This window comes from Lacticaseibacillus nasuensis JCM 17158, assembly GCF_001434705.1.
Taxonomy (GTDB): Bacteria; Bacillota; Bacilli; order Lactobacillales; family Lactobacillaceae; genus Lacticaseibacillus; species Lacticaseibacillus nasuensis.
The window spans coordinates 1-56,667 of sequence record NZ_AZDJ01000022.1 but is presented as its reverse complement, the minus strand read 5'-3'; the positions used below and the strand labels follow the sequence as shown (position 1 = coordinate 56,667).

Annotated in this window: 57 protein-coding genes (1 of these 57 only partly in view); 33 read left to right on the top strand and 24 right to left on the bottom strand. The window is 58.7% G+C overall.

The window, feature by feature from the left end:
- The 5 genes in view from purF to purD are tightly spaced (at most 25 nt apart) and all read left to right on the top strand, a layout consistent with a single transcriptional unit that may run on beyond the window.
- A protein-coding gene (gene purF / locus FD02_RS05170; protein ID WP_056950989.1) for an amidophosphoribosyltransferase crosses the window boundary here: on the top strand, positions 1-319 show its 3' end. 1,139 nt of this gene lie to the left of the window's left edge; 319 of the gene's 1,458 nt are visible here — the last part of the coding sequence; its start codon lies beyond the left edge, outside the window; the stop codon is at positions 317-319.
- Positions 320-344: 25 nt separating this feature from the next.
- Positions 345-1,346 carry a phosphoribosylformylglycinamidine cyclo-ligase gene (gene purM, locus FD02_RS05165; protein WP_056950987.1) on the top strand — a complete coding sequence of 334 codons (1,002 nt, stop codon included), beginning with the start codon at positions 345-347 and terminating at the stop codon, positions 1,344-1,346.
- The gene (purN, locus tag FD02_RS05160) at positions 1,343-1,897 is read left to right on the top strand and encodes a phosphoribosylglycinamide formyltransferase (protein WP_056950985.1); all 555 of its coding nucleotides are present in this window, start codon (positions 1,343-1,345) and stop codon (positions 1,895-1,897) included. Before purM ends, purN begins: the two co-directional genes overlap by 4 nt.
- Positions 1,894-3,414: a bifunctional phosphoribosylaminoimidazolecarboxamide formyltransferase/IMP cyclohydrolase gene (gene purH / locus FD02_RS05155; RefSeq protein ID WP_056950983.1), complete on the top strand. Its 1,521-nt coding sequence runs from the start codon at positions 1,894-1,896 to the stop codon at positions 3,412-3,414. The genes purN and purH overlap by 4 nt, the downstream gene beginning before the upstream one ends.
- Before the next feature lie 10 nt (positions 3,415-3,424).
- Entirely contained in the window at positions 3,425-4,660 is a 1,236-nt protein-coding gene (purD, locus tag FD02_RS05150; RefSeq protein WP_056950980.1) for a phosphoribosylamine--glycine ligase, read from the top strand.
- Between the two features lie 104 nt (positions 4,661-4,764).
- Here purD and asnA read toward each other — a convergent pair whose 3' ends face one another.
- Entirely contained in the window at positions 4,765-5,772 is a 1,008-nt protein-coding gene (asnA, locus tag FD02_RS05145; RefSeq protein ID WP_056950978.1) for an aspartate--ammonia ligase, read from the bottom strand.
- A 473-nt stretch (positions 5,773-6,245) separates the two neighbouring features.
- Here asnA and FD02_RS05140 point away from each other — a divergent pair, with 473 nt between their 5' ends.
- The 11 genes from FD02_RS05140 (at position 6,246) to FD02_RS05090 (ending at position 16,350) form a co-directional block, all read left to right on the top strand.
- Positions 6,246-6,659 (top strand): hypothetical protein, encoded by a 414-nt coding sequence (locus tag FD02_RS05140; RefSeq protein ID WP_054721937.1) that lies wholly within the window; start codon positions 6,246-6,248, stop codon positions 6,657-6,659.
- Between the two features lie 12 nt (positions 6,660-6,671).
- On the top strand, positions 6,672-7,529 hold the full coding sequence (locus tag FD02_RS05135) for an alpha/beta hydrolase (protein ID WP_235806677.1): 858 nt from the start codon (positions 6,672-6,674) through the stop codon (positions 7,527-7,529).
- Positions 7,530-7,652: 123 nt separating this feature from the next.
- Complete coding sequence (locus FD02_RS05130; RefSeq protein ID WP_054721931.1) at positions 7,653-8,465, top strand: ABC transporter permease subunit; 813 nt, start codon at positions 7,653-7,655, stop codon at positions 8,463-8,465.
- Entirely contained in the window at positions 8,462-9,169 is a 708-nt protein-coding gene (locus FD02_RS05125) for an ABC transporter ATP-binding protein (protein WP_056950976.1), read from the top strand. Before FD02_RS05130 ends, FD02_RS05125 begins: the two co-directional genes overlap by 4 nt.
- A gap of 2 nt (positions 9,170-9,171) precedes the next feature.
- Positions 9,172-10,383 carry an acyltransferase gene (locus FD02_RS05120; RefSeq protein ID WP_056950974.1) on the top strand — a complete coding sequence of 404 codons (1,212 nt, stop codon included), beginning with the start codon at positions 9,172-9,174 and terminating at the stop codon, positions 10,381-10,383.
- Positions 10,340-11,875: an AMP-binding protein gene (locus FD02_RS05115; RefSeq protein WP_054721927.1), complete on the top strand. Its 1,536-nt coding sequence runs from the start codon at positions 10,340-10,342 to the stop codon at positions 11,873-11,875. Before FD02_RS05120 ends, FD02_RS05115 begins: the two co-directional genes overlap by 44 nt.
- Positions 11,872-12,831 (top strand): aliphatic sulfonate ABC transporter substrate-binding protein, encoded by a 960-nt coding sequence (locus tag FD02_RS05110; RefSeq protein WP_054721925.1) that lies wholly within the window; start codon positions 11,872-11,874, stop codon positions 12,829-12,831. The genes FD02_RS05115 and FD02_RS05110 overlap by 4 nt, the downstream gene beginning before the upstream one ends.
- 97 nt (positions 12,832-12,928) lie before the next feature.
- The gene (locus FD02_RS05105) at positions 12,929-13,783 is read left to right on the top strand and encodes a hypothetical protein (RefSeq protein WP_235806676.1); all 855 of its coding nucleotides are present in this window, start codon (positions 12,929-12,931) and stop codon (positions 13,781-13,783) included.
- Positions 13,784-13,811: 28 nt separating this feature from the next.
- Entirely contained in the window at positions 13,812-14,891 is a 1,080-nt protein-coding gene (locus FD02_RS05100; protein ID WP_056950970.1) for a hypothetical protein, read from the top strand.
- A gap of 66 nt (positions 14,892-14,957) precedes the next feature.
- Positions 14,958-15,773 carry a peptide-methionine (S)-S-oxide reductase MsrA gene (gene msrA, locus FD02_RS05095; protein WP_054721917.1) on the top strand — a complete coding sequence of 272 codons (816 nt, stop codon included), beginning with the start codon at positions 14,958-14,960 and terminating at the stop codon, positions 15,771-15,773.
- Positions 15,774-15,822: 49 nt separating this feature from the next.
- Positions 15,823-16,350 (top strand): GNAT family N-acetyltransferase, encoded by a 528-nt coding sequence (locus tag FD02_RS05090; protein WP_054721915.1) that lies wholly within the window; start codon positions 15,823-15,825, stop codon positions 16,348-16,350.
- Positions 16,351-16,381: 31 nt separating this feature from the next.
- Here the strand turns inward: FD02_RS05090 and FD02_RS05085 are convergent, their stop codons facing one another.
- Together FD02_RS05085 and FD02_RS05080 are read right to left on the bottom strand one after the other, a co-directional pair.
- The gene (locus FD02_RS05085) at positions 16,382-17,593 is read right to left on the bottom strand and encodes an MFS transporter (RefSeq protein ID WP_054721912.1); all 1,212 of its coding nucleotides are present in this window, start codon (positions 17,591-17,593) and stop codon (positions 16,382-16,384) included.
- Positions 17,594-17,690: 97 nt separating this feature from the next.
- Positions 17,691-18,029 (bottom strand): hypothetical protein, encoded by a 339-nt coding sequence (locus FD02_RS05080; protein WP_054721911.1) that lies wholly within the window; start codon positions 18,027-18,029, stop codon positions 17,691-17,693.
- A gap of 135 nt (positions 18,030-18,164) precedes the next feature.
- Here FD02_RS05080 and FD02_RS05075 point away from each other — a divergent pair, with 135 nt between their 5' ends.
- On the top strand, positions 18,165-18,968 hold the full coding sequence (locus FD02_RS05075) for a Cof-type HAD-IIB family hydrolase (RefSeq protein WP_056950969.1): 804 nt from the start codon (positions 18,165-18,167) through the stop codon (positions 18,966-18,968).
- 51 nt (positions 18,969-19,019) lie between these two features.
- Here the strand turns inward: FD02_RS05075 and FD02_RS05070 are convergent, their stop codons facing one another.
- Complete coding sequence (locus FD02_RS05070; protein WP_056950967.1) at positions 19,020-19,532, bottom strand: ClbS/DfsB family four-helix bundle protein; 513 nt, start codon at positions 19,530-19,532, stop codon at positions 19,020-19,022.
- A gap of 255 nt (positions 19,533-19,787) precedes the next feature.
- Between FD02_RS05070 and FD02_RS05065 the strand changes: the two genes are divergently transcribed.
- On the top strand, positions 19,788-20,879 hold the full coding sequence (locus FD02_RS05065; protein ID WP_054721908.1) for a hypothetical protein: 1,092 nt from the start codon (positions 19,788-19,790) through the stop codon (positions 20,877-20,879).
- Positions 20,872-22,482, top strand: a complete 1,611-nt coding sequence (locus tag FD02_RS05060; RefSeq protein WP_056950965.1) for a zinc ribbon domain-containing protein — start codon at positions 20,872-20,874, stop codon at positions 22,480-22,482. Before FD02_RS05065 ends, FD02_RS05060 begins: the two co-directional genes overlap by 8 nt.
- Positions 22,483-22,519: 37 nt before the next feature.
- On the opposite strand, the gene FD02_RS05055 is transcribed toward FD02_RS05060, so the two are convergent.
- The gene (locus FD02_RS05055) at positions 22,520-23,347 is read right to left on the bottom strand and encodes an aldo/keto reductase (RefSeq protein ID WP_054721902.1); all 828 of its coding nucleotides are present in this window, start codon (positions 23,345-23,347) and stop codon (positions 22,520-22,522) included.
- Positions 23,348-23,490: 143 nt separating this feature from the next.
- Between FD02_RS05055 and FD02_RS05050 the strand changes: the two genes are divergently transcribed.
- Genes FD02_RS05050 through FD02_RS05035 form a run of 4 tightly spaced genes read left to right on the top strand, consistent with a single transcriptional unit; the run spans position 23,491 to position 26,892 of the window.
- Positions 23,491-24,243: a lysophospholipid acyltransferase family protein gene (locus tag FD02_RS05050; protein WP_082603316.1), complete on the top strand. Its 753-nt coding sequence runs from the start codon at positions 23,491-23,493 to the stop codon at positions 24,241-24,243.
- On the top strand, positions 24,240-25,073 hold the full coding sequence (locus FD02_RS05045) for a glycosyltransferase family 8 protein (RefSeq protein ID WP_191980323.1): 834 nt from the start codon (positions 24,240-24,242) through the stop codon (positions 25,071-25,073). The genes FD02_RS05050 and FD02_RS05045 overlap by 4 nt, the downstream gene beginning before the upstream one ends.
- A gap of 5 nt (positions 25,074-25,078) precedes the next feature.
- Entirely contained in the window at positions 25,079-26,020 is a 942-nt protein-coding gene (locus tag FD02_RS05040) for a glycosyltransferase family 8 protein (RefSeq protein ID WP_056950962.1), read from the top strand.
- Positions 26,017-26,892 (top strand): lysophospholipid acyltransferase family protein, encoded by an 876-nt coding sequence (locus FD02_RS05035; protein WP_054721897.1) that lies wholly within the window; start codon positions 26,017-26,019, stop codon positions 26,890-26,892. Before FD02_RS05040 ends, FD02_RS05035 begins: the two co-directional genes overlap by 4 nt.
- A 10-nt stretch (positions 26,893-26,902) precedes the next feature.
- Here FD02_RS05035 and FD02_RS05030 read toward each other — a convergent pair whose 3' ends face one another.
- The 5 genes from FD02_RS05030 to FD02_RS05010 all read right to left on the bottom strand — a co-directional run bounded on the left by FD02_RS05030 (position 26,903) and on the right by FD02_RS05010 (position 31,584).
- Positions 26,903-27,577: a TetR/AcrR family transcriptional regulator gene (locus tag FD02_RS05030; protein ID WP_156408243.1), complete on the bottom strand. Its 675-nt coding sequence runs from the start codon at positions 27,575-27,577 to the stop codon at positions 26,903-26,905.
- 83 nt (positions 27,578-27,660) lie between these two features.
- Positions 27,661-28,854, bottom strand: coding sequence for an amidohydrolase (locus FD02_RS05025; RefSeq protein ID WP_056950957.1), 1,194 nt, complete (start codon positions 28,852-28,854; stop codon positions 27,661-27,663).
- A 4-nt stretch (positions 28,855-28,858) separates the two neighbouring features.
- Positions 28,859-29,329, bottom strand: a complete 471-nt coding sequence (locus FD02_RS05020; RefSeq protein WP_054721893.1) for a threonine/serine exporter family protein — start codon at positions 29,327-29,329, stop codon at positions 28,859-28,861.
- Positions 29,329-30,093, bottom strand: a complete 765-nt coding sequence (locus FD02_RS05015) for a threonine/serine exporter family protein (RefSeq protein WP_054721891.1) — start codon at positions 30,091-30,093, stop codon at positions 29,329-29,331. The genes FD02_RS05020 and FD02_RS05015 overlap by 1 nt, the downstream gene beginning before the upstream one ends.
- Positions 30,094-30,213: 120 nt before the next feature.
- Positions 30,214-31,584 (bottom strand): NAD-dependent succinate-semialdehyde dehydrogenase, encoded by a 1,371-nt coding sequence (locus FD02_RS05010; RefSeq protein ID WP_056950955.1) that lies wholly within the window; start codon positions 31,582-31,584, stop codon positions 30,214-30,216.
- A 183-nt stretch (positions 31,585-31,767) separates the two neighbouring features.
- Here FD02_RS05010 and FD02_RS05005 point away from each other — a divergent pair, with 183 nt between their 5' ends.
- Positions 31,768-32,685: a DMT family transporter gene (locus FD02_RS05005; RefSeq protein ID WP_054721889.1), complete on the top strand. Its 918-nt coding sequence runs from the start codon at positions 31,768-31,770 to the stop codon at positions 32,683-32,685.
- Positions 32,686-32,739: 54 nt separating this feature from the next.
- Here FD02_RS05005 and FD02_RS05000 read toward each other — a convergent pair whose 3' ends face one another.
- The 9 genes from FD02_RS05000 to FD02_RS04960 form a co-directional block, all read right to left on the bottom strand.
- The gene (locus FD02_RS05000) at positions 32,740-33,252 is read right to left on the bottom strand and encodes a hypothetical protein (RefSeq protein ID WP_225352401.1); all 513 of its coding nucleotides are present in this window, start codon (positions 33,250-33,252) and stop codon (positions 32,740-32,742) included.
- Positions 33,252-34,055, bottom strand: a complete 804-nt coding sequence (locus FD02_RS04995; protein ID WP_056950953.1) for a DUF3100 domain-containing protein — start codon at positions 34,053-34,055, stop codon at positions 33,252-33,254. The genes FD02_RS05000 and FD02_RS04995 overlap by 1 nt, the downstream gene beginning before the upstream one ends.
- Entirely contained in the window at positions 34,052-35,323 is a 1,272-nt protein-coding gene (locus tag FD02_RS04990; protein WP_056950951.1) for a M20/M25/M40 family metallo-hydrolase, read from the bottom strand. Before FD02_RS04990 ends, FD02_RS04995 begins: the two co-directional genes overlap by 4 nt.
- A gap of 132 nt (positions 35,324-35,455) precedes the next feature.
- Entirely contained in the window at positions 35,456-36,919 is a 1,464-nt protein-coding gene (locus tag FD02_RS04985) for a UDP-glucose--hexose-1-phosphate uridylyltransferase (protein WP_235806675.1), read from the bottom strand.
- Positions 36,920-36,929: 10 nt separating this feature from the next.
- Positions 36,930-38,093: a galactokinase gene (locus FD02_RS04980; RefSeq protein ID WP_054721885.1), complete on the bottom strand. Its 1,164-nt coding sequence runs from the start codon at positions 38,091-38,093 to the stop codon at positions 36,930-36,932.
- 13 nt (positions 38,094-38,106) lie between these two features.
- Entirely contained in the window at positions 38,107-39,114 is a 1,008-nt protein-coding gene (locus tag FD02_RS04975; RefSeq protein WP_056950948.1) for a LacI family DNA-binding transcriptional regulator, read from the bottom strand.
- A 146-nt stretch (positions 39,115-39,260) separates the two neighbouring features.
- Complete coding sequence (locus FD02_RS04970) at positions 39,261-39,557, bottom strand: hypothetical protein (protein WP_054721881.1); 297 nt, start codon at positions 39,555-39,557, stop codon at positions 39,261-39,263.
- 9 nt (positions 39,558-39,566) lie between these two features.
- On the bottom strand, positions 39,567-40,343 hold the full coding sequence (locus FD02_RS04965) for an alpha/beta hydrolase (protein ID WP_056950946.1): 777 nt from the start codon (positions 40,341-40,343) through the stop codon (positions 39,567-39,569).
- Positions 40,344-40,399: 56 nt separating this feature from the next.
- Positions 40,400-42,877, bottom strand: a complete 2,478-nt coding sequence (locus tag FD02_RS04960) for a TIM-barrel domain-containing protein (protein WP_056950944.1) — start codon at positions 42,875-42,877, stop codon at positions 40,400-40,402.
- Between the two features lie 69 nt (positions 42,878-42,946).
- Between FD02_RS04960 and FD02_RS04955 the strand changes: the two genes are divergently transcribed.
- Positions 42,947-43,801 (top strand): RluA family pseudouridine synthase, encoded by an 855-nt coding sequence (locus FD02_RS04955; protein ID WP_056950942.1) that lies wholly within the window; start codon positions 42,947-42,949, stop codon positions 43,799-43,801.
- Positions 43,802-44,044: 243 nt separating this feature from the next.
- Here the strand turns inward: FD02_RS04955 and rpmG are convergent, their stop codons facing one another.
- The 3 genes from rpmG to FD02_RS04945 form a co-directional block, all read right to left on the bottom strand.
- A complete protein-coding gene (rpmG, locus tag FD02_RS11065; protein WP_082603315.1) occupies positions 44,045-44,194 on the bottom strand; it encodes a 50S ribosomal protein L33 in 150 nt (49 codons plus the stop codon).
- An 81-nt stretch (positions 44,195-44,275) separates the two neighbouring features.
- Positions 44,276-45,265 (bottom strand): DUF916 domain-containing protein, encoded by a 990-nt coding sequence (locus tag FD02_RS04950; protein WP_082603314.1) that lies wholly within the window; start codon positions 45,263-45,265, stop codon positions 44,276-44,278.
- A gap of 16 nt (positions 45,266-45,281) precedes the next feature.
- On the bottom strand, positions 45,282-45,896 hold the full coding sequence (locus FD02_RS04945; protein ID WP_054723255.1) for a WxL domain-containing protein: 615 nt from the start codon (positions 45,894-45,896) through the stop codon (positions 45,282-45,284).
- Positions 45,897-46,017: 121 nt separating this feature from the next.
- On the opposite strand from FD02_RS04945, the gene FD02_RS04940 reads away from it, so the two are divergent.
- The 5 genes from FD02_RS04940 to FD02_RS04920 all read left to right on the top strand — a co-directional run bounded on the left by FD02_RS04940 (position 46,018) and on the right by FD02_RS04920 (position 50,627).
- Positions 46,018-46,527: a GNAT family N-acetyltransferase gene (locus tag FD02_RS04940; protein ID WP_056950938.1), complete on the top strand. Its 510-nt coding sequence runs from the start codon at positions 46,018-46,020 to the stop codon at positions 46,525-46,527.
- Positions 46,528-46,647: 120 nt separating this feature from the next.
- Complete coding sequence (locus FD02_RS04935) at positions 46,648-47,199, top strand: hypothetical protein (RefSeq protein ID WP_054723253.1); 552 nt, start codon at positions 46,648-46,650, stop codon at positions 47,197-47,199.
- Positions 47,200-47,374: 175 nt separating this feature from the next.
- Positions 47,375-49,048 (top strand): acetolactate synthase AlsS, encoded by a 1,674-nt coding sequence (gene alsS, locus FD02_RS04930; RefSeq protein WP_056950936.1) that lies wholly within the window; start codon positions 47,375-47,377, stop codon positions 49,046-49,048.
- A 9-nt stretch (positions 49,049-49,057) separates the two neighbouring features.
- Entirely contained in the window at positions 49,058-49,762 is a 705-nt protein-coding gene (budA, locus tag FD02_RS04925) for an acetolactate decarboxylase (protein ID WP_054723252.1), read from the top strand.
- Between the two features lie 118 nt (positions 49,763-49,880).
- Entirely contained in the window at positions 49,881-50,627 is a 747-nt protein-coding gene (locus FD02_RS04920; RefSeq protein WP_054723251.1) for a hypothetical protein, read from the top strand.
- An 11-nt stretch (positions 50,628-50,638) separates the two neighbouring features.
- Here FD02_RS04920 and FD02_RS04915 read toward each other — a convergent pair whose 3' ends face one another.
- The gene (locus tag FD02_RS04915; protein ID WP_056950935.1) at positions 50,639-52,153 is read right to left on the bottom strand and encodes a helix-turn-helix domain-containing protein; all 1,515 of its coding nucleotides are present in this window, start codon (positions 52,151-52,153) and stop codon (positions 50,639-50,641) included.
- 478 nt (positions 52,154-52,631) lie between these two features.
- Between FD02_RS04915 and FD02_RS04910 the strand changes: the two genes are divergently transcribed.
- The 3 genes from FD02_RS04910 to serS all read left to right on the top strand — a co-directional run bounded on the left by FD02_RS04910 (position 52,632) and on the right by serS (position 56,400).
- A complete protein-coding gene (locus tag FD02_RS04910; protein WP_054723248.1) occupies positions 52,632-54,212 on the top strand; it encodes a helix-turn-helix domain-containing protein in 1,581 nt (526 codons plus the stop codon).
- On the top strand, positions 54,202-54,870 hold the full coding sequence (locus FD02_RS04905) for a Crp/Fnr family transcriptional regulator (RefSeq protein ID WP_054723247.1): 669 nt from the start codon (positions 54,202-54,204) through the stop codon (positions 54,868-54,870). The genes FD02_RS04910 and FD02_RS04905 overlap by 11 nt, the downstream gene beginning before the upstream one ends.
- Before the next feature lie 249 nt (positions 54,871-55,119).
- On the top strand, positions 55,120-56,400 hold the full coding sequence (serS, locus tag FD02_RS04900) for a serine--tRNA ligase (RefSeq protein ID WP_056950930.1): 1,281 nt from the start codon (positions 55,120-55,122) through the stop codon (positions 56,398-56,400).
- Here the strand turns inward: serS and FD02_RS11470 are convergent.
- Positions 56,316-56,667, bottom strand: a 352-nt coding sequence (locus tag FD02_RS11470) for a hypothetical protein (RefSeq protein WP_235806674.1), incomplete at its 5' end; no start/stop codon positions are given. The genes serS and FD02_RS11470 overlap by 85 nt on opposite strands.

The window sequence follows — 56,667 nt, the reverse complement described above, 5'->3', positions numbered from 1 at the left end:
CGCTGCCGTTCACCTGCGCATCGCCAGCCCACCACTGCGCTTTCCGTGTTTTTACGGCATCGACATTCAAACCACTGCTGAACTCATGGCGGCCAATCACACCGTCGCCGATATGAAAGAATTGTTAGGCGTGGCGTCGCTGGCCTTTTTGTCGACAGCTGGGTTGGAACAGGCGGTGGGGTTGACCACCACGGCTCCGCATGGTGGCTTGTGTGTGGCGTATTTCACCGGCGAGTACCCGACACCGCTGGACGACTACGAGGTGGCGTATCGCGCCGAGCTTGCGACCTTGCATCCCGACGTGAACGTGCATGCCTGAGTCGGGCCAGTCAAAAGGAGGAACCATGGACGATTACAAAGCAGCCGGCGTGAACATCGCCGCCGGGGCCGAAGCGGTAGCCCGCATGGCGACCAGCCTAGCCGCCACTCGTGATGACAACGTGATCGGTTCGGCCACTGGTTTTGCTGCCGGGTATCGCCTGCCACCGGTCCCTGAGCCGGTGCTGGTCAGCGCCACCGATGGCGTGGGGACCAAGTTATTGTTGGCCCTGCAGGAGGATCGGCATGACACCATCGGGATCGATTTAGTGGCGATGGTGGCCAATGACTTGTTGGCCCAAGGTGCGCAGCCGCTATTTTTCCTGGATTATTTGGCTACCGATGTCGTTGTACCCGAGCGGGTGGCGACCATTGTGGCCGGAATCGCGGCAGGGTGTCAGCAGGCCGGCATGGCCTTGATTGGCGGTGAAACGGCTGAAATGCCAGGGATGTATCCGGCTGATCATTACGATTTGGCAGGCTTTGCGGTGGGCATCGCCAGTGCGTCTCAACTGCTGCCCCACGGCGTCGCCGCGGGGGATGTGCTGCTCGGGTTACCAAGCAGCGGCGTGCACAGCAACGGCTACTCGCTGGTGCGCAAACTGTTGGCTGAAACGTCACTGGCCGCCGCACCGCTGGCAGATGGCACGCCGATGCTAGCCGCGCTGTTGGCCCCCACCCGGATTTACGTCCAGGCCGTGACGCCGTTAATCACCGCCGGCCTGGTGCATGGCATCGCCCATATTACCGGCGGCGGCTTTACCGAAAACTTGCCGCGGATTTTGCCAGCCAAGTTGGCGGCACGCTTGCGGCCTTGGCCACTACCGGAATTATTCCAGCGGCTACAGGAAGCCGGCAACCTAAGTTTAGCCACGATGCGGCGGACGTTTAACCTGGGTTTTGGCTTGGTGCTCGCCGTGGCCCCGGAGGCTGTTGCTGCTGTGCAAGCCGCGCTACCCGAGGCGCAAGTCATTGGGCGAGTCGAGCCGCGCGCAGGGCAAGCCGTTGAATGGGAGGCGAAGGGATGAGCACCATTAGCGTCTTCGCGTCTGGAACTGGATCCAATTTTGAGGCACTGGCGGACGCTGGTCTGCCCATCGCCATGGTGGTGTGCGACCACGCCGATGCCCCGGTCGTCGCTAAGGCCCAAGCCCGCAGCATCGCCACGTTCATCATTGATTACCGCGATTATCCCACCAAGGCCGCAGCCGAGACCGCCATTTTGGCCGCGTTACCCGCCAGCGACCTGATCGTGTTGGCAGGGTACATGCGCATCATCGGACCGACGTTGCTGGCGGCGTACCCCGGGCAAATCATCAACCTACACCCTGCGCTGTTGCCGAGTTTTCCCGGCCGCACAGGAATCGCCGATGCGTATGCGTATGGCGTCAAGGTCACCGGCGTCACGGTCCACGTCGTCGATGCTGGCATCGACTCGGGCCGAATTCTTGCCCAAGCACCCGTGCGCATTTTGCCCGGCGAGTCGCTTGCGCACTTGGAAGCGCGCATCCATGCTGTCGAACACCAATTGCTGCCGCACACGGTGGCTGCCATCTTAAAGGAGGAACTTGCCCTGTGAAACGCGCCTTACTTTCCGTTTATGACAAAACTGATATTGTGAGCTTTGCTCAAGGCTTGATCGATTTAGGCTTTGAACTAGTGGCGACCGGCGGGACCCAAACCGCCTTGACTGAGGGCGGACTTGCAGTGACGCCGGTTGAAACCATCACCGGGTTTCCTGAGATGCTCGGCGGGCGCGTCAAGACGTTGCACCCAGCTGTACATGCGGGCATCTTGGCGCGGCGCGAGGACCCTGCGGACATGGCCGCCATCGCCGCGCAGGACATTGCGCCTGTTGATGTCGTGGCCATCAACTTGTATCCCTTTGCGGCCACGATTGCGCAGCCTGGCGTGACCCGCGGCGAAGCAATTGAGCAAATCGATATCGGTGGCCCAACGGCATTACGCGCGGCCGCGAAAAACGCCGCTGCAGTTTGGGCAGTGTGCGATCCCGCCGATTATGCGGCGGCGCTCGCCGGGATTGCGGCAGATGATGGCGATCTGCGGCAGCGTCTAGCGGCGAAGGTGTTCCAAACCACGGCGGCTTATGATGCGCAAATTGCCGCTTACCTCGACCCCGAGCCGTTTCCGGTGCAATTCACGCCGACTTATACGCGCCGCGAGTTAATGCGCTATGGTGAGAATAGCCACCAACAAGCCGCGTTTTACGTGGCGCCCGACGCACCGGCGGCGAGCTTGGCCAACGCCACGCAACTGCACGGCAAGGCAATGTCTTACAACAATTTGAAGGACGCGGATGCCGCATTGGCCATGGTGCAGGAATTCGACCGACCCGCGGTGGTCGCCGTCAAGCACATGAACCCGTGTGGCATCGGTCTTGGCGATACAATCGAAGCGGCCTGGGATAAGGCGTACGCCGCAGATTCGATGTCGATTTTTGGCGGCATCATTGCGTTGAACCGGCCGGTGGATTTAGCCACGGCGACCAAGATGCACGCGTTGTTTCTCGAAATCATCATGGCGCCTAGTTTTGATGACGACGCCTACGCCATTTTGGCAAAGAAAAAAAATCTCCGCCTCCTCACGCTTTCGCTGGGCACGCAACCACAAGGTCAGTTGGAAAGCGTCTCGGTGGTCGGTGGCTTATTGCGACAAACGCGTGACGAACAGATTGAAACAGGCGCCGATTTAACGGTGGTCACCAAGCTGGCCCCGACTCCGGAGCAAGAGGCGGCCTTATTGTTCGCCCAGCAAGTGGTTAAGCACGTCAAGAGTAACGCCATCGTCGTGGCCAAGGCAGACCAGACGCTGGGCATCGGCGCTGGGCAAATGAATCGCATCGGTTCGGTGGAAATTGCCATTCGCCAGGCGCAAACGAATCCGGCCTTTGCTGGCGCGGTGATGGCCTCGGACGCCTTTTTCCCGATGGACGACTGCGTGCGCTACGCGGCGCAACATGGGATTCGCGCGATCATCCAACCCGGCGGCTCGATTCGCGACGCTGATTCCATCGCTGTGGCCGACGAGTATGGCATTGCGATGGTGACCACTGGCGTGCGGCACTTTAGACATTAGGAGGGACAATATGGCAGTCCTCATCATTGGTAACGGGGCGCGGGAAAGCGCGCTGGGCAAAACATTCTTACAATCGCCAGCAGTGTCGACGGTGTATGTCGCGCCGGGCAACGGTGGGATGCCGTTGATTGGCCTCACGCCGGTTGCTATTAGCGAGTTTGACTTTCCGGCGTTGATTGCTTTTGCGCAGACCCATGCCGTCGACTTCACGTTCGTTGGGCCCGAGGCACCACTGGCTGCTGGCATCGTGGACGCGTTTGAGGCTGCGGGCTTGCCGGTGTTCGGTCCGCGGCAGGCGGTGGCCCAGCTCGAGGCCAGCAAGCAATTTGCTAAGGCCTTTCTGCGGCGGCACGGGCTTCCAACGGCAGATGCGCGGGTGGTGAAGACACTTGCTGCCGCGCAGGCGGCCGTAGCCGCGTTCGGGTTACCGGTGGTGATCAAAGCTGACGGATTAGCGGCGGGCAAGGGTGTCGTGGTGGCCGAAACCGCGGCGCAGGCCACGGCGACCTTGCGTGACATCTACGCGGTCGAAACGCCGACCGTGGTGATCGAGGCGTATTTACAAGGGCAAGAAGCATCGGTATTGGCGTTGTATCACGACGAGCATCACGTGACGTTGCCGTTAGCCCAAGACCACAAACGGCGCGATGAAGGCGACAAGGGGCCCAATACCGGCGGCATGGGGGCCATTAGCCCAGCGCCTCAGTTTACTGATACCGAGCAGCGCCAGGCCCAAGCCTTGGTGACGCAAACGCTAAGTGGCATGGTCGCCGAAGGTTTAACCGGCACCGGGGTGCTGTATATTGGGTTGATGTTCACGGCGACTGGACCGCAGATTCTGGAGTATAATCTGCGCTTCGGCGATCCGGAGACACAAGTACTGTTGCCGCAGGTGACCAACGACTGGTATGACCTAATTGTGACCTTGATGGCAGGGAAGACACCGACCTTGCACCTTAATGGACAAACGTATTGCGCGGTCGTGGCGGCGCACCCCAGCTATCCCGGCACCACCAAGCCCGCGCTGCCCGTCATCACACCAAGCACCGAGCAAACCGCTTATTGGCTCCCGGCTGGTGTAGCGGCAACGGCGACTGGTTTGAAGACGCACGGCGGCCGCGTGTTTACCGTGGTGGGTGAAGGGGCCGACTTGGCGGCGGCGCAAGCCAGCGCATACGCAAGGCTGGCGCCGCTACAAGGCGAGCTCGCCGTTCGTTCCGACATCGGCTGGCACGCCTTAGCTTAAGCGCAAGAATCAACGACAGCACTGGCTGTCGTTTTTCTTTGGCTGAAAACAAAAAACGACCGGTAACTTTCACCCTGAAAGTCACCGGTCGCAATGCCAGTAGATTATAGAATATGGATGCCGGCCGCTTCACATTGGTCGATCATTTCTTGAGGCCAGATGCTGGCTTGGACCTCGCCGACGTGCGCCTTGCCCAGTAGCAACATGCACAGGCGTGATTGGCCGATCCCGCCGCCAATGGTGTAAGGTAATTCACCTTTCATGATCATTTGGTGGAAAGGCAACTGCAGGCGGTCTTCGGCATCGGCTGCCTTTAGCTGGCGAGCCATCGCGGCTTCGTCCACGCGAATGCCCATGCTGGACAGTTCTAAGGCGTGGCCGAGTGGCTCGTACCAAAAGAGGATGTCACCGTTTAAGGACCAGTCGTCATAATCAGGCGCGCGGCCGTCGTGGCGCTTGCCTGACTTCAACAAGCCGCCGATTTGCATCAAGAAGACACAGCCGAGTTCCTTGGTAATGGCGTCTTCGCGTTCCTGAGGCGTCTTGTCGGGCCAGCGGTCTTCCAGCTCCTGAGTGGTGACGAAGTGAATCTCGTCTGGCAAATGGTGTACGGCTTGTGGGTACTTGTACCACACCTCGTGTTCCATGTGCTTGATGACCTTGAAAATGGTCTTGACGGTTTCCTGTAAGGTAGCCGTGGTGCGTTCTTCCTTGGCGATGACCTTTTCCCAGTCCCATTGATCGACGTAAATCGAGTGGAGATTGTCGAGGTCTTCGTCTTTGCGAATGGCGTTCATGTTGGTGTAGAGGCCTTCATGCAGGCCAAATCCGTAACGGTGCAGCGCGAGGCGCTTCCACTTGGCCAAGGAGTGGACGATTTCGATTTGCTTGCCTGGCATGTCGGCCATCGTGAAGGACACGGGAGTTTCTACGCCATTCAGGTTGTCGTTCAGCCCGGTGGCGCGGTCGACAAACATCGGCGCGCTGAGCCGAGACAGGTTCATTTCCTTACCGAATTCGTCTTGGAATGTTTCGCGAATAAAGCGAATGGCAGCCTGGGTTTCGCGAACAGTAAGCTTGGCATCGTAATGTTCCGGAATAATTAAATGCATGAGCGATTCTCCTTAATTGATGATCCACAACAGTCAACATTGTTTGGAGAAATAAAAAAAGTCTTTCATCCCAAACCATGGGACGAAAGACTTTATTTCGCGGTACCACCCAAGTTGCCTGCCGAAACAGGCCACCTCTACACGCACTAACATGCGCTGCGGTGGTAACGGACCGCGTACGGCACCGCCTACTTTGACCAGCATTTGGGCGGGGCAACACCGTGAGTGTTATTCGGTCAAAGCAGCGCCGCAACAGGTTTCCACTATTCCTGCCTCACTGGTACGGATGACTCGGCTTACTTGTCTCACGTCAGTTTTTAAACTTGTTTTAATGCAATCATCATAGCACGTGATTTTGGCATGTCAATCAGCAAACGCAAAAAAAGTTGCACTTAAGTTTGCTTAAATTTGGTTTTGCCCCCGTCAGCATTTGCGCAGAGCTGGTATAGTAAATGAAAGACGGAGGGAAGACGATGAAACAATGGGTAATGATGTTGGTTGCTGCGGCGGGCGTTGGCCTCGCCGGGTGCACCCAGCAAACGTCGAACAGCGGCTCGGCTTCGGCGACTAGCCGAGAACAAGCCGCCAAGGATTACTTGACCGGACCGAAGCAACGCGGCTTAACGGTCAGCAACGTGAACACGCTGACTCAGACAGATCTGCCAAGCAATGTTCAGGCAACGACGGCAGTGGCGTTTACCGGTGAAAGCCAGACGCCTATGCAGGTGATGACGTTTAAGACGCAAGCGGCGGCTACCACCGCGCGGCAGTACTACGTGAAGCAGCAGTTGCGCACCTACACGGATCGCCGCGTGCTGTTCACTGCCGAGCGCACGCTTGGCCGGGAGTGGTTTACGAAATATCAACAGGCAATTTTCCGTCAATAGGAGGTGAGGGGCATGCGCAGAAAAATGATGTTAGTCGTCTTAATGCTCGGCTTGCTTGGCGTCATTGCCCCGGTTCACCATGCGGCCGTGACCACGGCCGAATCTCGGCCGGTTGCGCGCTACCACGAACCGACGCTGTTGATTCATGGTTACCGCGCCGGGCCACACGCCTTCGATGCATTCATTCGCCGCGCCGAGTTGACCCGGCGCGGGCGGTTGACCCTGACGGCCTTCATCGGGCAGCAGGGGATCAGCTACCACGGCCGGTGGCGCCCTGGCGTACAACATCCGCTGATTCGGGTCGTGTTTACGGATAATCACCGCTCGTGGCAGGCGAATGCGCAGGGGCTCAACACGTTATTGCGGCAATTAAAGGCTCGATATGGCGTGCAAAGTTTTAACGCCGTTGCGCATTCTCGTGGTAACATGGATTTATTGACGGCTTACGGTGAGCAGCACCCCTTAGTGTTGCGCCGCGCGGTGTTGGTGGCGGTACCGGCAAACGGGAAAATCCGCATCGATGATCCCCTCGGGCAGAATCGGTTATTGGCCAATGGTCAGCCGCTGTATCAACACCCCCAATATCGTGATTTGGTGCGGCTGCGGGCGACCTTTCCGTGGCACACCACGCGTGTGTTAAGCGTGATGGGAAACATTGGCAACGGCAGCGACGGCGTGTTGACGAATGTCTCCAGCCAATCGCTGGCCCCGGCGTTAGGACGACGATTTGCCAGCTTCAAGCAAGTTGTGGTCACCGGCCGGGATGTGAATCACCACTGGCTAATTCGCCGCAATCCTCGCGTGATCAGCCTGGCCATGCAGTTTCTGTGGCCGCACACTCGCGCTTCTGGACCACGTGCGATTACCTAAGCCACCAGCCCACGCTGGTGGCTTCTTTTGTATTCAAGGCGGACAAAACTCCGTAAATGTTCACATTTTAATCAATTTTTCCAGATAAACTAATTTCAACGCTCAATTTTTGGAGATGACATCATGGAAAACGCAACGGTCTTGCCGCAGTCAAAGCAACAACCGCATCAACTGAATTGGCACCGCCTGCTCCCGTGGCTCATTCCTGTGGCCTTGGTCGGCGCGTGGCAGTTCGCCGTGTCCGCCGGCTGGCTGGATCAGCAGTTAATTCCCTCCCCGCTGGCGGTGGTGCAAGACGGGGTGGCCCTGTGGCAAACTGGAGAACTGCCGAAAAACATCGCCATCAGCCTGTTTCGCGCCACCGTCGGCTTTGCCATTGGCGGCAGCATCGGGTTTGTGCTCGGCTTACTCAACGGCCTGTCCAAAGTAGCCCGTGGGCTGACCGACACCACAATTCAGATGCTGCGCAACATCCCGCACCTGTCGTTAATTCCCTTGGTGATTATCATGCTGGGTATTGGCGAATCGGCCAAGATTTCACTGGTCAGCGTCGGGGTGATGTTTCCCATTTACATCAACACTTACTCCGGTATTCGCAACATCGATCCAGAGCTTCTGGAAATGGGGCGCACTTATGGGTTAACTCGGCGTCAGCTGTTCAGCAAGATCGTGTTCCCCGGGGCGTTGCCGACGATTCTCGTCGGTGTGCGGTACGCCTTAGGGGTGATGTGGACGACGCTGATTGTGGCCGAAACCATTTCGAGTAATTCCGGTATCGGCTACATGGCCAGCAACGCCCAGGAGTTCATGGACATGGCAACGGTGCTGTTGTGCATCGTGATTTACGCCTTGTTAGGTAAATTGTCCGATATTATCGCTAAAACGTTGGAAAGTCTTTGCCTCGATTGGCAAACGAAAGGAGGGGCCCGGGCATGACGCCATTGATCACACTTGACCGCATTGGCAAGCAATATGGTGCCAACACGGCCTTACACGACGTCAACTTCAGCATCTATCCCGGTGAGTTTGTCGCGTTGGTGGGGATGTCTGGCGGCGGGAAAAGTACGATTTTGCGCCTAATTGCCGGCCTCGAAGCGGCAAGTGCTGGCAACTTATCCTATGCTGGCGGCCAGGCCCCGGTGACGCGGGTGATGTTTCAAAACGACCGCCTGCTGCCGTGGATGACCGCTATTCAAAATGTGTCCTTCCACGCTCGTGACGCCGACACCCAGTCGCGCGCCAAGCAAACTCTAGCTGCAGTCGGCTTGGCGGCGTTTGCCAATCAGTATCCCAACCAGCTGTCCGGGGGGCAAAAGCAGCGGCTGGCCTTGGCCCGGGCGCTGATGGCCCAACCCGAGCTGTTATTGCTTGACGAACCGCTTGGCGCGTTAGACGCCTTGACGCGGCGTAACATGCAGGACTTCATTCGCCAAATCGTGGCCGAACAACACCTCACTACGTTGCTGATCACACACGATGTCGAGGAGGCTGCGCGGATGGCCGATCGCATTATCGTCATTAAGAATGGCAGCAACGTGTACGAGGCGACCGGCGCTAAAGATGGCACCGCGGCGCAAGTGGCCACTGTGGCCCAAGACGTGTTGCAGGTGATTTTGCAACCAAGCGGACAGGCGGTGTAAACGTGGCAGATAAACCTAAAAGACGGCCGTACCTTCACGAAGTCGACTTGATGCGCATCATTTTTATTTTCGGGGTGTTGTTGAATCACACCACGACGGCCTTCACGCAGCAAATGGTCGACGCGGAAGGTTGGGCCCACATGTCGCTGTTGGCGACGCATCTGCTGATCCACTTTACCCGAATGGGCTTCATGTTTATGTCTGGCCTAGTGTTGACGTTGAATTACTATGGGCGCCACGACTGGCCGACATTTTTCAAGAAGCGCTTTGCCGGTTCTGGTTGGCCATATTTGCTGTGGAACTTCCTGCTCTTATTCATGGCCACCGTCTTGATGCAACCCGGGTTCACCTGGGCGAAGTTTGGACCGACTTACCTCATTGCGTTGCTGCATGGGGATCAGTTTTACATGTACTACATTCTCGTCACCATGCAGTTGTACGTGGTGTTCCCGGCGATGATGTGGCTGTTTCGCCGCGTCGATCGCCATGGCGCCATCTTGGCGGTGAGCGCCTTGATTCAACTGGCGGTTGTCGCGACGATTAAATACGGCTATCCGCACATTGACCGCTCCGGGTGGCCGTGGTGGTTTGCCGCGTACGGCGTTAACGTCTTTACCTACCAGTTTTACTTTATTTTCGGGGCCTTCACGGCGCGGCACTACCAAGCCGTCGTGGCCTTCATTCGGCGGCACATCCGCCCGCTAGCGACCATCACCGGGCTGATGTCCATCGGCACCGTGCCGTATTACTTCTGGAATCGTCAAGTCCTCGGGCTGACGCACGATGCGGCCGTGTCGCCGCATCAGCCGTACATGTTTATTTACGATACCGTGATGATCTGCTTCGTATTCTGGGTCGGCCTACAGTATGCAGACTGGCGCCAGCGCGATATTCCGCCGCGCGTCGAATGGTTTGTCAAAACCGGCAGTAAGGTGTCGTTTGGCATTTATCTCGACCAAACTATTGGCTTGACGCTGTTACGGGCCTTGCTAGTTAGCGTGCACGTGCCGGATTGGGGCTACCTCGTTTTGATTCCGGTGGGTTATATTTTCGTGCTCGCCGTGTCATTTGGCATCGCATATTTCTGCTACAAAGTACCACCGTTTGGGTTGCTGATTGGTCGCCCGCAGTGGCATATCCTGAAAAAGAACCGGAAAGGAGCGATCGCCCATGACCGCACTCAATCAGTACCTGTCTCACCAACTACAAAATGAGGCCACCCAAGCCGTGGTCAAGGATATTACCAGCGACCGGTGGTTTACCGGCGCCGAGGTGGCCGAAGATGTCGCCAGCTTTGCGGCCCGGCTCACGGCGGCCAAGATTGGGCGCGGCGATACGCTGTTGATTTGCCTACCCAACCGCGCGGTGTTTCTGCCGCTGGAGCAGGCTGCGTGGCAGCTTGGCGTGGCGGTTCATCCCATCGCGCCGGATACGCCGTTACCGGAGTTGTTAGCCGATCAAGCCGAGCACCACTACGCGGCGATGATTCTCCAGCCGAGCTTAGCCGCCCAGCTACCGGGTGGCGACTATCAGGTGACACCCTTAGCAATGATTTTGGCGCAAGACTTGCGCCTCGCCGTGGTGGCCGCCGCGGTAGCCAACCGGGCGAGCGCGCCAAGCGGCACCGTGCAAGAAGACGACCTGGCGTTAATTATGCACACTAGCGGGACAACCGGTAAGCCTAAGCGCGTCGGCCTGACTCATCGCATCGTGGCCAACGCCGCGCGCCACGACGCCGAAAGCAACACCATGAGTGCTGACACCGTGGCGTTAATTACGATGCCGATGTTTCATATCAACTCGCAGGTAATGGTGACGCAGGCCATTCGCTACGCCGGCGGGAAGATTGTGATTGCCCCGAAGTTTTCGGCTTCGCGGTACTGGAACTGGGTGGCAGATAACGGCGTCGATTGGACGGCGGTGGTACCGACCATCATCAGTTTCTTGTTGCTAAATGAACATTCTTTGGCCACTTATGATGCACGGCAAGCTGAGATTCACTTGCGGTTTGTGCGCAGCTCGAGTTTTGCCTTGCCCGAGGAACGGCTGCGGGAATTTCAGGACCGGTTTCACACCACCATCATCGAAGGCTACGGCATGACCGAAGCTAGCAGCCAGTGCACCATCAACCCGTTTGACGCACCGAAAATCGGCAGTGCCGGCAAGGCGGTAGGGACGGATGTGGCGATTCACACAGCGGCCGGCGAGTTTACCACCGCGCCAAATGTCGACGGGGAGATTGCCATTCGCGGCGACCACGTCATCACGAGCTACCTCGATCCGCACCCGGATGCCTTTGTCGATGGCTGGTTTCTCACCGGGGATTTGGGCTACTTCGACGCCGATCAGTACCTGTTCGTTCGCGGCCGCAGCAAGGAAATTATTTCTCGCGGTGGGGAAAAAGTCGCCCCGGCCGCCGTGGAAAGTGTCCTCGCCGAGCTCGATTTCATCGAGCAACTCGCCGTAATTGGCCTGCCCGATCCGCTGTATGGTGAGGAGGTCACGGCGGTGGTCGTGACGACCCATCCGGGGATCAACGAGGCGGCCGATCGCCAAACCATTCTCGAGTACGGGCGCGCGCGGCTGGCCAAGTTCGAGGCGCCGACGCGAGTCGAGTTTGTCCGCAGCTTTCCCCGCAACACGACGGGCAAGGTTCTGCGCCCGGCGCTCCGTGACCAACTCTTAGCAATAGGAGCAGCCAAATGAAACGAAAACTGACCCTCACCGTATTCCTCGTTGCCTTGGCTGCCTGGCTTGGCGTCGCCGTTTACGGCTATTTTCAAACTGATGTCGCCAGCACCACGTTGACTAAAGTGGTGGTGGGCTACCAAAAAGCGGATCCAGTCGACATTTCCCGGCAGCGCGGCGAGTTGGCCAAGAAAATGAAGGCCAAGGGCTATCAAGTTGTTTTCAAGGAATTTCAAGACGGCGCCGCGTTAATGACCGCGCTGAAGGCGGGGAGCATTGACTACGCGCGGCTGGGGGACACGCCGCCGGTAGTGAACCAGGCGGCCGGCATGGACCTGGTTTACGTTGGTGCTGGTGCCAGCAAGGAAAATGGCACCGGCGTGTTGGTCAAGCAAAACGGGAGCATTCAACAGTTGGCCGACTTGAAAGGTAAACGCATCGCTTACGCCAAGGGCACGGCCGCGCAGTTCATGATCATTCAGGCGCTGAAGCAGGCGGGCTTGTCGACCAGCGACGTGACCTTGGTGAACATGGACCAAAGCGCCGCTTCCGTCGCGTTTGCCAAGGGCAAGGTCGACGCTTGGGTCACCTGGGATCCGTATACCGCCACCGCGCAGAAACAACAAAACGCGAAGTTGTTGATTACCGCTAAGGGTTTGGCCAAGAATCGCGACTTTGTGGTGTCGACGCGCAAGTACGCCAAAGCTAATCCGACCGTGACTAAGCTATTCTTGCAGTATCTCGGTGAAGACATGACCTGGGCGAATGCCAATAAAGCCAAAGTCTCGACCATGTTGAGCAAGACGTTGCGCCTCAGCAAAGCCATCACGAACTTGGTGGTCAAGCGCCGCAGTTTTTCCTTTAGCGCGGTCACTAGCGCCATTGTGAAGGAACAACAAACCATCGCCGATGTCTTTTATCAAGCCGGACTCATCGACAAGCAAATCAATGTTGGCCAGGCCTTACTGAACTAGCGCACCACCAGACGCGGTGGATTGGCTTGTGGCTCACTCAATGTGTGTTATATTTAGGCACGATAAAGGAGTGAGTCAATTGTCAAAGGTATGGTTAGTGCGGCAGGCAATCCGTGGCCACGAACAAGTGTGGATGGTGTATGTCCTCGCTGCTGGGTTTTTATTGTTTGGAGCGGCGGCCATTGGGTTGAGCCTGATTGGTCGACGCACCAAGGTCGAAGCCGACCGTGAAACGAACCACCTGTTTTTAGGGGTGGGGATTTTTGCGGCCGGTTTTGGCTTGCTGATGGCCTTGATGATGCTCAACGTCGATTGGCTAGGGGAAACGCTGCAAGGCGCCGGGTTCAACAGATTCTTGTTGGTGTTGGTCGTGGTGTTCGGCCTGGTGGAGCCAACCGCCTACGCGGCCTGGGTAATCTTAGCCAACGGTGGCGCGCGGCCGGGTTTTGCGGTGCGGTCGCTCATGATCTGGACGAATGTCGCCTTACCGTTCATCATGATCTTGACTTGGGCGGCAAAACCGCCAAAGGGTTCAGTGCTTGCGCAAACCTTCTGGGGCTTTTGGGGGTTCTTGGTGATCATGCTGTACTCCGGCATCTTGAATTATTTCACGTTACGTTGGCTCGGGCGCGGTGGCAGCAAGCGCCTCATGCAAAGTGCACGGGCGCTGGGCCCGTCATCTAGTCTGTTTTGGCATTTTGCCACGGCGGCCACATGTTTTTTCATCATGGCAGAATTAGCCGCGTTTGCGTGGTTGAATCACGCGCCGCTGCCTGCGCACCAACCCGCGCGGGCCATCGTTGGGCTCACCGAGGTGTTGCTACTGTTGTTTGGGTTACCCATCGGCCTGATGATCGCCGCGCAACACCTGACGGATTGGCTCCATCATTTGTGCGGGTTAGACCGGTTGTCGGCCGCCGAGCAAGCCAAGCTCAACCACACCAACGAGTAGCCTAACGAATGGCGGAGAAGGGGCAATCATGAAAAAGTGGGCAGTCTTAAGCTTTGCATTCATTATCGTCGGCTTGGCCGGCTGTCACTCGACCCCTAGTGCGCAACCGGCTAGTCGTCAGGCTTTGAATCACGCCGAAACGATTTGGCATGATATCGGGAGTTGGACGGCAGGCAAGTATACGGCCCAAGCCGCCAGCGTTGCGCCGACGGTTGTGGTCACGCGCCACGGGCTGGCTGTCGGCAGTACGGCGCTGACCTACGCGCAGGCGAAAACGGCAATTCGTACGCAAACCTCGTTGGTCAAACCCCATTGGTTCACGCTGAAACAGCTTAACGCCGGCTTAGCCAAGGCGAAGGCCGGGTTTGTGCTGAAGCAGCTGACGGACTTAACGTTTTATCGCACCGCGGTGACGCCGGTGCCGACGACGGGCTTCGTCGCCCGCGGCAAGCGGCTGTATGCCATCGAGATTCTTGCCACTGGCGACACAGCTGCCAAGCTACCGGCCATCACCGTGTATGCCAGCGCCGGGCGCCAGCCACAGCGCGTGGCCACGAGCGATTTGGCTGGCCGCTGGGTCGGCGCCGACGGCAGGCAGTTGCGGGTGATTGGTGACAAGCTTTACCAAAATGCCACGCTCGGCGCCAGTCGCCAGCTGATTCAGCCGCTGCGCAAGGTGGCGGTCGACCAATTATATTCCGCGACCTACTTGCAGCACCTGGCTGTGGCCGCCCAACGCGGGTATCGGTTAACTCGCGCGACCACGACTTTGGCCACTGACGGCAGCACGCTGTACGTCTTTTTATCCAAGCAGCGAATGGTGGGCATAAGTTCGGCCGGCAGCGTCACCTTCACCAAAACCAATCGTGGCCAAGATACCAGTCAGGTCAAAGCAGACATCTTGAAGGTCTTTGCCGCCGCTGACGCCCGCCAGGATTTATTGCCGGCGATCAGCGTCGCCGATATTGGGAGCAGTCATTACGAGGTGGCCTGCCACGCCTTTAGCATGTTGACGGATCCGTATGCCAGCAAGGACATCGATTGGCAGAAGGCCACCTTGGTGAATCAGCGGGTGATGATTACTGATATGTATCCGGAGCTGAAGTAGCCGGCACTAGTTGAATTGTGCACAACCGTTTGCGATAATGGAGGCATCATCAACGGAGGTGCGGCGATGAATGAGGCGGTTTTGCAACAGTTGTATGATTTGAGTTTGAATCCGGCGACGCGCGACTGGGAGCGCCAGCAGATTAACGCGGCTAAGCGCGCGATCGAAGGTGGGGCCAGTAGCGGGGCAAGCCTCGCGACGCTCGAGGCGGCATTGCGGCCGCTTGCCGTCCGTCAGAATCTCACGCCCGCGGTGGCCGATTGGTACGCCGGCTACACCGGGGATGCGGCGGCCGCTATGGTCACCGACCTTTCGCTGCACGACCAGCCGGATCCGGCTGGCCAGGCCCGGGCGATTTTTGCCGGTGGGTGTTTCTGGTGCATGGTCGAGCCGTTCGTGACCCGACCTGGGATTCGTGCGGTGATTTCCGGCTATACTGGCGGTCAGCTGGCCGCGCCGACCTACGAGCAGGTCAGCACCGGCGCCACTGGCCACGTCGAAGCCGTGGAGATTATTTACGCTACCGCGCTCGTCAGCTATCAAGATTTGCTAGACGTCTATTGGCAACTGATTGATCCCACAGACGGAGGCGGTCAAATCAACGATCGCGGCACGCAATACCGGCCCGTGATTTTCGTGCAAAATGCCGCCGAGCAAGCCGCCGCCCTAGCCAGCAAGCAGGCCCAAGCGGCGAACTACGCCAAGCCCATCGCCGTGGCCATCGAAGCCGCTGGTCCATTTTGGCCGGCGGAAAATTATCACCAGGATTATTACCGCAAGCATCCCCGCGAGTTCAAGGCATACGAGGCCGGACGCACCCAATGGCTGGCCTGGTTGCATCTGCAAACCAAGCTGCGCCGCTTGACGCGCCGCCAAGCCTAAGCTAAGCTCGTGAGCAGGCGGCCGAGTCCGGCGCAGATTGGAGAAGCACATGACCATTACGATTCAGCAAATTACGACAGCTAACGAGGCGGACCTTCGCCTGCCCAACGAACCTTTTCCCATCATTGGTGAATTTCTGGTCACGCGCACCGACACGGGCTGGTCGCACCAAGAGCGGCTAGCGGCCCAAGTGCACGAGCAAACTTTTCCGGAAGAAAATTATCAACTTTCTGCCATCGATGCGGCGGGCTTTGCCTTAGGCGCCTACGCCGAAGGCAAGTGCGTCGGCTTGGCGACGTTTGAATATCAATTCAATCGCTTCGTGTACTTAGCTGACTTAAAGGTCACGCAGACTTATCGGCGCAGTGGGGTGGCACGGGCATTGCTTGATGCGGCCCAACCGATTGCCCAGGCGCATGGCAGCCAAGGCTTGTGCACCATCGCCCAAGGTAGCAACGTGATTGCCAATCGCTTTTATCTCGCGTATGGGTTTCAGATCGGCGGGCTAGAAACGTTTCGGTACGAATTCACCCGAGCCAAGGGGGAAACCGACATTCATTACTGGTTGGCCTACTAAAGAAGCCGAGTTGACGATAGTCAACTCGGCTTTATTTGCGGAGACTCGGTTCGGTGAACCACAGAAACAGAAAATTGATGAGCAACAAGCTGGCCGTTGAAATGAAGACGACGTTATAGCCAAATGCCCCGGCGAGGGAACCGCCAAGCAGCGACCCAAACATATTGCCGAGGGCTTGAAACGATTGGTTCCAAGAGAAAATCACGCTGGTGGCGCTAGCTGGCGAGTTTTTCGTCAGCAAGGTTTGAATCGTGGGGAATAACGCCCCGTCGGAAATCCCGACCAGCAGGCGCAGTCCGCCGAGCAGCCAGATGCTGGTGACGAAGCCTTGCGGGAGGTAAACCAGCACGGCAAACAAGTAGCCGGCAATCAGGACCCGACCGCTGCCGTGTTTGTCCCCGTAAGCGCCGAGGCGCGGGGCGGCAAGGATGTTGGAAATTCCGGGCAAGGCGGCGATGATGCCGGCGACCAGCGCCACAGCACCCGCGTTATGCATCAGCTCCTTGACGTACAGGCTGATAATTGGCGCAATTGACGTGTTGCCGAGTTGCACGAACATCGTGGACAACAGCAACACGATGATGAGCTTCGGGTTGGTGAATTGGCCCAGCAACCCTTTGAGGCCGGTGCCGGCGGCGGCATCGCGGCGGATGGGAACGAAGTGCTCCGTCACGAAAAACGCGGACAGTAAGCCGGCCACGGCGAGCAAGGCGGCGGTAATGAAAAAAGTGTGGCGAATCGAGAATAGCTGCGCCAATACCCCGCCGATAATGGGACCCATCAACATTCCCGAGGTGGAGCCGGTGACCAAGGTGCCTAGCGCTCGGCCGCTGTGTTGCCGCGGGGTTTGGCTGGCAATCAGCGCCTGGGCGTTGCTGATGAAGCCGGAGAAGACGCCTTGCAGGGCCCGCAAGCCCAACAGTTGCCAGACGTTGGTGACTAACCCCATCAAGAACATGGCGGCGGCCATCCCAAACGCGGCGCGAATCAGCATGATCTTGCGGCCTTTGCGATCGGCTAACGCGCCCCACAACGGACTGACAATAGCGGTGACGAGAAACGTCGCGGCGTAAACCAGGCCGCTATAAAACGAAACCTGAGACTTGGTGAAGTTGCCGAGCTCGCCGACGTATAGCGACATGAACGGCATGATTTCGCTAAAGGCGATGCCGGCAACAAACGTACAAAACCATAAGACACGTAAATTACGGCGCCACGGGTTTTGCTCACGAGACTGATCCATGGCAAATTTGACCTCTTTTCTGAAAACCACAACTGATTATTATGCCGCTTTTTCATGTAAAAGTAAAAACACCACCAGCATTGGACTGGTGGTGCAACTAGCCGCGGATGTGACCGGCGGTGATGGCTTGACGAATTTGGGTTTGGACCCACAACAGCGTGGCGTGGGGATCCGCTTGAAAGCGCGGCACCAAATCGGTGGTCGAAAGCGCGGTGGATTGATAGATCGGAACATCCGAAATGTCGGTGATGGTCAGTCCGCTGGCGGTGAGGCTGGCGGTGAGATACCCGCCCTCAAAGGCCTCACCCAGCAGCTCCTGAATCCAATTTTGCAACCCGCCGGCGATGACCTCGGGTTCGGTTAACGGGTGCGCGGTGTGCTGGGAGCGAGCAACCAAGTCGGCCACTTGGGCCATGGTTTCTGGAATTTCGTGCATGAGTGCCTCCTTGTGCTTGGCGCGAGTTTGATTTGTTGTGGCCATTATACTCCGCTGGCCCTGACTCCGGCAAAAATGTGCTAAGCTTGGCCTGATAGAAGTGGCGACCAAGCGAAAGACAAGGAGGACGACAGCATGATCCGACATCTTTTCAGCGACATGGACGGTACGATTCTCGATGCCACCGGGCGCGTGACGGCAGCCACCGCCGCGGCGGTCCGCAAGCGGGGGCTGCCACTCACGTTGGTATCTGCCCGGGCCCCGGTGGAAATGGCGGCGGCCATGACCGCCTTAGGGTTAACCGGGCCACAGGTGGCATTTAACGGGGCCTTGATTTTTACGCCGACGGCCACCGGGTATCACCCGTTGGCAGCCCGGCCGTTGCCAGCCGGTGCGGCCCGAGCCGTGATTGAGTTGGTCACCCAGCAATTTCCTGCCGTCAGCGTGTCCGTGTACGATGACCAGCGCTGGTTGGCCACGCGGTTTGACGAAGGCGTGACCCATGAGGCCGCCATCACTGGGGTGCAACCGCAACTGGTCGCTAATCTCGCCGCTGAACTCGACGATCCAGTGTCAGTATTTAAGGTAATGTTGATCACGTTTGATGAGGCGTTGTTGACGCGAGTGCTCGTTGCGGTTCAAGCCTTGGCGCTACCAGGGATTATCGCCACCCGCTCGGTTACGGGTTACATCGAAGTGACCGCCGCCGGGGCCGATAAATCTGCTGGCGTGGCGGCAATCATGGCTTCGGCACGGGTGGCAGCAACGGACGCTGTGGCGTTTGGCGATGGTCATAACGATTTGCCGATGTTCCGGCTGGTGAGTTGGCCGATTGCCATGGGAAATGCCGCACCGGAAGTCAAACAAGCTGCCCGGTTGGTGACCAAGGCCAACACGGCAGACGGGGTGGCGTATGCTTTACAGCATTTGCTACCGTAACCGCCAAATAATAAGCGCGGCATCCAATTGTGGATGCCGCGCTTAATTTTGTTACGTTGTTTGTAGCTGTGCGTGGCGATAGTGGCGTAACAACTTGAAGGCCCAGTCGTAATTAGCGACGGTCACGATGCGGGCGTAGTCGCCGAGGCTGGCGTGGCCGGTCCAAGGATACAAGGTCCGGCTGAACAGTTCCTCGTCGATAGCGGCTTCGACCTGACGAATGATTTTCGTCTGGGTTTGATCTAACGCATCGGCTGCTTCTTGAAACGTGGTGGCACGATGGTCGGCCAAAATTTTGGCGTTCAGTTGATCCGTGGTGTGCCAGGTATAGGGGCGCGGAAGGAACCGGGCAGGTTGGTCACTCAGATTGGCCTGACTCCAGTTCAAGTAAAGCTGTTGCCATGCGCCAAGGTGAACAAGGACATCCTTGACGGAGGTTTCAGGATTAGTGAAATGAAAGGTTCCGCTGCGACCATGATCCGGTAGTGCCGTGATCAATTGCCAGAGGCGATCATAATGTTCCCGAGCGGCGATCAACAACGTTTCTCGTGAGTGTGGTTGCATAAGCATTCCTCCTCGAATCGTTTGAGTGCGCCATATTTTCATTCCATCTTCATTTTCGGCTTCATTTTGCAAAATTGCAAGCGCAGTCGCGATTCTGCGGGGCATTCGCCACGGCTTGCACCGCACAGGTTAAACTATTGAGGTAATACAGTGTGCAGGCGGTACCAAAACCCGCGAGAAATTACGCTTAGCCATTGTGTTGCGATTAGAAAAGGGCAATAATTTAAGTAATTTAGGATTTGGGAGGAGCAATAGATGGGGAAACGAGAAGATTGGATCAGTTACTTCAAGTCTGTCAATGGCCGCGAACCGACGGCGGCGGAAATCGAGGCGGGCAAGGCCGAATGGGGAGATTCGCCGGCCGCCAGCACGACGACCGCAAAGCAAATCGTGGGTTACGATACGCAAACTGGTGCACCGATTTATGCCGACCAAACGACCGCGCCGGCACAATCGGTTGCGGAGCCACAAGCTCAACCGCAACCACAGCCCCAACCGCAACCACAGCCACAGCCCCAACCGCAACCACAGCCCCAACCCCAACCACAGCCGCAAGCTGCGCCGGGTGCGGCATCTGTTGCAGTGGCCCCGCTGGCTCCTGGCGCTAAGCCGGTTGACCAATTGGTTTACTTCTTCAAAAGCGGCTCCTGGAAAACCGGCGCTGGTTGGCGCCAAGCGATTGCCCCAACTGGTGGGCTGACTCCGTTGTTAGCCGTTTGCAACCTTCTGCTCGGTATTGGTTGGCTCGTCACCGCCGTGCATATGGGGATGTTTAAGTCTGCCGTGAATACGCTGAGTCAAGGCACCGGCTTAATTGGCGAGATTTTTGGCTCGAATAGTCTGACGACACAGATGCAAACTGCCGTCAGTGGCGCCAGCAACTTAAATGTCCTGTTTTGGGTGCTGACCGTCGCCGTTTTGTTCATCGGGGCCAATGGCTTGTGGCGGTTTGTCCACACGAACTTCGATGAATACCTCTTGTCCGGCGGGGTCATCGGGTCTGCCGTGATTGGCTTGGGCATTTATTTCAAGCTGAACAACGTCTTGAACGGTTCCTTGTTAAGTGGCCAGAGCTATACTCGTGGAGAATTATTGAAGGCATTGCATCAGATTATGCATGGCTCCGCTGCCGGCGTGCAAACCACGCCGGCCGGCCAAGCCGCCTACGATTTCTACCAAGAATACGCCAGCAAAATCGGCGTCATCAAAACCTTCATGAAGAACTTGGTGGATGGGATTCTCGGCGTGCAGCACTGGCTCTTGGCAGTCGGCATTGTCGCCGTGTTGGCATCAGTTCTAGCAATCATGGGCTTATCTAAAGGATGGGGGAAGCGGCAACATGGATAATGAATGGGCAAAAGCATTCGAGGCGGCAAACGGGCGTAAACCAACCTTTGCCGAATTTACAGCACACCAACAGGAACTCGACCAGGCGAGTGCGGCCGCTTCGGTAACCGCGACTAGCCAAGCGGCACCAAGCCAAGCCGCGGCCAGCACTGCGGCCCCTCAGTCAACCGCAGCGGCAAGTCAGCGTCAGGTGGTTGGCTATGATACGCAAACCGGCGCCCCAATTTACGCGGATGACAGTGCGCAACCGGCACAACCACAGGCACCGGCGCCACAACCACAAGCTTCACAATCTCAACCTCAGCCCCAAGCGCCACAGCCTCAGGCACAACCACAGTTTCAACCGCAAGCCCAGCCGCAAGGGCCAACGCAGCCGCCGGTGCCACCGACGACTGGCGGTGCCGGCAGTGGGTTTGACTTCGGGGCGTTCATCAAGTCGCCGAAGGGCATGATAACCGGCGGCGTCATCATTGCTTTGATTGCCTTTTTTGCGATCGGTAAGTTGACGGATTGCACTGCCGCCGAGCTGCAGAGCCGCTACAGTGCCGCAATGGCCGCAAAGGATCCCGCCAAGTTGTTGAAGCTATTCCCACATAGCCAAACGAAGTCCAAGTTTGCCAAGGATGGGGCCAAGCAACTGATCAAGGTCAACTATGCCGCCTCGAGCATCATGAGTGGCGAAAACCAAGTGGTGCGGGTCACCTCGAAAAACTGGCTATTATTCTTCAAAAAGTATCAGCTAAATATCACCCCAACCACGGTGAAGCTGGCCAAAAGTGCCAAGCAACATGCCTTGTACTACAAGGGCAAGAAGGTGAGCACGAATGACCTGAAGGCACCGCTGTTTTACGGTAGCTACACCTTCACGACGACGCAAAGTTCCCAGTTTGGCTCCGTGAAGGCTAAGGCCTCGGTGGCCGGCGGCGAGCGCAAATCGACCACGCTGTCGTTCCCGAAGTCCACGAATTACGTGACGATCCCAGGCGGCCCGAACACGTTCAAGGTCAGCTATAAAGGTAAGGCCACTGACATTACGCTAAAGGCCAAGCGGCAAAAGGTCGGCCCGTTCAGCCAAAATGTTGACGACCCGGCCAGTGAGCTGACCATCAGCGGCACTTATGGCAACACCGTGACGGTCGACAAGGCCAACTTAAGTGATGTGACGGAAAATGGTGGCACAAGCCTGCCGAATAGCGATGACGACGGGATGATGTACGAGTTGCCCAACAGTGCCGTCACTTACGACTTTAAGAACATCAAAACCAACGTTGATGCCTTCGCCAAGCAATACTTCAAGGCGGATCACTCCGGGTCATGGAGTGGGTTTACGCTGGTGACCGCTGGGTATAAGGACAACGCTGAGCTGAGCGGTGACGATGATTCGGATGAAACCGACACCTATAAGAACATCGATTTCACGCAGGCTGACGTTCAAAGTTACCTTGGCGATGACGGCAGCATCTACCTCTACGTGCCATTTAACATTAACTACACGTACAAGTACGATGATGACAGCGACACCGAAGATTCTTCGTCGTATGTCGCCATTACGTTTAAGGTTGCGCAAGATGGTAAGTTGTATGGCGCTTCAAATTCATATTAACGACAAAACCGCTGACGCAGGTCAGCGGTTTTTTGATTTAGAATTCTTCGTAAACGGCGGGATCTTGTTGCTTCATGCGGCCATCGGGTTTGCTTAAGGCGTTGATGGCGGCCATGTCTTGATCGGCAATCGTGAAGTCGAGGGCCAGGTTCTCGCGTTGGCGGGTCAGGTGGGCCGATTTTGGAATCGGCAGGGTGCCCAGCTGCACTTCCCAGCGCAAGATCAGTTGGCCGACGCTGACAGCATATCGCTTGGCCAGGTTAACTAACACGGGATCTTGTATCACGGCGCTGGCGCGACCCAAGGGGCTCCAGTCCTCGGTCAAAATCCCATGCGCTGTATCGTACTCGCGTTGTGCGGCTTGGTTGAAGTAGGGATGTAACTCGATTTGGTTCACCACGGGCAGCTCGCCGGTTTCTTGCGCGAGTCTGTCGAGGTGGGCGGGCAAGAAGTTGCACACACCAATGTCGCGGACGAGGCCGAATTGCTTGGCGGCTTGCAAGGCCTGCCAGGCTTCAACGTAATGATCGGCCTTGGGGTTCGGCCAATGCAGCAGGTACAAGTCGAAGTAATCTAAGCCGCTGCGAAATAACGACTCTTGAATTGCGGTGATGGCGTCGTTGTAGTGGTAGTAGCGGCCAGGTAGCTTCGAGGTGACCACCAACTCGCTTCTTGCGACGCCGCTGCGGCGGATGCCCGCGCCAACCGCCCCTTCGTTTTCATAGTTGTAGGCGGTATCGAGCAGGCGGTAGCCGGTTTGAATGGCGCTGGCAATCGCGTTGGCGCCGGTAGTGCCGGTGAGCTTGTAGGTCCCAAACCCAACGGCCGGCACACGCATGCCACTGCGTAAAACATAATTTTTCATGAGTGCCTCCTTTGTGGTTAAGGTCATGGTACCGCGGGGGTTGGGGATTGTCCAAGCGAGTCGTCTGGCTTGCTCTGAATTTTGCCTAGCAGTATAATTTTCAGGAAAAGGATGATTGAGTAGTCACTCAAAAGGAGGCGCCGGTGAGTCGGATTCGTTACTATACGGACTTTGCCCAAGACATGGTCACTAGTCCCGAGACGCGCGAGTTGCCCAGCGACTACCAATGGTTACCGCAAACCACCGCTCAGCGCGTGGGGGATCGGCTCATCGCCACGGTTTGCCGCTGGGTTGGTCGCGCCGTGATTGCACCCGTTTGGCATTACCATGTGGTAGGCTTGGCGAAGTTGCGCCAGGCGCCGCAGGGAATTTTTTTATACGCCAATCACACGCAACCGGTGGGGGATGCCTTCATGCCGCTGGTGCTGGGCGGTCGGCGGCAAACGTATGTGATTGCCGCCCCGAGTAACCTTAGCGTGCCGGTGATGGGCAAACTGGTGCCGCGTGGCGGCGGGCTCGTCTTGCCGAGCACGCGCCGGCAGCTGGTGCAGTTTAATCAAGTCGTGGCGTCGGTGATTGCCGCCGGCGCGATGGTGACGGTGTATCCCGAGGCGCATGTGTGGCCCTACGCGACGCAGATTCGGCCGTTTGTCCCAGGGGCGTTTCATTATCCGGTGGCGACCCAGGCGCCGGTGTTTGTTCAAACCAACGTTTACACGCGGCGCCACGGTCGACCGCGGATCACGGCCTACATTGACGGCCCAATTGTCCCGGATCAGCACCTGAGTCAACCGGCCCAGCGCCGTCAGCTCGCCGCGGCAGTAGCCGTGCAGATGAAGCAGCGCGCAGCCTTGAGCGACGCGAGTTATATTGAGTACCGACGGAAGGAGGAGTGAAGATGGATGTGTTATTTTGCGGCGATGAAAACATGGCCGATGGTTTGTTAATCTCGACATTGGCTTTGTTGAAAAACGTCTCGGAGCCGCTGCACGTTCACCTGTTGACGGCGACGTTGCGCAATGCGAAGCGCCAGTTCGTGCCGTTGTCGCAACACACCGCCGACTTCCTCCAAGGGGTAGTGACCGAACATGATGCCCGCAACACGGTGACGCGTTATGACATCACGGACTTAGTGCAGGCGACGCCACCGACGGCCAATCGGGAAACGATTTTCACCCCTTATTGTATGTTGCGGCTGTATGCCGACTTGGTGCCGGCATTACCCGAGCGCCTGTTGTACCTGGATACGGATGTCGTGTGCCGGCGGGACCCTGGTAAGTTTTACCATCAAGACTTAACGGGTACCCAGTTCGTCGGGGTGTTAGATTATTACGGTCGGTGGTTCTTCCACAGCCAGTTAAAAGTCGCCGACTACATTAACTCCGGGGTGTTGTTGATGAATCTGGCAGAGATTCGCGAGTCGGGGTTATTTGCCCGGGCGCGCCTGATGTGTCAGCAGCGGCAAATGTTCATGCCGGATCAGTCCGCGTTGAATAAGTTAGCTAACCACAAGCGGGTGGCCCCGCGCCGGTATAATGACCAGCGCCGGTTGCACCGCAACACGGTGTTTCAACATTTTACGACGAGCTTTCGGTTGTGGCCGTGGGTGCATACCCTGACGGTGAAGCCGTGGCAAGTAGACCGCGTGCACACCGATTTGAAGCTTCACGAATACGATGATCTGCTGAGCGAATACGCCAGTTTGGCCCCGCAACTGAAAGGATAGCACTTATGACTGTAGTCCCAATTTTCTTTGCCGTCGACGAAAAATACGTCGCCCCATTAAGCGTCGCGTTGACCTCGCTGATTGCCAACACCGATCCCGCCACCGAGTACCAAATCACGATTTTGAATCAGGGCTTGGCGCCAGAGTCCGTTACCGCATTAGGCAGCATGGCGACGGCCAACGTGCACATCGGCTTCGAGTCGATGGCGGCCAAGTTGCAAGAGCAGGTGCAAGATCATGGCAACACCTTGCGCGCCGATTACTTCACGTTGACGATTTATTATCGCCTGTTTATCGCCGACATGTTTCCCCAGCTGGACAAGGCCATTTACCTCGATGCGGACGTTGTGTGCGAAGCCGACGTGGCCAAGTTGTTTGCCACCGACGTGAGTCACGCCTTGGTGGCCGCGGCTCCCGATCCGTTTATCGCCAATGATCCGATCACCGCGGCGTATGCCGAGCAGGTCGTTGGCGTGCCGGCCAACGAATACGTGAACTCTGGGGTCTTAGTGTTGAACCTGAAAGCGATGCGCGCCGCCCAATTTTCCGCGCACTTCTTGACGCTGTTAAATACTTACCACTTTCCAAGCATCGCGCCGGACCAAGACTACATCAACGCCATCACGAACGACCAGTTAGTGTTGTTGCCGAGCCGCTGGAACGTGCAGGCTCCTGGGGAAACGGCACCGAATCTGGTGCACTATAACCTGTTCAATAAGCCGTGGCATTACGCCAAGGTCGACTACGGGGAGAACTTCTGGCATTATGCCCCGGCCACGCCGTACTTTGACCGGCTCAAGGCCGGGCAGGTGGCGTTTGGCGAAGCCGGGCGCGCCCATGATGAAGACCGGATGCAAAAGCTGGTCGGTAAGGCGGAGTCGACGACAAAGGCCGGTGGCGTTACGTTTGCCCAGGTCCAACAATCGACTGGTCAGGTGCGTCTATGATTGCGAATCGACTACTGCGAGGCGACCGCCGGGCCGTGGTCGCCAACATTGCCACCGCCGCTCAGGCCCACAACTGGTACGCAAAGGTGGAAACCAACGATCCCGCGCTGACCATTGCCGAGCAACAACAGGTGTTGGCCGCGTATTTGCGGCGGCGTCAGACGTTGGGGTTTCACCTCAACACCGGTATCGCCCGCGCGTTGATGGGCACGGCGGCGCGGCTTGAAACAGCCGGCGTCACGATTAGCGGCGCCGAGCAGCTGGCTGGCATCACCGGCGGCGCGATTGTCACGAGCAACCACTTCTCGCCGGTGGAAAACATGATTGTGCGTAAAGCCGTGCGCGGCCACCGGCTGATGATCGTCAGCCAGTTGACCAACCTGCAAATGGGCGGGATGCTGGGTTATTTGATGAATTACGCCGACACGCTCCCGGTGAGTACGACGACGCAATACATGGGGCGCGATTTTCCCGCCTTGCTGGAAGCCAACCTCGCACGCAACCGGTTCATTTTGATCTATCCGGAAGCGGAGATGTGGTTTAACTATACGCGGCCGCGGCCACCCAAGCGCGGGGCGTATTATTATGCCGCGCGCTTCGGGGTACCGGTGGTATCCTGCTTCATCAGTATGGCACCCACTGCCAAGGCGATGTCGGCGGACTTCACCGCCGTGCAGTTTCACATGCACGTGTTGCCGACGATTTGGCCGGATCACGCCAAGTCGGTGCGCGACAACGCGCAGCAAATGATGCAACAAGATTACGCGCAAAAATGTGCTGCCTATCAGGCCGCTTATGGCCAAGCGGTGACCGCACCATTTTCGCCGCAAGACATTGCCGGGTGGCGTCACGCCACCATTAAAGAAGCGTAGCCGCGGTCGGCTACGCTTCTTTGCTTGGGGTGAGGGCCTTGATCAGCGCGGTGATGAGGCGCTGGACGTCGCCGTCCGCCAAGGGTTGATTAAAGTATAAGGTGCTGACCAAGGTGCCGCCGACCAGCGACCAAATCAGCCGCAAGATGGCTTGATCGGACCACGCCACGATCTGGTTGGTGGTGCGCAGGTGCTCGAGTTCGCTGTGCACGGCGCGCCAGTATCGTTCGGGTAGGTTGGCCAGCAGGCGCTGGCGAATATCGTTGCTGTAGATGACTTCGCCAAGGAACACCTTGACCACCGCGGCGTTGTTGGCAAAGAACTTGACGCGCGCCATCACCAAGGCGGTGATAAACCCGGTCAGCGTGGCCGCCGGTTTCTGGAGCTGCGCGGCGGCGAGGCGATCCATCGTGGTGGGAAAAATGGTTTCCACCACCGGGTCGATGATGGCCTGCAAGAGCCCAGCCTTGCTGCCGAACTTACTGAAGATATTGCCTTCCGCCACACCGGCGCGCTTGGCGATTTCGTGGGTGCTTGAGTTGGCGTAGCCCTTTTCGGCAAAAACGTCGATGGCCGCCGCGAGAATCGCGCGCTGCTTGGTGGTGAGGGCCGCAAATATGGGTTGGTTGGTAAACGGTTGAATCGTCGCCGGCATGGCTATCCGCTCCTTTGAGTATTTACTCAATCGTACCACCTGCTAAGGGGCTGTCAACCGTATCGCTCAGTTCTGCGGGCAGCAAAAAAGCGGCGTTGCCGCCGCTTATGCAATTACCCTTGGGCCTGTGAATAGGCAACCACCGCAGTGCCCATCGCCTCAGCGGCAATCAGCAGGCTGTCCTCGTTGACCAGAAAGTCGGGGGAATGGTGGGGGTGCACCTTGCCGTCGGCCACCGCCGCGCCGACGTAGAAGTAGGTCGACGGGACGTAATGGTTGTAAAAGGCAAAGTCCTCGGAGGGGTTCAACGCCCCGCAGTCACCAACCTCGGTGACACCGGCCAGGTTGGTAGATTTCAACGCCGTGGCGACCTGATCGGTAAAATCAGGGTCGTTGACCATTACCGGCGCGCCTTCTTGATACTGCAAATCGCAGGTGACGCCAAACATCGCCTCGAGGCCCTTGGCGAGGGTGGCGACTTGCTGGTGAATCAGTTTGCGGGTGTCTTCTGCCATCACGCGCACGTCCCCTTTTAACACCACCTGTTGGCGAATGGCGTTGTAAGCCGCGCTGGCGCCATCAAAAGAACCAATCGTGACGGTCCCAAAGGCGAAGGGATCGAGCCGGCGGGAGACGATGGTTTGGGCGGCGGTCACGAAGTAGCTGCCTGCCACGATGGCGTCGTTAGACAGTTGCGGCATCGAGGCGTGACCCCCGTGGCCAGTGATGGTGAGGTCAAACCGGGCGCCACCGGCCTGGGTTGGGCCTGCGTGGTAGCCGATGTAACCGGTGGGCATCGTGGTTTGAATATGGGCGCCAATGACGTTGGCCACCCCGGTCAAGACGCCGCCGGCAATCATGTCCGGCGCGCCACCGGGAGCCACCTCTTCGGCCGGTTGGTGCAAGATGCGAATGGTGCCGTGGAGTTGATCACGCAGCTCGTTAAGCGCCTTGGCCAGTACCATCAAGTAGGCGGTGTGGACATCGTGGCCACAGGCGTGCATGACGCCTGGATTGACCGACTTAAATGGCAGGTCGTTTTCCTCCTGCACCGGCAAGGCGTCAAAATCCGCGCGCACCGCCAGGGTTTGGCCCGGCAAGCCGCCGTGAATGTCGACGACGAAGCCATAGCCCGTGCCGAAGTCCTGCGGGGTCATCCCAAGTTGTTCGTAATAATGTTTGATGTACGCCGCAGTGTGTTTTTCGTGGTACGACACCTCGGGATGCGCGTGCAGATAGCGGCGCAACGAGATGAGCTCGGGTTTATCGGCGGCGAGTTTGGCCATCAATTCAGTTTGTAACGACATGTGCTCACTCCTTTGCATGACGGCGCACCCAGCGTGTGAGGGTGGGGCGTAGCGGATTGAAAATGGCTTCGGCGATGACGAAGCCCACCGCCAAGGCGATGGCAATCGTCAGCGTCTTGACTAAGCCTTGTTGGGCGGCGTTGTCGCGCCCGAGCGTGAAGTCTTTCATGCTCATATAAATCAACGCGCCAGGCACCAGCGACACCAGGCAGGGGATGTATAACAGATTCACCGGCGCGCGCACGACGATGGCAAACAGGTTGGCCAACAGCCCGATGACGATTGCTGCCAGCAGGTTGGGCGCGATGGGGCTGGCGGTTTGGGAGCTGACCAGCACGTAGACCAACCAGGCTAAGGCACCGGTGAAACCGGCAGGCAACAGCGTGCGGCGCGGGACGTTGGTGATGACGCCAAACCCCACGGTGGAGGCAAACGCGACAACGAAATGAATCAACCAGGTGACAACGATTGGCATCACAGCACCCCCAAGGCGCGGATGAGGCCGCTGCCGATGACGACGCCACCGCCGATGGCCCCGGCCACCATGACCGCGTCCACGGCGCGCACCAGTCCGGATATCGTGTGCTTGCCGATGATTTCGCGCAGGGAGTTGGTCAAGGCAATGCCGGGTACCAGCGGCATCAAGGCGCTGATGATGATGTTATCCGCCGACGTGGCGAGTCCCAATAGCTGCAACGCGGTGGCCAGCAAGCCGATGATCAAACCGCCGCCGCCCGGGGCAATGTAGGGCGTGGTGGAATGGCGGCCTGTCCAGGCGGCCGCCACGTAACCAGCGATGCCGACGACAAACGCCCAGGCTAAGTCACCCCAGGTCGCCTTAAACAGCAACATGGGCGCGACGCCGACGACGCCGGCGCCGAGTAATTTTTGCGGCCAGGTGAAGTCGATGACCTTGGCTTGAATGCGGGTGACCCCAGCTTGTAAGGTGGCAAAATCAATTTGGCCGGCGACGAAGCGGCGCGATAGCGTATTGATGTCGTCGACTTTTTGCAGGTTGAAGTCGCCGGTGCGGACCTTGACCAGATGCGTGGCGGGATCGGCTGCCGCCGACACGAAGACCGCGGTCATGGTCGCGTGGCACGACACCGTGACGCCGGCGGCTTGGCCGATGTATTCGGCCGTGCTTTCGACGCGGGCCGTTTCCGCACCATTGATCAATAGAATGGCCCCGACCGCGCCGCACAGCTCGATGACCTCTCGTTCAGTGGGCTTTGCCACTTCAATCGACTCCCTTCCGGTTGCAGTTAAGTATAGCCATGCCAGGATGCCGATTCAAGCCGGTAATGAATATTTTTTGCATATAAAAACGCTGACGTGATTAACGTCAGCGTTCGGTGGTTAGGCCTGGGCATTTAGAATCAGGTGCTCGTTGCTAAAGGCGTTCAACCCGAGGTCGCACAGCTCACGGCCGTAGCCGGAATTCTTCACGCCACCGAAAGGCAATTCCGGGGCGGTGATCCAGGGCCGGTTGATGGTGGTCATACCGGCTTCGATTTGTTGCGCCACGGCATCGGCATGGGCGGGGTCGGCGGAGAAAACCGTCGAGCCAAGGCCGTAGCTTGAATCGTTGGCCAAGGCAATCGCGGCCGCCTCAGAGTCGACGCGGTAAATCGCGGCGACGGGGCCGAACATTTCTTGATTGTAGGCCGGGTTGTCCTTGGCGATGTCGGTGAGAATTGTCGGGGTGAAGAACTGCCCCGGCAAGTCGATCGGCGTGGCCCCGGTGACCCGGGTGGCGCCGGCGGCAATCGCCGCTTCGACTTGCTTTTGCAGCTTTTGCTTGGCGCTGGCGCTAGATAACGGGGCCAGCGTGGTGGCGCGATTCATTGGGTCGCCTGCTTGGACGCGCTCGAATTCGGCTTTCATGAAGGCGACGAATTCGTCGTACTTGTCCGCCATCACGATGAAGCGCTTGGACGCGGAGCACACCTGCCCGGCGTTGAACAGACGGGCCTGAACGGCTTGGGCCTTGACCTGGGTCCAGTCGGCGTCATCGAGGATGATGAAGGCGTCATTGCCGCCTAGCTCCATCGTCGACTTCTTGAGGTTGGCCCCGGCTTCGGCGGCCACTGCGGCCCCGCCGCGTTCGGACCCGGTTAAGGCCACGCCAGCGACCCGCGGATCGGCGATGGCGGTGTTCACCTGATCATAGCTCAAAAAGAGGTTGGTGAGGCTGCCCGTCGGTGCCCCTGACTCCGCGACGACTTTGGCGAAGGCTGCCGCGCAGGCGGGGGTACTCGACGCGTGCTTGAGAATCATCGGGTTGCCCAGCATGAAGTTCGGGGCGAACACCCGCATGATTTGGTAATACGGGAAGTTCCATGGCTCGACCATCACCAGCACGCCCACAGCTTGCCGAATGATGTAGGCTTTGCCGGCGGTGGTGGTGATCGGCGTCGGGGCCAAGAGCGCTTCGGCGTGGGTGGCATAGTACGCCGCGATGTCGGCACACAGGTCGACTTCGGCCTCGGCCTCGCCGATCAGCTTGCCCATTTCTGTGGTGATGGTGGTGGCCAAGGCGGTTTTCTGTTGCCGCATCAAGTCGGCGATGGCCTGCAGTTGGCTGGCGCGCTGCTGCCGGTCCTGATGCCGCCAGTCGTGATACAACGCGTCACCGGTGGCTAATGCAGCTTGTAAATCCGCGTCGCTGGCGTTGGGATAGGTCTGGACGACTTCATTGGTATATGGATTGATTGTTTGATATGCCATGTTAATCTCCTTAATATAATTGAATTGGTTACGCTTATATTGTAACGCAATTCGCCCTCGGAAGAACAGTGGTCTAGGTGTGGGCAAACAAATGAGGTTGCGTCCCCGCCGCCTTGCGCCAAATTGCCCTCGTGCCGGCCAGAAAAATGCGGTAAGATGGATGAATTGTGGAGGCGAAGCGTGATGACGAATAAGCAAAAGGGAATTCTCTGCGCCATTTTGGGGCCGGTGTTGTGGGGCGTGTCCGGCAACGTCGCGGAGTACCTTTTTGACCAGCCGGGGATTCGACCGGATTGGCTGGTGGCGATGCGCATGCTTGGTGCAGGGACGCTGTTGATGGCCATTAGTCTGGCGACGAAACGGCCACAGCTGGTGGCGCTGACGCGTGACCGCTCGGCTTGGGTGCATAGTATGTTATTTGGTCTGTGTGGCGTGTTCGTGTCGCAGTTCACCTATTTTTCGGCTGTGGCCGCCAGTAACGCGCCGACCACCACGGTGTTGCAGGCACTGGGGCCGGTGCTCATCATTTTGTACCTGGCCTTGCGCAATCGCCAGTGGCCGCCGCGGCTTGATGTGTTATGCGTCGTAATCGCCTTTGCCGGCATCATTTTGCTCGTCACGCACGGGCACCTCGGGTCGCTAGCGCTGACCCCGCAAGGCTTGTTTTGGGGGATTGGGGCCGGCGTCGGCGCGGCGTTATACACCTTGATGCCCGGCCAGTTGTTGACCCATTACAGCACCGACTTGGTGTTAGCCTGGGCGATGCTGGCGGCGGGTATCGCCAATGTGCCGGTGCTGTTCCTGCAGCCTTGGCCAGCGCTGACCGCACTGGACGTGGCAGGTATCGCGTATGTGACCATCGGCGGGACGTTGTTGGCTTACCTGCTGTATGTCTCCAGTCTGCGCTACCTGCGGCCGACGACGGTGGGGATGCTTGGCGTGTTTGAGCCACTGACGGCAGCCGTCGTGTCGGTGGTGTTCTTCCACCTGCGCTTCGGCGGCGCGGAGATCCTCGGCGGCCTCTTGATTCTCAGCGTCACGTTTCTGCAAACCCTCCCGGTGCGCACCAAGTTGCCGCGCAGAGTCGAGTCCTCACACTAAAAATGGCGCCGCGGTGTGCTCCTGATGGGAGTCACGCCGCGGCGCCTTTTGGTATTATTTTCCGCTGACCATCAGCGCCAGCTGGGAAATCAAGGTATCCATGAAGTACATACCGAAGTAAACGAAGATGGCGACGACGAAGATTTTCCAGGACAGCTTGCGCAAGGCGCCAAGGTCGTGGGCCACGGAGATGCCGGCGAAGGCCAGCACCGAGGTGGTCAGCGACAGGAAATCGACGGCGCCGATCACCTTGACGAAAAACGGACTGATCAGGCAGAACACTAACGAGACGATGGACACCCAGCCCAGCATCGGGAAGTCTTGTACGATTTTCCACGGGGTTTTCTTCATTAACATGCTGATGCCGACGCCAATCAGCGAAAACAACCACAAGGTGCCCAGGCCAATCAAGGTGTTGGTGGTGATGGGGGTGCTGGCCGGGTTGCGAATCAGCTTGACTGCCTGCACGAACAGGGTCAAGCAGACGGAAAGGCCAAGCACGCCGGTGGCAATGAGGAAGTCATGCGCGGGACTCGGTTGAACGGTGGATTGCGATTTTGCTTGCATTAGGCGGCCTCCTGAACGGGATGTTTATCGAGTTTTGCAGTCATATGATTGTAGATGAAGCGCTGCAGCGGTACGGCGATGAAGTACATGATGTAAGTGCCGATGAAGCTGGTCAAAAGCTGACTGGCCGCGGCGTAGCTGGTGATCGTCTCGGCGTGGGCGGGATGAATGGCAACCAGCGCGCTGGAGGCGGCGGTCATCATCGATGCGGAACCGACGCCGCTACTCATGGCCACGGCGCGGAAGTCAAAGCCCATGGCCAACAGCAACGGGGCCAGAATCGAAAAGACGATGGAGCCAAACACGGTTCCAATCAGGTAAATGCCGAGCACCCCATGGCCTTCAGGGGAGTCGAGGGTGTATTTTTCGGAGATGTAGGCGAGCTCGCCTTCGCGGCCAAGCCCCAAGGTGCTGCCGATGGCTTCGCGGCGAATACCGAGCAACAAGGCAATCGGCAGGCCGAAGAGGATGGTGCCGAGGTTGCCGGCTTCGTGAATCAAGAAGACCCAGCCAATCGATAGGATCTCGTTGATCTTCGGGGCAACATCCGCGCCGTACCGCGCCATCAGCGGCAACATGATGAAGATCATGTACTTGCCGGCGAACTTGACGCGGTCGTTGGAGTACAGGCGCTTGAAGAAGCCGCTGGGAATCAGCGAGAACACGATGCCCAAGATCACGGCGAACACTAGGGGCAACACGGAAATGGTGATGGTGCCGAGGGTGAAGGTTAAGGTGCCGATCAGCTCGGCGATGAAGTCGATGACCATGACGAGAATGACCAGTGGAATCAGTTTTTTCATTGCGCGGTGGCCTCCATTTTGGCAAGAGTGGCAGCGTAGTCGGCGTATGGCCGGTGGTACAGGTCAATGGTGTCGAGGTGCTGAGTGATGCGCTGCATGCTGTGCATGACGAATTCCGGGAGAATCTGCAGGACGAACTCGGGGTCGACGAGTTGGAAGTCGGCGCCGTGAATCGTGCCGTGAAAGCCGCCGTGGCTAATCTGGATGCTTGGCAACATGAAGCCAAGGTCGCCGATGTCACCGGCGGCGGCAATCGCGCCGCGGTCCGTGATGATGTCCTCAATGGCGGGCGTCTCGTCGTAAACGGTCTTGACCTGGGCGTTCATGGCGTGGTTTTGGCGGAACGGCAGGTAGCCGACTTCGGTGGTGATGTCGACGCTGCCGCCGAGCGCCTGGGCCGCGCCAAGCGCCGCGTGATCCAGCCGGCCCATGATGGTATTGGCGTAGTCGAGATTCAAGTAGCGGACGTCGGTGCCGATTTTCACGTGGTCGGGAATCACGTTGATGCTCATGTCGGCGTCGATCATGACGGGGTTGAAGCGAATCAGCTCGGTGTCTTTCACCTGCTGGCGCAACATGCCGGTGGCGGTGTCAAACAGGCTGGAGATGCTATAGGCGTTCACGCCGGAAAAGGGATCGAAGCCCGCGTGGCTGGCGCGGCCATTGAAGTCGTAATACTTGAAGTTGAAGCCGGCGAGGTCGCAGTTGAGCTCAACCGTACGCTTGGTGAATTCTTCCCCGATGGCGTGGATGCACACCGCCAAGTCGATGTCGTCGAACACCCCGCGCTTCATGGCCTCGGGCTTGCCGCCAAAGTAGGTAATCTTGCCGGCTGCGCGCAGCTGCTGGCGATAAGGCAGGTCGACGTATTCTTCGGCCGGGACGAAGATGAACACGACGTTGGTGGTGAACTGACTCAAGGCGTCAGTGGTGCTCAACGCGTGAATCAGGCTCAGTGCCACCGTGGTTTGAGTAAAATGGCCACAGGCATGGGCGGCCCCGGAATCTGGGTCGGCTTGCGGGTGGTGCGGTTGATAGACCGCATCCAACTCGGCAATGAAGGCAATGGTGCGGTCGCGGCCTTGATCGAAGCGCACCTTCAAACCCGTACCACAGAAATGTTCAATCGGAATGTTCGGGTTTAACCGCTGAATCTCTGCTTCAACTAACTCGCCGGTGGCGTGTTCCTTCCAGCCAAGCTCTGGATGATTAAAGATTTTATCGGCGATTTCCCGCGCCTTTGGGTAATACTCAGCATAACTATTCACAATAGCCCTCCTTGAGTTAAATACGAACGATAGGTACAGGTTATCAGTAATTCTTCGCATATTCAAGGGTTCCGAACGATTTTTTGTGGCTTGACGCGTCAAAAAAAGCGCCCGCTGGCGGGCGCGTGGTGGTTATAAGGTGTGAACGAATCGTTGGAAACCGGCTTGGCCGGCCGCGTCGCGTTTAAAGACGCCAGCATTTTCCAGCACGGTGGCAAACACGTTGCCCACGGCTTGTTGCAGTTGGCGGTGTGCGGTGGCCGGCGTCCAGGTTTGCGTGGCGACGAGCTGCTCGGCCCAGGGGCGGTGCATTGGCGCCATGGCGTTGGGCTGGCCCAGCAGGAACTTCTCGACTTCGGCCAGTTCGGTTTTCAATCTGGCGGGCAGCACAGCCAGCCCCATGACTTCGATCAGGCCGATGTTTTCCTTTTTGATGTGTTGAACGGCCGGATGCGGATGAAAAATCCCATCCGGATACTCGGCGCTGGTTTGGTTGTCCCGCAGCACCAAGTCGAGCTGGTAAGCCTGATCGACGCGCCGGGCAATCGGCGTGATGGTGTGGTGCGGCGTGCCGGCGGTAACCGCGCGAATCTGCAGGGCCGGGTCGCTGTAGCCTTGCCAGGCGGTGAGAATATGGGTCGCGGCCGCGGCCAACGCGGTGCGATTGGTGCTGGTCAGGCGAATCACGCTCATTGGCCACTTGACGATGCCGGCTTCGACTTGCGGATAGCCGGGCAAGGTGATTGGCGTGGCAATCGGCGCCTTGGCCATGGCAAAAGTGTGGCGGCCGCCTTGGTAGTGCTCATGTGCCAACATCGAGCCGCCGACAATCGGCAAGTCGGCGTTGCTGCCGACGAAGTAATGCGGAAATAGGGTCACCAAGTCGAGCAGGTTGGAGAAGGTTTGCGCGTTGATGTGCATCGGTGTGTGTTGGCTGTCGAGGAAAATGGCGTGTTCGGTGAAGTACGCGTAAGGCGAATACTGCAGGCCCCAGGTGCGGCCGCCGAGGCTCAAGCGGACGATGCGGTGATTTGCCCGCGCCGCCCAGTCGGCGCGCCCGGCGTAGCCTTCGTTTTCCAAGCACAGGGCGCAGGCGGGGTAGCCGGCCGCGGATTGCTTGGCGGCTGCGGCGATATCCTTGGGGTCTTTCTCCGGCTTGGACAGGTTGATGGTGATTTCCAGGTCGCCGTAGTCACTCGGCGCGGTGAAGGCGATGTTTTTGGCGATGGCGCGGGTTTGGACCTGATTGTTCGCGCGGCATAAGGCGTAAAAATAATCGGTGGCCGCACTCGGCGAGTCCTGATAGCGGCCCCAGAATTCGGCGTTAATCGCGCTGGGGGCCGGCGTGGCCAGCGCCATCAACGCGGCGCCGAGGATTTCCTGGGCCGAATGGGTTTCAGCAATGACGCCGGCGCTCACCGCGGCAGCCACGAGGCGGTCGAGGTTCGTCAGCGGATCTGCCGCGGCCGGCACGCTGGCGCTGGCATCCCCGCACAACGCACGGACGCGGTTGGTCAGGTACACCCGGTCTAGCGGGGAATAGGTGGGATTTAATTGCAAGATATGGGTAACGTGTGCATCAACGGCTGTGGTCAACATGTGCCTCCTAGCTGAGTTGCTTTGGACCAGCGGCGATTTCGGCGACATAAAAGTCCGCCGCGTAGCCGATGGCGGCCTCATAAGCCGCGCCCACCGCCTGGGTGAACGCGGCGACGTTGGCCTGGTTCACCAGCGCAATCGCGCAGCCGCCAAAGCCGGCGCCGGTCATGCGGGCACCGAGCACGCCGGGCTGCTGCAAGGCGGCCTTGACCAAGGTGTCCAGTTCAACGCCGGTCACCGCGTAGTCATAGGCGAGGCTGACGCCGCTAGCGCTGACCAGCCGCCCGAAGCCGGCGAGGTCGCCGGCTTTGAGCTTGGTTGCGGCGGCTAACGTGCGCTGGTTTTCCAACACGGCGTGGCGGGCGCGGCGAATCAAGGTGTCGTCATAAATCAGGTAGCTGTATTCATCGAAGGTGTCGGCATCGAGTTCGCCCAGTGAGTGAATCGGCAGCTTGGTTTGCAGGCGCGCCAAGGCGGCTTCGCATTCGCTACGGCGCTCGTTGTACTTGGAATCGGTGAGGGCGCGGCGCTTGTTGGTGTTCATGATGACGATGACGTTGTCGCCGAGGTCAAGCGGCACCGGCTCGTAATCCAGCGTGTTGGTATCCAGCAGCAAGGCCGTGTTCACCTGACCCATGCCCACGGCGAATTGATCCATGATGCCTGAATTGACGCCGACAAAGTGATTTTCGACTTGCTGGCCGAGTTTCACCAGGTCCAACGTCGGCACGGCGAGGCCGAACTCGGTGCTCAGAATCGTCCCGCTGAGCAGCTCGATGGACGCCGAGCTGCTCAGGCCCGCGCCGTTGGGCAAGGTGCCTTCGATGTAGATGTCTAAGCCGTGGGTGAAGTCGCCACGCTTGGCCAGTCCCTGGGCCATGCCCTTGAAGTAGTCGGTCCACTGGTTGTCCTTGGGGCCAGTGAGCTCGGCAAGCGGCAGGGTGATGGTGCCGTTCCCCGGAAAATTCCCGGAGGTCAGGCGAAACGCGTTGACGGCGTTTTGCGCCACGGCGGCGTAAGTCCCGAGGCTAATGGCGCAAGGGAAAACGTGGCCGCCGTTATAATCGGTGTGTTCGCCGATTAGGTTGATGCGGCCCGGGGCAAAATAAGTGTGCGTCGGCGCGGTGCCAAAAGCGGCGGTGAAGCCGGCGGTTAAGTCTGGTGTGGTCATGGTCATGCTCCTTTCAAGCTAACCGGGTCAGGCCCGGTGTCGTTTCACGTTGAATCAACTGGGTGGCAAAAGTGAGTTTCTCCGCCACGGCATGCGGCTGTTGCAGGCGGGTCAGCAACAGGCGCACGGCTTCGGTGCCCATTTGCTTGGTGGGCACGCGCACGGTGGTGAGTTGCGGCGTAATGTAGCGGCCGATAATGGCGTCGTTGAAGCCAATCACCGCCACGCGTTGCGGAATGGCGAGGTGATGCTCGCGTAGCGCCTTGATCGCCCCGACGGCCATCAGGTCATTGGCGACAAAATAGGCGTGCGGCAAATCGGTGCCAAGCTTGGTGATGGCTTGGCTCATGGCCGCGTAGCCGCTGTCGATGGTGAAGTTGCCGGTGGCGACGAGCGCCGGGTCGTATCGCCCGGCGACGGCTTGCTCGGCTTGAAAAGCGCGGGTGCGCGGATCGAGCAGCGGCGTTTGGTCGGTGGTGGTTTCCTGGCCGGCGAGAAAGCCCAGCCGCGTGTGGCCCATTTGCGCAAACGCCTTGAGGATTAACCGCACCGCCGTGGCAAAATCCGGCAGCACGCAGGTCAAATCCTGGGCCAAGGTGTCTTGGTCGATGACTACCACCGGCTGGCGCGTCGCCTTGAGTTGGGCGAGTTGGCTGCGCGAGTACTTGCCGATGGCGATGATGCCGACGATGTCCGGGCCAACGCTGATTTGCGACGCGGCGAAGTGGCGGCGGATGGTGTAGTTCGCCGCGGTGAGTGCCTCTTCGCAGGCGTCGCGAATCTCCCGGTAATACAAGTCGCTGGCCTCGGTGCCTTCGTCGTACCATTGTAGAATCGCCACGGTGCCAAGGCGCGCGGCTCGGCGCTCCACCGGCCGGCGATAATTCAGTTGTTTGGCGACGGCCACGATGCGGCTGCGGGTGGCTTCGCTGACCCGCAGCGCCGGGTCACCGGACAACACGCGCGAAACCGTGGTCGCCGATACGCCGACGGAGCGGGCAATATCATTTAAGGTCGCCATGAGTGCCTCCCTTGCTGGTAAATTTTTCACTCTTATTGTCCACCGAGCGGCTGCTAGGCGCAACCGCTTACGCCATTTTTTCCACGCAAAAAGCGCCGGCAGACTAGGCGACCGGCGCTTTGCTGAATCGAGTAAAAAAAGGTAAATTAATTGAAAATCAAGCCGTTGCGGCCGGTGACGTTGAGCACGTACAGGAACAACAATAAGGCGTTGAGGATGAACGACAGCACGACGATCGCATAGCGTAGGCTGAAGTTGTGGACCCAGGTCTCGAAGTTGAACCAGCCGAAGCGTTTGCCCTTAAAGGCAACCAGGCAAATGATCAAACCGACGACCACCACCGCTTGAGCGATGGTGCCCGGCATGTACAAGTTGGCGGCTTGGCGTTGGGCGGCGTAGATACCGTAAGCCAAGACGTCGAGGACTAAGGCGAGAATGGTCATGGCAACCTCCTAGCGACGCAGCAAGTGATAATCGAAGAACGCCCGGGTGCCGGGCAAGGCGAAGTCCGTGTAGTCGCGGGCGTGGCCGCTACCGGGCACGACATGAAGCGTCACGTCGCGGCCGAATGCGGCGGCCTGCTCGACGAAGCGCAGCGTGCCGGGCAGCGGGGTCAATTCATCGATTGAGTTATACATCAAGGTCGGCCCTAACTTGGTCGACAGGTGATTCAACGGGTTGACCGCGGTGAGCTTGGCCGGGGTCAAGTCACCGAGGTAAGTTTGAATAAAGTACTTATAAAACGCGTCGTGAATCGCGTGAATTTCGGTGAGTCCGAGCTCGGCCTTACCGTCGACGGCGGGTTTGACCACCTGGTGTTTTTGCATCCAATCGGCAAAATCCGTCACGCCGCTCCAGCTGGCCACTGGGTAGCCGAGTTTGAGGCTAGCGGTCAGCGTCATCGTGCCGCCCACCGACGCGCCGAGCAAGCCGACGCGCGAGCGGTCAAACTGATAGTCGCTGTTGGTAAGCCAAGTAATCGCCGCCTCAAAATCATCCTGCGCCGCCGGATATAAATCTGCCGGGGCTAAGCGGTAATTTGGAATCGCCGTCACATAGCCGGCCTTGGCAAAATAGTTGCCGATATCGGTATCGTGCGCCTTGTCGCCGCGGAACCAGCCGCCGCCATGGGCGAACACGATGGCCGCGCCATTGGGCTGATCAGGCAAATACAAGTCGAGTTGTTGTAAATCATTTTTTCCATACGCCAGATTCAATGCTGTTTTCACACCGTACCTCCTATAACTCTTTCTTCTAGCATAGCCCGCCGGCCGCTTCAGCACAACTAGCGGGTGATGGCGACGCGAATGGTGGTGGTGTGCGTCGGTAGCGCCGGAATGTGGATGCTGACGCCGGTTTCGCTGCGCGCCAAGGGGTCGTGTTCCCGCAGGCCAAACGCGGTGGTAACGGGGAGCTGCTCGTCGTTGGCAGTGACGCTCACGGCAGTCGGCGCGGTGGCCAAGGCGACAAACATGGTCGTCGGCTGCGCGGCTGGCTCGCCGGCGTAATGGCCCGTGGTGGCGGCGATAGTCAACGTGATCGTTCGCGGCGTGCTGGCGGCCGTAAGGTGAGTTTGGCTGATGGCGCCGGTGGTGTAGGCGAGGCTTTCGCCGTCGCTGGCCGTGACGGTCAGCGTGCTGGCCGGCCCTGGATAATAGTCGAGCAGGCGCACCGCCTGGCGGGCGGCCGGATTTTGGCTGGCCGGGGTCAAGGGGATGAGGCTGCCGGCGCGCACATAAATTGGAAACTGCCCCAGCGGTGCTGGCACATCGCTTAAGGTGCGTTCGCCGGCCATGGGCTCGCCGGTCCAAAAGTCGCGCCACTCGCCGGCTGGCAGGTACAGGTGCGCGCGGCGGCCGGCGCCGCTAGCGGTCAAGCCGTAGTCAGATTGAATCGGCGCCAACAATAGCGCCGACCCGAGCAGCAGCTGATCATTGAGGTGGCGGTAGGCGTAGCTGCTGGGAAACTCCCAAAACGTCGGCCGCAGAATCGGCGCCCCGGTAGTGCGGGCCGCCCAGGCGAGGGTTTCGAAGTACGGCAACAGCATCGTGTGATATTGCAAAAAGGCGCGGTTGATGCTGAGGTAGGGGTCGCCTGCGGCCAGACCCATGGTTTTAGGTTGGCTGCCCCAGCCGTCCATGGCAAACAGGTACGGCGTGAACGCCTTCCACTGCAAGTCCCGCGTTTGGATCACCGGGTCGTCGCCGCCGTAAATCCCGTCGACATCGCTGGCGACATTTGGATTGCCCGACAAGCCGGTGCTCAAATACGTGCCGATGTGCATAGCCAAGTTTTGCCAGTCGCTGCCGGCCTGGTCGCCGGACCACACCGTGGCGTCGCGTTGCGTGCCGGCCCAGCCGTCAACGGTGACGATCATTGGGCGCAAGTTGCGCTGGCGCATCGCCGTCCCGGCGGCGGTGGTGGCGTTCAGGCCGAAGGTGTAGCCTTCGCCGACCCAGGCGACGTCGGTTTTCAATGCCCGCACGCCGGCTTGATCCAACTCGGCGGCTAAATCGCGCTCGCCAGCCTGCGGCGCCTGCGCGTCCTTCGGGGCAAGGGCGGCTTGCGTCCACAAGCCAGTGGTGACACCGCGGCTACGGGCATAATCGGCGAAGCTACTGAGGTTGGCGAGGTCGCCGGCAAACGTGCCGGTTTGCCCATAACCCGCGCCGTAGCCGTCGTTAGGAATCAGCCAGCCCAGCGGCAAGCCGGCCTTGGCGTAGCGGTCGATGACGGCGCGGGCGGAAAATTGACGGTCGTGCTCGCCATTTAACGTCTCTCGCAGCGCGCGGCGCGGCATCCCCGCCGCATCGGGCTCGGTAAACGTGACATTACCGTTACCATAGACGTTTGGCACCAAGGACTGGCCGGCAACCGTGATGGCGCCCGGGCGATAGCCGAGGTTAAACGTTTGCGGATTCAACGGCTGGTATTCCTTGTACCAGCGGCCGTCTTCGAAGCGAATTGCGCCAGCCGATGCCGGTGTGACCGGCACCCAGTAGTCGCGGTTGTAGGCGTTGAAGTGGGCGGGATAATAGCTGAAGGTCGGGTTGAGGTTCGGCAGGCCGGTCAATTCGTGGTAGCCGTGAAGCAAACTAGCCGGCGTGTCGCCGAGCAAGAGGTAAACGTCGACGTTTTCTCCATCGTGGCTGAGCATGACCCCGCTGGCGGGATTGCTGAAGTCGTATTCGCCGGGGGTAAAGGTGTTGGCCAGCAAGCCATAGCCCGTTGTGCTCCAATAAAATGGCACGGGGCTGGAGACGCCATCTTGCGTCCAGCGGTTCTCGTTGGCAATCTGCACCAACAACCCGTTCAAGCTGACGCGACCATTTTGCGTGCCGCCACCAAAATAGGCCGGGGAGTCGGGACTGATCACGCGCATCGTCCAGCCCGTTGCCGTGAGCTGCGGCAGGCGCAGCGTCACGTTCGGCAGGGTCAGCCGGTCGGTGGCCAAGGTGATCGTGGTCGGCCCGCAGCTGACCTGGTTGCCGGTTCGCGTCACGGCTGCTTGATCGGTGGCGGTAATGATCGGCGCCGCATAATGTTGCCCGCGCCCGCCGGTGGCCACGGTGGCGTCGTGTTGGTTGGCCAACTTGGGGTCGACCGGAATGTCTGGCGTCTTCGGCCAGTCCTGGGTGCGGCTGACCTGCAGGCGCCACAAGTGTGCGTTCACCGCGCTGAGCCGGGCAAACCAGTCGTGATATTGAAACGTGACCATGCCGGCTGCGGCCGCCACGTGAGTCATTGCGTTTGGATTTTCCATCGCGAGCCTCCTGTGCTGATTATTCTAAATTTACCGCTTTCTGGTATGATTGTCAGCGGAGGAAAACAGATGCGGTTTACTTTTGAGTATCAAGCCGACGCGCCGACGACGGTGAAGCGCCTGCTGGCCCGCCATGGGGTGAGCCACCGATTATTCACCAAGCTGCTTGCGGCACGGGCCATCACTGTGGCGGGGCAGCCGACCGGCAACCGCGAACTGGCCGCCGGCGCCAAGGTGCGCTTCAGCTTGCCGGCAGACCAACCCGTGCCGCCAAGCGCCGGGCCCATTGTGGTGGTGCACGAGCTGCCAAACTGGTTGATTGTGAATAAGCCGGCTGGCCTGGCCAGTGTGCCGGGCCCCAGCAACCCGACCGATAGCCTGGTCAACCGCGCCGCCGGTTATCTCACGCAGCAAGGCATCACCGGGGCGCAGCCCGCGATCATGACGCGGCTGGACCGCGACACCACCGGCCTGGTGCTGATTGCCAAGCACCCGTACGCGCAAGGCCGCTTGGATGCCAGTGATACGGCAGTGACCAAAACCTACCTCGCCTTGATTCACGGCACGCTCACGCCGCCGGCCGGCCGGATTGCGTTGCCGCTGGGTAAGGCCGCTGATGGCATTCATCGCGAAGTGCGCGCCGATGGGCAACCCGCCGTGACCGATTACGCCACGGTGCGCACGGGTCATGACTATAGTTTGTTGCAGCTGAGCCTGGTCACCGGTCGCACCCACCAGATTCGCGCGCACCTGGCGCACCTGGGGCACCCGTTAGTTGGGGATGCCTTGTATGGCGGCGATACCAGCGTGGTGAGCCGGCAGTTGTTGCAGGCGACGACGCTTGCGTTTCGCGACCCGTTCAGTGGTCAGCTGGTGAAAGCAGAGCTGCCGGCACCGGTGGCCATGACCAAGTTGATGGCATAAGCAGGGACTGTGACAAAAGCCACAGTCCGTTTTACGTATCCGAATATTCTAGTGATGTTACGTGCCAAAAGGCTGGCATCGAGCTGATAGCTACACCAGCCACTAGGTCCAAAGTGCGGACCCAGCGTCTGGTTAGGCTATCCGTCGATGCCAAAACCGCCTTTTGTCACAGCCAATAAGAAAACCCCACGGCCGCAATGGCTGTGGGGTTTTAGTTGAAGCCTGGCCAGGCAACAAACGTGATTACTTAACTTCCGTGAAGACCACGCGCTTACGCAATTTTGGAGAATACTTCTTCAAAGAAAGACGATCTGGCGTGTTCCGCTTGTTCTTGGAAGTCAGATAGATCCGTTCGCCGGTTTCGGCGCAGGCAAGAAGAATGTTGTTACGCATCTTGTTCACCTCTGTCTATAGATTAATCTAACCTAATCATTGTACCGGAAGCTGCGGGGTTGTCAAGGCCAATTGTTGACACTAGTGACCACGTTGGCGGCGCCAGTGCCACGCCCAGCCGCCGGCGCCGGCGGCCAACGCCACCAAAACCGCAATGGCGAAAAACGTCAGGGAGCCCCAAGGCGAATTGGCCACGGGTTGATTGGCGGCGGCTTGCTGCGCGGCCGCGGCGGCACTCAAGGTGAATTGTCGATTACCTTGCCAGGTGTACTCCCCGGATTTCGCCGACATCGTCAGCTGATACTGGCCCGCTTTTAGCACCGGTGGGGCCGGGGTGAGTGTGAAGCGACTGGTGGGGGCCACCGCCAGTTGCGACCACGTCTGCGTCCAAACGGTTTTACCGGTGGCTCGAGCCACCAACGTCAGCGTCAACGAGATTTCGCCGAATTGGTGCGGCGAGGGATTTTCGATGGTGGCGCTGAGCGATTCGCCGGTGGCCGCCAGCAGGCGCAGGCTTGGCGCCGTGCCGAGATTGGTCCCAGAATGCAGGCGAATCGGCAAGGCAAAGGCGTAGCGGTTTTGTAAGGTGACGCCACTACCAGTGTTGTCGGCGTCTAGCTCGCGGCGGACATACAAGGCCCCACTAATGATGCCGCCAAAAGTGCTGGCTGGCGGGGTCAGGTGGTAGGTGAGTTGTCGGGATTCCCCAGCCGCCAGCGTGACCTCGGTGGGGCCGGTGACCAGCTTGTGCATCGAATACTCACCGGTAAACCCGGTAGGATCGGCGCGGTCATACGCCACCGCGCCACTATCCGAGGTATAGGCGGGGTTGGCGCCGATGGTGAACGTTTCCGGCGTCTTCGCTTCGTTGTGCAGTATCATCGTCAAAGTTTGCGGGTGGCCAGGGGTGACATCGAGGTCAAAATAGTCGGTGACGCCAGCGCGTTGGGCTGCGTTGAGGACCGGGGTCACGGTAAACTCCGCGCCTGCCGCGCGTACCGGTTGGGGGTTGCCGCCAACCAGCACCAGCGCCACACCCACTAGCCACCAAAGTAACGGCCGTATCCGCATGTCGGTCAGGTCCTTTCTATCCGTTGCTATCTCCGGCTGGCTCCGCCACCGTCGGATCTAATGTCCAGGTGATCGTGCCATGATAATCGCCAGCAAACACATTGTTCTGAGCAATTAGAGAGAGGTTAATGGAAGTGAGGGATACCTGGTTCACGCCCATCCCCGGCTCAGAAGCGGTTGCCGTCCAGATTGGGGTGAGTTGCCCAGCTGTGAGCGCTTGAGGGCTATAAGTGGGTGAGGTTTCACTGACGGTCGCACTATCTGGATTGGACATTAAGGTTGCCTGCAGATCATTGGCGCCGCTAAATTCAATGTTGGAATTGGCGAGTTCGTGCTCGCCGGCCTTGAGTGCCGAAACCGTCGCGGAAAGGGTCCAGCCAGTGCCGGTGCCACGAAAATCTTCAACGCGAATTTTGCCAGGGTCGCTGGTCGCTGTGAGCAGGTCACTGGCTGTGGCTAAGTTCGAAACTGAGATGCTTGGAAATGTAATATCTGGTGGCGTCTGCGTTAAATTGATCCCGCCGCCGGTGACATTCACGTCGTAGTCTGTGTCTGCCGCCTTCACCGTCTGCGCCTGCATCCCCGCGAATACCGCGAGGCCCAGGCCTGCAATTAAGCCAATGTACTTCATGAGTCTGCCTCCTTGCCGCCATGCGGCAATCTGAAATTGTGCGCTGCAATTGGCGCATATAGTTGATTACGCAAAATCGGTGGCGGATACTTTAAGCAAGCAGAATTCTTGGAGGTGGGCCATGAGATTGACGGGTGAGCGCGTTACGATCCGGGCGTTTACGGCGGCCGATGCCAAGGCGTACCTCGATTACGCCAGGGATCCCGCCGTAGCGGTGCCGGCGGGGCTGCAGCCAATTGACACGTTGGCGGAAGCCGTGGCAGTGGTGACAAATTTCGCCGCGACGAACACCGGCTTTGCGGTCACGGTGGCCGATCGATTGGTGGGGCACATCGCGGTGTACGAGCGACCCGCGGCGGATGGCGCGCCGGATCCGCACAGCCGAGAGATTGGCTACGCGCTGGCGCCGGCGGCCTGGGGTCACGGCTATATGCAAGAGGCGTTGCGGTTGATGCTGGCGGCGTTAGCGGCGCATGGCGTCGCGGCGGTGTGGGCGACGGTGTTGCCCACGAATCGGCGGTCGATTAAGGTGCTGGCGCGCACGGGGTTTGCGTATGTCGACACCGCGCCGACGGGGATTGGGCCCGACCAGCAACTGGCCGCAATCTTCGTCTGGCATCCTGAAAAATAGTTGCATTATGAAACTATCAGCGTGAAAAATGATATTTTCATTTCAAGTCAGCAAAGAATGCTCGTGACTTTGGCGAATTAATGATATACTGAAATCAACTTTATTCGTGGGGGTTTCAAAATGAGTTCGCAAGCAGAGTATGATCAGATCTACGCCAAGCGGCTGGCGGCGATTGAAAAAGAGCCGACGCTGACTGTTTTGTCCAGCATGAACCAGCCGCGCGCCAACGACGCCGGACCGGCCACCCAATACATCGTGTATACGGACTTCAAGCAAGACGCCCAAAAGCACAACAGCTACACCATTTCCGTGTTTACCCCGTATGAAAACGTCGATAAGTACGGACACGCCAAGGCCGACTTCCAATCCCAGCTGCTGTTTGACTGGGACCGCTGGCGCAACAACGCCCACATCACGGTGCTAGAGACGTTGGGTTCCGAAAGCCGCCTGGCGTTTTATGATTTTCAAAACATGGGGCTGGCCCAGCTGGCCATCAAGGCGTTCGTCAACCTCGCCAAGAAGGCGGACATCGCCACGATCGACGGCAACATCAGCTCGTTTGACAAAGAGAACTTTGCGAAACTCAACCATATCTTTACCAAGCATGGTTTCACCTTTGCGACCTTGAATGAGGCAGAAGGCATCGGTAGAATTCAGCTCACGCTTGCGTAATCTAACCCGTCTGGCTACGGCTAGACGGGTTTTCTTTGTTTCTTTTGTAATACAGTTCACAAAAATAAATGAAACAGAATAACCCGTATTACTTAACGAATTTCTAGGATTCCCACTTTCAATTAGTTACACTTATGCTATACTGACGACAACACAAATCAAGGGAGCAATACACATGACCAATAAACGCTACGGGGCCGACCTCATTGTCGAAAGCCTCATCAACCACGATGTGAAATATGTCTTCGGCATTCCCGGAGCAAAAATCGACCGCGTTTTTGAGCGGCTGGAACACCCACAAAGCGACCACGCGCCGCAATTGATCGTCGCGCGCCACGAACAAAACGCGGCGTTCATGGCCGCCGGCATCGGCCGTTTAACCGGCAAGCCCGGCGTGGTGATCACCACCTCCGGCCCCGGGGCGTCGAATTTGGCCACTGGATTGGTGACGGCGACGGCCGAAGGGGATCCGGTGCTGGCGATTTCCGGGCAGGTGAAGCGTGCGGATTTGTTGCGTAGCTCGCACCAAAGCATGAAAAACGCCGAGTTGTTTGCGCCCATCACCAAGTACAGCGCCGAGGTCCAGGACCCCGACAACGTCAGCGAAATTATTGCCAACGCTTATCAAGCCGCAGAATCCGGCAAGCAAGGCGCCAGCTTCGTCTCGGTGCCGCAGGATGTCACCGATGCCGAAGTGGCGTCGCAGCCGATTCGCCGCCTCACTGCGCCGAAGCTTGGCCCGGCCAGCCCGGCGGACATGACCTACCTGGCCCGCGCCATCAAAGAGGCGCAGCTGCCGGTGTTGCTGCTGGGCATGCGCGCCAGCGCCGAACCAATCACCCGCGCGCTGCGCGACTTGTTGTCCGTCACCGAGTTGCCAGTGGTCGAAACCTTCCAAGGCGCCGGCATCGTCTCGCGCGAATTAGAAGATAACTTCTTCGGGCGCGTGGGCTTGTTCCGCAACCAGCCCGGCGACCAGTTGCTCAAGGCCGCCGACTTGGTCATCACCATCGGCTACGACCCCGTGGAATACGAGCCGCGCAACTGGAACGCGGAAGGCGACGCGCGGATCATCGACATCGACTCGGCGCCGGCGGAAATCGATCACAACTTCCAGCCGGAAACCGAATTGATTGGCGACATCGAACAAACCTTGGACATCTTGACGCCGCTGTTGCGCGGCTATCAAGTCGCACCGAGCGCCAAGCACTTCTTGAGTGAACTGCAAGCCAAGCTGCAGCAGCGCGACGTGCCGCCGGTCGATGCCGACGCCAAGCGCAGCCACCCGTTGGCGATTGTGGCGGAGCTGCAGCAGCGCGTCACCGACGACATGACGGTGGCCGTGGATGTCGGCTCGTTTTACATTTGGATGGCGCGCCACTTCCGCAGCTACCAGCCGCGGCGCCTACTGTTTTCTAACGGCATGCAGACGCTAGGCGTGGCCTTGCCGTGGGCGATTGCGGCGACGCTGGTGCGGCCCGGCGAAAAAGCCGTGTCGATTTCCGGCGACGGTGGCTTCCTGTTTTCCGGTCAAGAACTGGAAACGGCGGTGCGGCTGCACGCCAACTTGGTGCACATCATCTGGAACGACGGCCACTACGATATGGTCAAGTTCCAAGAAGAGATGAAGTATGGCCAATCGGCAGGCGTCAACTTTGGGCCGGTGGACTTCGTGAAGTATGCCGAAAGCTTCGGCGCCAAGGGCCTGCGCGTCAACACGCCGGCCGAGCTCGGCGCGGTGTTGGATGAGGCGTTCGCCGCTGACGGGCCGGTAGTGGTCGACATTCCCGTCGATTACAGCCACAACCAGGCCCTGGGCCAGGCAATGCTGCCGGATCAATTAGTCTAGGAGGCCAGCATGGGAAAGTTATATCAACACGGCACGTTAGCGACGTTGGTGCCGGGCCTGTTTGCCGGCACGCAAACGCTGTCCGAGTTACTGACGCACGGCGACACGGGCATCGGCACGTTGACCGGGCTCAACGGCGAGTTAATCATCCTCGATGGCGTTGTGTACCAAATGACCGCCGCCGGTCAGGTGCTGCAGCCCGAGGCGACGGCGCAGGTGCCGTTTGCCAACGTGCATTACGCGGACTTTACGCCGGCGGGCACGGTGACGAATTTAAGCGACGCGCAGTTGCGGCTAGCGCTGCAGGGCAAGCTGCCTAGCGTGAACCTGTTTACGGCGGTGACACTCACCGGGACCTTTGCGGCGGTGACCACGCGCGCGGTGCGCGAGCAACAGCCGCCGTACCCGACGCTGACGGCAACGGCGGCGGATCAAGCCGTGTTTACCCGCGAACAGGTCACGGGCACGGTCATTGGTTACTGGTCGCCGACGTTATACGCCGGCATGGCCGCGCCGGGGTTTCACCTGCACTTTTTGAACGCTGCGCATGACTTCGGCGGGCATATTCTGGCCTTGACGGTGGCGTCGGCGGCGCTGGCGCTCCAACCCTTCGCCGACATTCAGCTACACTTGCCCAGCACCGACCCCGCGTTTCTCCACGAGGCCTTTGACGAAAGCAAAATCGTGGCGGATATTGTTAAGGCGGAAAGCTAAGGCGCGTTGACTTGTGCACAAGCGGTCGTTGACAGCGCTTCCAGCTATCGCTAAACTTGACCCGAAGCAACCGAATGGGGGAAGAGCGATGCGATTAACACCACCGCTTCGGGTTTTTATGTACTTGTTAACAATGGGGGATGCCAGCGTTGCCGATGCCGATATTTGGGAGGCGCGCTACGGCTTGCAGCCTCAGCGCGTGGTCGCGCGGTTCATCCGCGCCGGCTTGATTGCGCCGGTACCAGGCGGCGCGGCGTATACCTTGACCGCGACCGGCCGCGAGCAATTAGGGGATATTGCGCCGGACTTGTGGATTCATGAGTATTACCTGCCAGGCGTCATCGATTTTTACACGGCGCGCCGGCACTTCTGGCAACCAAAATTGACCGGGGTGCCGTTACTCGAGCGCCTGTTGGACCGAGCGTTATCGCGTAGTGCCGGGGATGGCGATTACGTGGCGTTGATTCAGCGCCAGCGCCTGCGCTTGGAGCTAGACACGCACCGCGATCAGGCTGCGGTGCAAACGCTGATGTGCGTGATCGCCGCGGACTTGCAGGTCAGCTCGGCGCCGGCGGACTTTGCCTACGCCACGACTTTGGTCAAGGTCGGCGAGTATGAGTTGCAGTGCCTGCGCGATTTGGTCAGCCGGTTGAATTGGACGCTGGCGGACTTCGAGCTGGCCTTTGCCAAGTGGCTGGACGCGCAGCCGCGCAAGCCATCGGTGTTCACCAATTTTGAGTGCATGACGATTGTGATGCACGAGTTGAATCACAACGTGGCCGCGTTGACCGCGCTGTACGCCACGGCTGGGGCGCGCTTGGCCACCCCCAGCGTGACCGCCAGCAGTGAAATCTTGACGCAATAAGCAAATGACCGTCACCGTGAATTCGCGGTGGCGGTCATTTTGTTGTGGCGGTGCGGTCTGGAATCAGCTTTTGCCGATAGAGGTTCAACACCGTGTGATAAAGCTCGAAGTAATCGGTGGTGGTCGCCGTCGACGTGCCAGTCGAAAATGGTTTCGTTGCGCGTGGTGGCCGCGGCGTCTTCCGGCGTGGTCAGCACGAGATCCGGCGCCGGCGCGGAGGCGGCGACGCGGCGGACAATCGGCAGGTTGTCCAGAAAGTCCAAGACGGCGTGGTTGAGAAAATCGTTGGCGTCTAGTTGCACCTTCACCGCCACGGTTTCGTCCCAGTGCAGGTAGCGCAGAAACGGCGCGAACAGGTAAAACAGCATGTCTAACACGCAAGGCGTGCGCTTGAGCACGCGGTTAAACTCGGTGCTCGGCAGGTTGCGCAGGTAATCGGCCAAGACGTCGCGCAGGTGCGACTGTTGATAGGTGATCTCCTGCGGCACGAAGAAGTCCGACAGCTTGACGTAATCGCCGTTCATGATCACAAACGAGCAGGCAAAGCGCATCACGTTTAGCGGCACCTGAGTTTGCGCTAGCGCTTCCGGCGATAAGTTGGCGCCGCTCAAGGCCCGCAGGTGGTCGAGCAACCCCGTGGCGAACTGCCACACCGGGCCGTTTTGCTGCTTGAAGAATTCATACAACGCGCGATCGGTGCGACTCGGCGGCGTGAAGATAATCGTTTTTTGCTGTAAAAAACAGAAGAAGCGCTGCTCGGCGTGCGGCACATCGGCCGGGGCGTTGAAGAAGAGCTTCGGGTCGTAGCTTGGCGCGGCGAACAGCGGGCAATCCGCGAACAGCTCGTCGATCAGCTGCACGTCGCGGACGTAATTGCCATGCGCGATGCGGACGCGGCACAGGCCCCAAAATTGGATTTCCTGCAGCGCCATCAGTGGTTCGCGGCGGGCGCTGGCCAGTTCGCGATACTCGCGGGCAATGGTCGCTTCGGAAATCGACACGAACGGCCAGCGAATGCCATGGTAGGTCAGCCAGTACAGCGTGCCTAGAAACAGGCGAATCTGCGGCTCCGGGCCGAGTAACGCCGGCTGCGTGACGGAAAGTTTCAGCTGGTAGCGTTGGAGAAATTTGCGCAACGGCGCCGTTTTGCGGGTGAGCGTCGAGCGGCTGATGAAGTGCTCAGCGGTGAAGTGGTCGGTGGTTGGGCGGTTGCCTTGCAGGAGGTAATCGATGAATTGAAAGGCAATCGAGCGCTCCATCAGATACAGGCGGTACTCATCGACGGTGAAGGGAAAAGCGGCGCGGGCCATCAAGCGCTTCTTGGCTTGCGCTGGCGTCACCTTCAAGATGCCGCCCATATCCGTGGCCAGTTCCTGAAACACGTTATAGGTCATCTGGTAAGACTGGTCCATGCGCGCGGCGAGGTCGGCGACGGTGAGGCTTTCTGCATTAAAGGCGGTGAAAATTTGAAACATTTGAAACTTTTGCCGATCGGCTTTTTCGAGAAATAAGGCTTCAAATTCCATCGCGACCCCTCCTTTTTGAAGTTTCCACCGCTAGTATAGCAAATTGGCCGCGGCGTTTCAGTCGCCCCCGCGGAATTGATGCAGGAAAAATAGTGGCGGCTATCTGAGAAAAGGGTGGGTTTGGACTCAGAATCGTGAAAAAACGTTCATCAATAATGCGTTGAAGTCCAGAAACGATAATGCGATAATAAGTGCGCGCGAAGGCGCAAGTTAATCGTGCTCGCCGGGGCAAGCAGCTACACATAGGACCACCTAGCACTCGAAAGGCAAGAAGCGCCTTTCAAGCACTAGGCGGCGCCTATGTTCCGCTGCTTTCCCGCCCTGGCTCACAACTTAATCGTGTTCGCGAAGGCAAGTAACTGCGCGTAAGTCCACCTGGTCGCCGAGCCGCACAACCCGCGGCTCACCGCCCAGGCGGCGCTTACGCTCCGTTTCTTAAGCGCCTTCGCTCACAACTTGTTTTTATAGGAGGATTATCATGCGCGGACGAGAAGACATTTTCCTGTCAACTTCAGATGCAGAGAAGATGCGGTTGTTCCGCACGATTGTGAATGCCCGGGTGGCGCAAACGCCCGTGGCGGATCGGTTGGCTTCTGAAACGGCGCAAAAGCCGCTGGTGACCGATGTGAACTTGCGGCAAATCGCGTTGCTGACGGGGCGGAACTACGGCAGCGTCTACAATACTTATAACGGTCTAGTCGAAGAACTTGAGGCCATGACCAGCAAGAGCGCCAGCGTGAAAAAGATGTTCAACCTGCCTTCCGCAGAGGTGCGGCGGTACTTGGTGGAGCAAAGTCACGCGTATCACTTTTTAATCGCCGCGTTTTACGGTCAATACAATAGTTTTGACGAATTTTTGACCGCCGAGGACACGTCGAAGGCGACGATGCTGCGGCACCTGAAGCCGATGCGCGACTTTGCGCACACGTTTGGCGTGCGCTTCTCCTACGAGGGGCTGAAGATCGCTGGGCCGGAAAAACGCATTCGCCTTTTCCTGACGCTGATTTTCTGGCTGGCCACCGATGGCGCGGCGTGGCCGTTTTCGCATTGCGAGCGCAAGGCCGTGGGGCGGGTGGTCGACGCGACGATTGACCTGTTCGACCTCGGCCGGCCTAACCTCGTCACCCGCGAAATCGCGATGTATTACGTCGCCGTGGCGCTGCGCCGGATGCAGCTGGACGAGGTGATCGAATTCACGCCAAAGCAGGTCACTTTGCAGTATCCGGTGCCGAACTTCATCGAGGAGCTCGACCCGGTGCTGCGCACGGCGGTGGCGTTGCCGGAACTCAGCCTCAGCGCGCAAATGGGCGAGTCCAGCTCGCTGTATTTCCTGTTCAACTTCCTGCCGTTTTACGTCACCACCGGCACGGACATGCAAGAAGGCGCGCTACGGCGATTCCGGCGCTATGATCCGCAGATTTACACGCTGGTCATGGAGTTTTTGGATAAGCTGCCGGTGGGGTTCATCACCGAGCACACGTTGCCGACGCCGGTGATGAATATGCTGACGGCCAACCTGTTCTCCGTGGCGATGAGTCTGCTGGAGTTCGGCGACGACTTGTCGCAGGCGCTGGCGTACAGCATCAATGACCGGCTGCACCAGGTCCCGCAAAACGAAACGTTGGCCGTGAAGGTGCACCAAACTCTGGAACACGTGATTGTCAGCGAAAACCTGACCGATTTTCACGCGCACCTAGACGTGTTAAGCGACTCGTTTTACCGCAATGTCTTGCAGTTGGCGACGCAGTTCTTGCCGCAGGTGAAGGTCAAGGTGGCGGTGGTCATCGAACAGACGCTGCTGGGGTACGTCGACTTGTTGGCGTTTCTCATTGCGCAGCCGATGGTGGTACTGGTGTCGCCGAACGAAACGGATATCGACGACGCGGATCTGGTCATCGAAAGCGCCACGGTACCGGATGCTTCGGGCAAGATCGGGCCGGACACGCATACCTACAAGTGGGCGGCTAACTCCAGTAATGACTGGTTCGGCGAGCTGTACGCGACGATTCGCCAAATCTGGGAAGACAAAATGAGTGTGAGTGAGAACGTTGACTACTAAGCAACCTGAGCACCTGTGTGTGCAGCGCGTGCCGATTTTTAACCACCTGCCGCACGCCGAGCTGGTGCAAATCGAAAATCTGGTGCGGCATCAGCATTTTCAAACCGGCGAGCCGCTGTATCTCGCCGACAGTCCCGCCGGTGCGTTGTATATTATTCACGCCGGCAGCGTGGCGGTGGTGCGCGGCAGCGCCAATGGCCGCGAGCAGCTGGTGCGCCAGCTGACCCCCGGCGATTTTGACGGCGACCGGGACTTATTCCAAGACGCGACGCATCAAGCTAGCGCGGTAGCGGAAAGCCCGGTGACGGCATGCGTGCTGTACAAAAGCGATTTTCAGCGCCTGTTGGAACAAGAGCCGGCGATTAGCCTGGCCGTGATTGCCACGCAGGCGCGGCGCATCGACGAGCTGGAGGCGCAAACCACCTTGGTCACCACCGCCAGCGTCGAGACCCGGCTGGCCCAGTGGCTGCTGAAGCAACCCGCCGACAACGGCACGGTGACCTTACCGATGAAGAAAAAGGCGTTGGCCGCTTACCTTGGCACTACGCCGGAAACCTTGAGTCGCAAGTTGCGCGAATTAAGCGACGCGCAGTTGATCGAAGCGGTGCGCCCCAGCGTCATTAAAATTCTGGACGCCGCCGGGTTGCGCGCCGTGTAGCTTTGCGGTATGTTTATCGTAATTTGAAACACGTTGACGCGCCCATGGGTAGCCCAGAGAGCAGGCGGTTGGTGGAAGCCTGACGAACCCGATTCCAGCGCACGAGTGGGTGGCGATGAGCCACACGGCACTGACCGTTAGCAGCAATTAAGGGTGGTCTTTGACCAAACTTGGGTGGCACCGCGGAACTAGCCTTTCGTCCCAATTGGATGAAGGGCTTTTTGTGTGCATTTTTGAAGGAGGAGCAGCATGTTAGACATGAAGTTGATTCGCCAGCAACCGGACTGGGTCAAAACCAAGCTCGGTGCGCGCGGCATTAAACCAGAGGAAATTGATGAGCTGTTGGTGCTGGATGAAAAACGTCGCAGCATTATCGTGCAAACCGAGGACTTGAAGGCCAAGCGCAATCAAGTCAGCGGCGAAATCGCGCAAAAAAAGCGCGCCAAGGAACCCGCCGACGAGCAAATCAAGGCGATGCGGGCAGTCGGCCAGGAAATCAGTGGGCTCGATCAGGAGCTGGCGAAGGTTGACGAGCGGGTCAAATACATTCTGGTGCGCCTGCCGAATTATCCGGCCGATGACGTGCCGATGTCGTTAAACGAGGACGACTCCCGCGAGGAATACAAGTGGGGCACGCCGCGGCAGTTTGACTTTACCCCCAAGGCCCACTACGAGCTCGGCGAGGCGCTTGGCATTTTAGACTTCGAGCGCGCGGCCAAGGTGTCCGGTAGCCGGTTTGTCTACTACCGCGGGGCGGGTGCGCGGCTGGAACGTGCGGTGTACAACTTTTTCCTGGATGAACATTACCGCGAAGGCTACACCGAAGTGATTCCGCCGTACTTGGTGAACAACGATTCCATGTTCGGGACCGGGCAGTTCCCGAAGTTTACCGAAGACGTCTACACCATGACTAACGATGGCGAGCCGATGACGTTGATTCCGACCGCCGAGGTGCCGTTGGTGAACTATTACCGCGGCGAGGTGATCGATGCGGCTAAGCTGCCGATCAGCGTCACGGCGTTGTCCCCGGCGTTTCGCAGCGAGGCCGGCAGCGCCGGCCGCGATACCCGCGGCTTGATTCGGATGCATCAGTTCAACAAGGTCGAAATGGTCAAGTTCTGCAAGCCGGAAGACTCGTGGACCGAGCTGACCAACTTGATTCATGACGCCGAAGAACTTTTGCAAAAGCTGGGCCTGCCGTACCACGTCATCACGTTGGCCAGCGGGGATGCCAGCTTTACCTCGGCGAAGACCAACGACCTCGAGGTGTGGTTACCGGCACAAGACACTTACCGGGAAATCTCCAGCTGCAGCAATTGCACGGATTTTCAGGCTCGCCGCGCCGGCATCAAGTATCGGGACGACAATGGCAAGACGCAGTTCGTCCACACGCTTAACGGCTCCGGCCTGGCGGTGGGCCGCACCGTCGCCGCCATCTTGGAAAATTACCAAAACGCGGATGGCACGGTGACGATTCCTGATGTCTTGGTTCCATACATGCAAGGCCAAACCGTGATCGAACCTGAATAAGCACGCGAAAGGTGGGCAAGCTGCTCACCTTTTTTTATTTTCTTCGCGAAAAATGCTTGACCGGCCAAGCTCTGGTTGATAAGATAGTCTGCGTTGTGTTGAGCACAACCCGGTGCCATCAAGGCTTTGCCTGATGTGCCGGCAAACATTTTTCCGCAGTTTTGCTTGACGAGTGCAAGCGGAACGCGTAAGATGTAAAAGTTGCCGTTGAGGCAACCGGTAGTCCTTTGAAAACTGAACAAAGTTTCGTAAATGTGATAGGGCTTT

What these genes read in the sequence shown, in the direction of transcription:
- purM (WP_056950987.1), top strand. Translation starts at nt 345, where the DNA reads ATGGACGATTACAAAGCAGCCGGCGTGAACATCGCCGCCGGGGCCGAA.
- purN (WP_056950985.1), top strand. Translation starts at nt 1,343, where the DNA reads ATGAGCACCATTAGCGTCTTCGCGTCTGGAACTGGATCCAATTTTGAG.
- purD (WP_056950980.1), top strand. Translation starts at nt 3,425, where the DNA reads ATGGCAGTCCTCATCATTGGTAACGGGGCGCGGGAAAGCGCGCTGGGC.
- asnA (WP_056950978.1), bottom strand. Translation starts at nt 5,772, where the DNA reads ATGCATTTAATTATTCCGGAACATTACGATGCCAAGCTTACTGTTCGC.
- FD02_RS05140 (WP_054721937.1), top strand. Translation starts at nt 6,246, where the DNA reads ATGAAACAATGGGTAATGATGTTGGTTGCTGCGGCGGGCGTTGGCCTC.
- FD02_RS05135 (WP_235806677.1), top strand. Translation starts at nt 6,672, where the DNA reads ATGCGCAGAAAAATGATGTTAGTCGTCTTAATGCTCGGCTTGCTTGGC.
- FD02_RS05130 (WP_054721931.1), top strand. Translation starts at nt 7,653, where the DNA reads ATGGAAAACGCAACGGTCTTGCCGCAGTCAAAGCAACAACCGCATCAA.
- FD02_RS05125 (WP_056950976.1), top strand. Translation starts at nt 8,462, where the DNA reads ATGACGCCATTGATCACACTTGACCGCATTGGCAAGCAATATGGTGCC.
- FD02_RS05115 (WP_054721927.1), top strand. Translation starts at nt 10,340, where the DNA reads ATGACCGCACTCAATCAGTACCTGTCTCACCAACTACAAAATGAGGCC.
- FD02_RS05110 (WP_054721925.1), top strand. Translation starts at nt 11,872, where the DNA reads ATGAAACGAAAACTGACCCTCACCGTATTCCTCGTTGCCTTGGCTGCC.
- FD02_RS05100 (WP_056950970.1), top strand. Translation starts at nt 13,812, where the DNA reads ATGAAAAAGTGGGCAGTCTTAAGCTTTGCATTCATTATCGTCGGCTTG.
- msrA (WP_054721917.1), top strand. Translation starts at nt 14,958, where the DNA reads ATGAATGAGGCGGTTTTGCAACAGTTGTATGATTTGAGTTTGAATCCG.
- FD02_RS05090 (WP_054721915.1), top strand. Translation starts at nt 15,823, where the DNA reads ATGACCATTACGATTCAGCAAATTACGACAGCTAACGAGGCGGACCTT.
- FD02_RS05085 (WP_054721912.1), bottom strand. Translation starts at nt 17,593, where the DNA reads ATGGATCAGTCTCGTGAGCAAAACCCGTGGCGCCGTAATTTACGTGTC.
- FD02_RS05080 (WP_054721911.1), bottom strand. Translation starts at nt 18,029, where the DNA reads ATGCACGAAATTCCAGAAACCATGGCCCAAGTGGCCGACTTGGTTGCT.
- FD02_RS05075 (WP_056950969.1), top strand. Translation starts at nt 18,165, where the DNA reads ATGATCCGACATCTTTTCAGCGACATGGACGGTACGATTCTCGATGCC.
- FD02_RS05070 (WP_056950967.1), bottom strand. Translation starts at nt 19,532, where the DNA reads ATGCAACCACACTCACGAGAAACGTTGTTGATCGCCGCTCGGGAACAT.
- FD02_RS05065 (WP_054721908.1), top strand. Translation starts at nt 19,788, where the DNA reads ATGGGGAAACGAGAAGATTGGATCAGTTACTTCAAGTCTGTCAATGGC.
- FD02_RS05060 (WP_056950965.1), top strand. Translation starts at nt 20,872, where the DNA reads ATGGATAATGAATGGGCAAAAGCATTCGAGGCGGCAAACGGGCGTAAA.
- FD02_RS05055 (WP_054721902.1), bottom strand. Translation starts at nt 23,347, where the DNA reads ATGAAAAATTATGTTTTACGCAGTGGCATGCGTGTGCCGGCCGTTGGG.
- FD02_RS05040 (WP_056950962.1), top strand. Translation starts at nt 25,079, where the DNA reads ATGACTGTAGTCCCAATTTTCTTTGCCGTCGACGAAAAATACGTCGCC.
- FD02_RS05035 (WP_054721897.1), top strand. Translation starts at nt 26,017, where the DNA reads ATGATTGCGAATCGACTACTGCGAGGCGACCGCCGGGCCGTGGTCGCC.
- FD02_RS05025 (WP_056950957.1), bottom strand. Translation starts at nt 28,854, where the DNA reads ATGTCGTTACAAACTGAATTGATGGCCAAACTCGCCGCCGATAAACCC.
- FD02_RS05020 (WP_054721893.1), bottom strand. Translation starts at nt 29,329, where the DNA reads ATGCCAATCGTTGTCACCTGGTTGATTCATTTCGTTGTCGCGTTTGCC.
- FD02_RS05010 (WP_056950955.1), bottom strand. Translation starts at nt 31,584, where the DNA reads ATGGCATATCAAACAATCAATCCATATACCAATGAAGTCGTCCAGACC.
- FD02_RS05005 (WP_054721889.1), top strand. Translation starts at nt 31,768, where the DNA reads ATGACGAATAAGCAAAAGGGAATTCTCTGCGCCATTTTGGGGCCGGTG.
- FD02_RS05000 (WP_225352401.1), bottom strand. Translation starts at nt 33,252, where the DNA reads ATGCAAGCAAAATCGCAATCCACCGTTCAACCGAGTCCCGCGCATGAC.
- FD02_RS04995 (WP_056950953.1), bottom strand. Translation starts at nt 34,055, where the DNA reads ATGAAAAAACTGATTCCACTGGTCATTCTCGTCATGGTCATCGACTTC.
- FD02_RS04980 (WP_054721885.1), bottom strand. Translation starts at nt 38,093, where the DNA reads ATGACCACACCAGACTTAACCGCCGGCTTCACCGCCGCTTTTGGCACC.
- FD02_RS04975 (WP_056950948.1), bottom strand. Translation starts at nt 39,114, where the DNA reads ATGGCGACCTTAAATGATATTGCCCGCTCCGTCGGCGTATCGGCGACC.
- FD02_RS04970 (WP_054721881.1), bottom strand. Translation starts at nt 39,557, where the DNA reads ATGACCATTCTCGCCTTAGTCCTCGACGTCTTGGCTTACGGTATCTAC.
- FD02_RS04960 (WP_056950944.1), bottom strand. Translation starts at nt 42,877, where the DNA reads ATGGAAAATCCAAACGCAATGACTCACGTGGCGGCCGCAGCCGGCATG.
- FD02_RS04955 (WP_056950942.1), top strand. Translation starts at nt 42,947, where the DNA reads ATGCGGTTTACTTTTGAGTATCAAGCCGACGCGCCGACGACGGTGAAG.
- rpmG (WP_082603315.1), bottom strand. Translation starts at nt 44,194, where the DNA reads ATGCGTAACAACATTCTTCTTGCCTGCGCCGAAACCGGCGAACGGATC.
- FD02_RS04950 (WP_082603314.1), bottom strand. Translation starts at nt 45,265, where the DNA reads ATGCGGATACGGCCGTTACTTTGGTGGCTAGTGGGTGTGGCGCTGGTG.
- FD02_RS04945 (WP_054723255.1), bottom strand. Translation starts at nt 45,896, where the DNA reads ATGAAGTACATTGGCTTAATTGCAGGCCTGGGCCTCGCGGTATTCGCG.
- FD02_RS04940 (WP_056950938.1), top strand. Translation starts at nt 46,018, where the DNA reads ATGAGATTGACGGGTGAGCGCGTTACGATCCGGGCGTTTACGGCGGCC.
- FD02_RS04935 (WP_054723253.1), top strand. Translation starts at nt 46,648, where the DNA reads ATGAGTTCGCAAGCAGAGTATGATCAGATCTACGCCAAGCGGCTGGCG.
- alsS (WP_056950936.1), top strand. Translation starts at nt 47,375, where the DNA reads ATGACCAATAAACGCTACGGGGCCGACCTCATTGTCGAAAGCCTCATC.
- budA (WP_054723252.1), top strand. Translation starts at nt 49,058, where the DNA reads ATGGGAAAGTTATATCAACACGGCACGTTAGCGACGTTGGTGCCGGGC.
- FD02_RS04920 (WP_054723251.1), top strand. Translation starts at nt 49,881, where the DNA reads ATGTACTTGTTAACAATGGGGGATGCCAGCGTTGCCGATGCCGATATT.
- FD02_RS04915 (WP_056950935.1), bottom strand. Translation starts at nt 52,153, where the DNA reads ATGGAATTTGAAGCCTTATTTCTCGAAAAAGCCGATCGGCAAAAGTTT.
- FD02_RS04910 (WP_054723248.1), top strand. Translation starts at nt 52,632, where the DNA reads ATGCGCGGACGAGAAGACATTTTCCTGTCAACTTCAGATGCAGAGAAG.
- serS (WP_056950930.1), top strand. Translation starts at nt 55,120, where the DNA reads ATGTTAGACATGAAGTTGATTCGCCAGCAACCGGACTGGGTCAAAACC.